50 protein-coding genes and 1 pseudogene (2 of these 51 cut by a window edge) are annotated in these 56,422 nt (G+C 71.4%); 30 read left to right on the top strand and 21 right to left on the bottom strand.

Features of this window, described 5'->3' with window-relative positions:
* Positions 1 to 521 carry the 5' portion of a GntR family transcriptional regulator gene (locus ACNTMW_RS19555; RefSeq protein WP_426635117.1) on the bottom strand. The gene continues 124 nt to the left of window position 1, outside the view, so only the first 521 of its 645 coding nucleotides appear in the window; its start codon is at positions 519 to 521; the stop codon falls past the left edge of the window.
* A gap of 188 nt (positions 522 to 709) precedes the next feature.
* Positions 710 to 1,879 (bottom strand): methyl-accepting chemotaxis protein, encoded by a 1,170-nt coding sequence (locus ACNTMW_RS19560; RefSeq protein WP_426635118.1) that lies wholly within the window; start codon positions 1,877 to 1,879, stop codon positions 710 to 712.
* Between the two features lie 304 nt (positions 1,880 to 2,183).
* On the opposite strand from ACNTMW_RS19560, the gene ACNTMW_RS19565 reads away from it, so the two are divergent.
* Entirely contained in the window at positions 2,184 to 3,269 is a 1,086-nt protein-coding gene (locus ACNTMW_RS19565; protein ID WP_426635119.1) for an S-(hydroxymethyl)mycothiol dehydrogenase, read from the top strand.
* Positions 3,269 to 3,898 carry an MBL fold metallo-hydrolase gene (locus tag ACNTMW_RS19570; RefSeq protein WP_426635120.1) on the top strand — a complete coding sequence of 210 codons (630 nt, stop codon included), beginning with the start codon at positions 3,269 to 3,271 and terminating at the stop codon, positions 3,896 to 3,898. The genes ACNTMW_RS19565 and ACNTMW_RS19570 overlap by 1 nt, the downstream gene beginning before the upstream one ends.
* A gap of 107 nt (positions 3,899 to 4,005) precedes the next feature.
* Here the strand turns inward: ACNTMW_RS19570 and ACNTMW_RS19575 are convergent, their stop codons facing one another.
* Entirely contained in the window at positions 4,006 to 4,446 is a 441-nt protein-coding gene (locus ACNTMW_RS19575) for a MarR family winged helix-turn-helix transcriptional regulator (protein ID WP_426635121.1), read from the bottom strand.
* Positions 4,447 to 4,614: 168 nt separating this feature from the next.
* On the opposite strand from ACNTMW_RS19575, the gene ACNTMW_RS19580 reads away from it, so the two are divergent.
* A complete protein-coding gene (locus ACNTMW_RS19580; RefSeq protein ID WP_426635122.1) occupies positions 4,615 to 5,724 on the top strand; it encodes a substrate-binding domain-containing protein in 1,110 nt (369 codons plus the stop codon).
* Positions 5,725 to 5,854: 130 nt separating this feature from the next.
* Here ACNTMW_RS19580 and ACNTMW_RS19585 read toward each other — a convergent pair whose 3' ends face one another.
* Entirely contained in the window at positions 5,855 to 6,451 is a 597-nt protein-coding gene (locus ACNTMW_RS19585) for a TetR/AcrR family transcriptional regulator (RefSeq protein WP_426635123.1), read from the bottom strand.
* Between the two features lie 62 nt (positions 6,452 to 6,513).
* On the opposite strand from ACNTMW_RS19585, the gene ACNTMW_RS19590 reads away from it, so the two are divergent.
* Positions 6,514 to 8,013, top strand: a complete 1,500-nt coding sequence (locus ACNTMW_RS19590; protein ID WP_426635124.1) for an FAD-dependent oxidoreductase — start codon at positions 6,514 to 6,516, stop codon at positions 8,011 to 8,013.
* A gap of 124 nt (positions 8,014 to 8,137) precedes the next feature.
* Here ACNTMW_RS19590 and ACNTMW_RS19595 read toward each other — a convergent pair whose 3' ends face one another.
* Both ACNTMW_RS19595 and ACNTMW_RS19600 read right to left on the bottom strand, forming a co-directional pair.
* Entirely contained in the window at positions 8,138 to 9,058 is a 921-nt protein-coding gene (locus ACNTMW_RS19595) for a GH25 family lysozyme (RefSeq protein ID WP_426635125.1), read from the bottom strand.
* A gap of 815 nt (positions 9,059 to 9,873) precedes the next feature.
* Positions 9,874 to 12,243 (bottom strand): glycosyl hydrolase family 28 protein, encoded by a 2,370-nt coding sequence (locus ACNTMW_RS19600; protein WP_426635126.1) that lies wholly within the window; start codon positions 12,241 to 12,243, stop codon positions 9,874 to 9,876.
* 189 nt (positions 12,244 to 12,432) lie between these two features.
* Here ACNTMW_RS19600 and ACNTMW_RS19605 point away from each other — a divergent pair, with 189 nt between their 5' ends.
* On the top strand, positions 12,433 to 13,038 hold the full coding sequence (locus tag ACNTMW_RS19605; RefSeq protein ID WP_426635127.1) for a maltokinase N-terminal cap-like domain-containing protein: 606 nt from the start codon (positions 12,433 to 12,435) through the stop codon (positions 13,036 to 13,038).
* Positions 13,039 to 13,137: 99 nt separating this feature from the next.
* Here the strand turns inward: ACNTMW_RS19605 and ACNTMW_RS19610 are convergent, their stop codons facing one another.
* On the bottom strand, positions 13,138 to 13,785 hold the full coding sequence (locus ACNTMW_RS19610; RefSeq protein ID WP_426635128.1) for a TetR family transcriptional regulator: 648 nt from the start codon (positions 13,783 to 13,785) through the stop codon (positions 13,138 to 13,140).
* Between the two features lie 83 nt (positions 13,786 to 13,868).
* Between ACNTMW_RS19610 and ACNTMW_RS19615 the strand changes: the two genes are divergently transcribed.
* The 3 genes from ACNTMW_RS19615 to ligD all read left to right on the top strand — a co-directional run bounded on the left by ACNTMW_RS19615 (position 13,869) and on the right by ligD (position 16,297).
* Positions 13,869 to 14,057 (top strand): hypothetical protein, encoded by a 189-nt coding sequence (locus tag ACNTMW_RS19615; protein ID WP_426635129.1) that lies wholly within the window; start codon positions 13,869 to 13,871, stop codon positions 14,055 to 14,057.
* A gap of 103 nt (positions 14,058 to 14,160) precedes the next feature.
* On the top strand, positions 14,161 to 14,439 hold the full coding sequence (locus tag ACNTMW_RS19620; RefSeq protein WP_426635130.1) for a hypothetical protein: 279 nt from the start codon (positions 14,161 to 14,163) through the stop codon (positions 14,437 to 14,439).
* Positions 14,440 to 14,830: 391 nt separating this feature from the next.
* The gene (gene ligD / locus ACNTMW_RS19625) at positions 14,831 to 16,297 is read left to right on the top strand and encodes a non-homologous end-joining DNA ligase (protein ID WP_426635131.1); all 1,467 of its coding nucleotides are present in this window, start codon (positions 14,831 to 14,833) and stop codon (positions 16,295 to 16,297) included.
* Between the two features lie 98 nt (positions 16,298 to 16,395).
* Here the strand turns inward: ligD and ACNTMW_RS19630 are convergent, their stop codons facing one another.
* From ACNTMW_RS19630 to ACNTMW_RS19640, 3 genes are all read right to left on the bottom strand, one after another.
* Entirely contained in the window at positions 16,396 to 17,199 is an 804-nt protein-coding gene (locus ACNTMW_RS19630) for an SAM-dependent methyltransferase (RefSeq protein WP_426635132.1), read from the bottom strand.
* 200 nt (positions 17,200 to 17,399) lie between these two features.
* On the bottom strand, positions 17,400 to 17,951 hold the full coding sequence (locus ACNTMW_RS19635; protein WP_426635133.1) for a DivIVA domain-containing protein: 552 nt from the start codon (positions 17,949 to 17,951) through the stop codon (positions 17,400 to 17,402).
* Between the two features lie 389 nt (positions 17,952 to 18,340).
* A complete protein-coding gene (locus tag ACNTMW_RS19640) occupies positions 18,341 to 21,694 on the bottom strand; it encodes an alpha-mannosidase (RefSeq protein WP_426635134.1) in 3,354 nt (1,117 codons plus the stop codon).
* A gap of 250 nt (positions 21,695 to 21,944) precedes the next feature.
* Between ACNTMW_RS19640 and ACNTMW_RS19645 the strand changes: the two genes are divergently transcribed.
* Positions 21,945 to 22,283 (top strand): hypothetical protein, encoded by a 339-nt coding sequence (locus ACNTMW_RS19645; RefSeq protein ID WP_426635135.1) that lies wholly within the window; start codon positions 21,945 to 21,947, stop codon positions 22,281 to 22,283.
* Between the two features lie 107 nt (positions 22,284 to 22,390).
* Here the strand turns inward: ACNTMW_RS19645 and ACNTMW_RS19650 are convergent, their stop codons facing one another.
* Positions 22,391 to 22,678, bottom strand: a complete 288-nt coding sequence (locus ACNTMW_RS19650) for a hypothetical protein (RefSeq protein ID WP_426635136.1) — start codon at positions 22,676 to 22,678, stop codon at positions 22,391 to 22,393.
* 188 nt (positions 22,679 to 22,866) lie between these two features.
* On the opposite strand from ACNTMW_RS19650, the gene ACNTMW_RS19655 reads away from it, so the two are divergent.
* Together ACNTMW_RS19655 and ACNTMW_RS19660 are read left to right on the top strand one after the other, a co-directional pair.
* A complete protein-coding gene (locus ACNTMW_RS19655) occupies positions 22,867 to 23,715 on the top strand; it encodes a helix-turn-helix domain-containing protein (protein ID WP_426635137.1) in 849 nt (282 codons plus the stop codon).
* Positions 23,716 to 23,722: 7 nt separating this feature from the next.
* Positions 23,723 to 23,929 carry a DUF397 domain-containing protein gene (locus ACNTMW_RS19660; protein ID WP_426635138.1) on the top strand — a complete coding sequence of 69 codons (207 nt, stop codon included), beginning with the start codon at positions 23,723 to 23,725 and terminating at the stop codon, positions 23,927 to 23,929.
* A gap of 77 nt (positions 23,930 to 24,006) precedes the next feature.
* On the opposite strand, the gene ACNTMW_RS19665 is transcribed toward ACNTMW_RS19660, so the two are convergent.
* The 3 genes from ACNTMW_RS19665 to ACNTMW_RS19675 form a co-directional block, all read right to left on the bottom strand.
* Positions 24,007 to 24,360, bottom strand: coding sequence for a VOC family protein (locus tag ACNTMW_RS19665; RefSeq protein ID WP_426635139.1), 354 nt, complete (start codon positions 24,358 to 24,360; stop codon positions 24,007 to 24,009).
* Positions 24,361 to 24,688: 328 nt separating this feature from the next.
* Positions 24,689 to 25,585: a TrmH family RNA methyltransferase gene (locus tag ACNTMW_RS19670; RefSeq protein ID WP_426635140.1), complete on the bottom strand. Its 897-nt coding sequence runs from the start codon at positions 25,583 to 25,585 to the stop codon at positions 24,689 to 24,691.
* Positions 25,586 to 25,705: 120 nt separating this feature from the next.
* Complete coding sequence (locus ACNTMW_RS19675; RefSeq protein WP_426635141.1) at positions 25,706 to 26,443, bottom strand: class I SAM-dependent methyltransferase; 738 nt, start codon at positions 26,441 to 26,443, stop codon at positions 25,706 to 25,708.
* A 161-nt stretch (positions 26,444 to 26,604) separates the two neighbouring features.
* Between ACNTMW_RS19675 and ACNTMW_RS19680 the strand changes: the two genes are divergently transcribed.
* Positions 26,605 to 27,138 (top strand): DUF6817 domain-containing protein, encoded by a 534-nt coding sequence (locus ACNTMW_RS19680; RefSeq protein WP_426635142.1) that lies wholly within the window; start codon positions 26,605 to 26,607, stop codon positions 27,136 to 27,138.
* A 112-nt stretch (positions 27,139 to 27,250) separates the two neighbouring features.
* A protein-coding gene (locus tag ACNTMW_RS19685; protein WP_426635192.1) for an IS5 family transposase occupies positions 27,251 to 28,161 on the top strand; the annotation gives its coding sequence in 2 pieces (ribosomal slippage) (positions 27,251 to 27,677 and positions 27,677 to 28,161; 912 coding nt in all).
* 37 nt (positions 28,162 to 28,198) lie between these two features.
* On the opposite strand, the gene ACNTMW_RS19690 is transcribed toward ACNTMW_RS19685, so the two are convergent.
* Positions 28,199 to 28,897: an alpha/beta fold hydrolase gene (locus tag ACNTMW_RS19690; protein ID WP_426635143.1), complete on the bottom strand. Its 699-nt coding sequence runs from the start codon at positions 28,895 to 28,897 to the stop codon at positions 28,199 to 28,201.
* A gap of 328 nt (positions 28,898 to 29,225) precedes the next feature.
* On the opposite strand from ACNTMW_RS19690, the gene ACNTMW_RS19695 reads away from it, so the two are divergent.
* Genes ACNTMW_RS19695 through ACNTMW_RS19715 form a run of 5 tightly spaced genes read left to right on the top strand, consistent with a single transcriptional unit; the run spans position 29,226 to position 34,932 of the window.
* Entirely contained in the window at positions 29,226 to 30,674 is a 1,449-nt protein-coding gene (locus ACNTMW_RS19695; RefSeq protein WP_426635144.1) for an extracellular solute-binding protein, read from the top strand.
* Between the two features lie 22 nt (positions 30,675 to 30,696).
* A complete protein-coding gene (locus ACNTMW_RS19700) occupies positions 30,697 to 31,677 on the top strand; it encodes a carbohydrate ABC transporter permease (protein ID WP_426635145.1) in 981 nt (326 codons plus the stop codon).
* Complete coding sequence (locus ACNTMW_RS19705) at positions 31,674 to 32,501, top strand: carbohydrate ABC transporter permease (protein WP_426635146.1); 828 nt, start codon at positions 31,674 to 31,676, stop codon at positions 32,499 to 32,501. The genes ACNTMW_RS19700 and ACNTMW_RS19705 overlap by 4 nt, the downstream gene beginning before the upstream one ends.
* 17 nt (positions 32,502 to 32,518) lie before the next feature.
* Positions 32,519 to 33,691, top strand: a complete 1,173-nt coding sequence (locus ACNTMW_RS19710) for an ABC transporter ATP-binding protein (protein WP_426635147.1) — start codon at positions 32,519 to 32,521, stop codon at positions 33,689 to 33,691.
* Positions 33,688 to 34,932: a CehA/McbA family metallohydrolase gene (locus ACNTMW_RS19715; RefSeq protein ID WP_426635148.1), complete on the top strand. Its 1,245-nt coding sequence runs from the start codon at positions 33,688 to 33,690 to the stop codon at positions 34,930 to 34,932. Before ACNTMW_RS19710 ends, ACNTMW_RS19715 begins: the two co-directional genes overlap by 4 nt.
* A 36-nt stretch (positions 34,933 to 34,968) precedes the next feature.
* On the opposite strand, the gene ACNTMW_RS19720 is transcribed toward ACNTMW_RS19715, so the two are convergent.
* Complete coding sequence (locus ACNTMW_RS19720) at positions 34,969 to 36,177, bottom strand: geranylgeranyl reductase family protein (protein ID WP_426635149.1); 1,209 nt, start codon at positions 36,175 to 36,177, stop codon at positions 34,969 to 34,971.
* A gap of 178 nt (positions 36,178 to 36,355) precedes the next feature.
* Between ACNTMW_RS19720 and ACNTMW_RS19725 the strand changes: the two genes are divergently transcribed.
* Positions 36,356 to 37,240, top strand: a complete 885-nt coding sequence (locus tag ACNTMW_RS19725) for a hypothetical protein (RefSeq protein WP_426635150.1) — start codon at positions 36,356 to 36,358, stop codon at positions 37,238 to 37,240.
* Between the two features lie 144 nt (positions 37,241 to 37,384).
* A complete protein-coding gene (locus tag ACNTMW_RS19730) occupies positions 37,385 to 38,215 on the top strand; it encodes a GNAT family N-acetyltransferase (RefSeq protein WP_426635151.1) in 831 nt (276 codons plus the stop codon).
* Here ACNTMW_RS19730 and ACNTMW_RS19735 read toward each other — a convergent pair.
* Positions 38,212 to 38,904 carry a TetR/AcrR family transcriptional regulator gene (locus tag ACNTMW_RS19735; RefSeq protein ID WP_426635152.1) on the bottom strand — a complete coding sequence of 231 codons (693 nt, stop codon included), beginning with the start codon at positions 38,902 to 38,904 and terminating at the stop codon, positions 38,212 to 38,214. The genes ACNTMW_RS19730 and ACNTMW_RS19735 overlap by 4 nt on opposite strands.
* Before the next feature lie 179 nt (positions 38,905 to 39,083).
* Here ACNTMW_RS19735 and ACNTMW_RS19740 point away from each other — a divergent pair, with 179 nt between their 5' ends.
* The 3 genes from ACNTMW_RS19740 to ACNTMW_RS19750 all read left to right on the top strand — a co-directional run bounded on the left by ACNTMW_RS19740 (position 39,084) and on the right by ACNTMW_RS19750 (position 43,063).
* Complete coding sequence (locus ACNTMW_RS19740; protein ID WP_426635153.1) at positions 39,084 to 40,235, top strand: acyl-CoA dehydrogenase family protein; 1,152 nt, start codon at positions 39,084 to 39,086, stop codon at positions 40,233 to 40,235.
* Between the two features lie 81 nt (positions 40,236 to 40,316).
* Positions 40,317 to 41,489 (top strand): acyl-CoA dehydrogenase family protein, encoded by a 1,173-nt coding sequence (locus tag ACNTMW_RS19745; protein ID WP_426635154.1) that lies wholly within the window; start codon positions 40,317 to 40,319, stop codon positions 41,487 to 41,489.
* Complete coding sequence (locus ACNTMW_RS19750) at positions 41,486 to 43,063, top strand: long-chain-fatty-acid--CoA ligase (RefSeq protein ID WP_426635155.1); 1,578 nt, start codon at positions 41,486 to 41,488, stop codon at positions 43,061 to 43,063. The genes ACNTMW_RS19745 and ACNTMW_RS19750 overlap by 4 nt, the downstream gene beginning before the upstream one ends.
* A gap of 294 nt (positions 43,064 to 43,357) precedes the next feature.
* Here ACNTMW_RS19750 and ACNTMW_RS19755 read toward each other — a convergent pair whose 3' ends face one another.
* Positions 43,358 to 45,019 (bottom strand): methyl-accepting chemotaxis protein, encoded by a 1,662-nt coding sequence (locus tag ACNTMW_RS19755; RefSeq protein WP_426635156.1) that lies wholly within the window; start codon positions 45,017 to 45,019, stop codon positions 43,358 to 43,360.
* A gap of 544 nt (positions 45,020 to 45,563) precedes the next feature.
* On the opposite strand from ACNTMW_RS19755, the pseudogene ACNTMW_RS19760 reads away from it, so the two are divergent.
* The 3 genes and pseudogenes from ACNTMW_RS19760 to ACNTMW_RS19770 form a co-directional block, all read left to right on the top strand.
* Positions 45,564 to 46,067 (top strand): annotated as a pseudogene (locus ACNTMW_RS19760) (lytic polysaccharide monooxygenase auxiliary activity family 9 protein); the annotation flags it as partial.
* Positions 46,068 to 46,658: 591 nt separating this feature from the next.
* Positions 46,659 to 46,901, top strand: coding sequence for a hypothetical protein (locus tag ACNTMW_RS19765; RefSeq protein WP_426635157.1), 243 nt, complete (start codon positions 46,659 to 46,661; stop codon positions 46,899 to 46,901).
* A gap of 31 nt (positions 46,902 to 46,932) precedes the next feature.
* Positions 46,933 to 47,646 (top strand): class F sortase, encoded by a 714-nt coding sequence (locus tag ACNTMW_RS19770; protein WP_426635158.1) that lies wholly within the window; start codon positions 46,933 to 46,935, stop codon positions 47,644 to 47,646.
* Between the two features lie 111 nt (positions 47,647 to 47,757).
* Here ACNTMW_RS19770 and ACNTMW_RS19775 read toward each other — a convergent pair whose 3' ends face one another.
* On the bottom strand, positions 47,758 to 48,210 hold the full coding sequence (locus ACNTMW_RS19775) for an Lrp/AsnC family transcriptional regulator (protein WP_426635193.1): 453 nt from the start codon (positions 48,208 to 48,210) through the stop codon (positions 47,758 to 47,760).
* A 166-nt stretch (positions 48,211 to 48,376) separates the two neighbouring features.
* On the opposite strand from ACNTMW_RS19775, the gene pdhA reads away from it, so the two are divergent.
* From pdhA to ACNTMW_RS19790, 3 genes are read left to right on the top strand one after another with little or no spacing between them, the layout of a single operon-like run.
* Entirely contained in the window at positions 48,377 to 49,549 is a 1,173-nt protein-coding gene (gene pdhA / locus ACNTMW_RS19780; protein WP_426635159.1) for a pyruvate dehydrogenase (acetyl-transferring) E1 component subunit alpha, read from the top strand.
* Positions 49,549 to 50,559 (top strand): alpha-ketoacid dehydrogenase subunit beta, encoded by a 1,011-nt coding sequence (locus ACNTMW_RS19785; RefSeq protein WP_426635160.1) that lies wholly within the window; start codon positions 49,549 to 49,551, stop codon positions 50,557 to 50,559. The genes pdhA and ACNTMW_RS19785 overlap by 1 nt, the downstream gene beginning before the upstream one ends.
* Positions 50,544 to 51,935, top strand: coding sequence for a dihydrolipoamide acetyltransferase family protein (locus ACNTMW_RS19790; protein ID WP_426635194.1), 1,392 nt, complete (start codon positions 50,544 to 50,546; stop codon positions 51,933 to 51,935). Before ACNTMW_RS19785 ends, ACNTMW_RS19790 begins: the two co-directional genes overlap by 16 nt.
* A 73-nt stretch (positions 51,936 to 52,008) precedes the next feature.
* On the opposite strand, the gene ACNTMW_RS19795 is transcribed toward ACNTMW_RS19790, so the two are convergent.
* Complete coding sequence (locus ACNTMW_RS19795; protein ID WP_426635161.1) at positions 52,009 to 52,995, bottom strand: malate dehydrogenase; 987 nt, start codon at positions 52,993 to 52,995, stop codon at positions 52,009 to 52,011.
* A 159-nt stretch (positions 52,996 to 53,154) separates the two neighbouring features.
* Positions 53,155 to 53,670: a nitroreductase family protein gene (locus ACNTMW_RS19800; protein ID WP_426635162.1), complete on the bottom strand. Its 516-nt coding sequence runs from the start codon at positions 53,668 to 53,670 to the stop codon at positions 53,155 to 53,157.
* Between the two features lie 258 nt (positions 53,671 to 53,928).
* On the opposite strand from ACNTMW_RS19800, the gene ACNTMW_RS19805 reads away from it, so the two are divergent.
* On the top strand, positions 53,929 to 56,422 hold the 5' portion of the coding sequence (locus ACNTMW_RS19805) for an amidohydrolase family protein (RefSeq protein WP_426635163.1). The gene runs 743 nt beyond the window's last position; the window shows 2,494 of its 3,237 coding nt (coding positions 1-2,494); it begins with the start codon at positions 53,929 to 53,931; the stop codon falls past the right edge of the window.

Consider the following 56,422-nt stretch of genomic DNA (forward strand, 5'->3'; position numbering starts at 1 on the left):
TCGACCGACTCCCGCCCGGGCAGTGAGGCGAAGCGGAGGCGTTCGAGGCGGCGGATCCGGGGCGTGAGCCGGTCCAGGGTCGCGGTGAGCGTGCGGTTGTCGGCGGCGTCGAGGTAGACGCCGTGTACGTCGTCGTCGGCGGCGAGGGCGGCCTCGACGTCACCGGCGTCGAGCGCGGCGGCGAAGGCCGCGTTCGAGGTACGCATCCGCGCCACGTCCGCCGGGGTCATCCGGGCGACGGCCGTCGTGACCGCGAGGACGTGCAGCGCGCGGAGCATGACGAACGCCTCCTCGCAGTCGCGCTGGTTCAGCGGCGTGACCCGGGTGTAGGCGTTCGGCTTGGACTCCACGAGCCCCTCGTCGGCGAGCCGGGCGAGCGCCTCCCGTACCGGCGTGCGGGACAGCCCGACAGCGGCGGCGAGTTCCCCGTCACGCACCACCTGACCGGGCTGGAGGTCGCCGTTGACGATCGCGGCGAGCAGCACGTCGTACGCCTCGTCGCGGAGCAGTCGGCGAGGCACGGAGGGCAATTGCATGTGATATATTAATTCACCCCGGCGGCCGTTCCGTCAAGGGCCGGGCACGATCGGTGCCGTCCGTCAGGGTCGGTGTTCGCCGGGCCGGTGTTGCCGGTCGCGTGGTGTCGGGCCATGCTGTCGGCCCGTTCCGTCGGTACCGGCGCCTCCGGTACCCGCGCCTCCGGTACGGGTCAGTCGGCTTCGCCGACCAGGCCCCGCAGGCGTGCCGCGCGGGAGCTGATCTCGGTCGCCGCCCGCTGTACGGTCTCCGCCGCCTCGGCCGAGGACTGTACGGACGTCGCCATCGAGCGGATACCGCCGGACATCTCCGCCGTGGTCGCCGTCTGCTCCTCGACCGCGCTGGCGATCAGCGTCTGCTGCTCGGCGATCGAGCTGATCAGTTCGACGATGCCGCCGATCGCCGCGGCCGCCTGTGCGCTCTCGGTCTGGATCGCCTCGATCATCGTGGTGATCTGGTCGGTCGCCTCGGACGTACGGGCCGCCAGGTCCTTGACCTCACCGGCGACGACGGCGAAGCCCTTGCCTGCCTCACCGGCCCGGGCCGCCTCGATCGTGGCGTTGAGGGCGAGCAGCTTGGTCTGCTCGGCGATACCCGTGATCAGCTTGGTGATGGCGCCGATGTTCTCGCTGGACTCCTGGAGCCTGTTCATGCTGCGGGTGGTGGCCTCGGCGGAAGTGACCGCGCTCGACGTGCTCGTCGAGGCGGCGTTCACCCGGCCGGCGATCTCCTGAATGCTCCCGGTCATCTCCGCCGAACCCCGCGAGAGCATGTCGGCCTGGCCGGCGGTCTGGCCGGCGGCCTGCGTCAGCCGGTCGCCGAGGGCGGTGAGGGAGGCGGCCTCCGCCGACAGTTCCGCTGAGAGCTCCCGGGTCACGTCGGACCTGGTCCGCTCCTGCAGGACGTCGCGCCACGTGACCACGTACCCGCCGGGTACGGCGTTGATGACCACTTCCGCCATCACCCGGTCGGAGCCGGTACCGGCCTCGAACGTACCGGTGACCGGGAAGCTCCGGGCGCTTCCGATGATCTCCTTGAGGGTCTTGCGCAGCAGTTCCAGCGCCTGGGCTCCCTGCCTGCCCGCCACCGATTGCGCCATGGCGGTGGCCGCGTCGTTGCGGAGCACGATCTCGCCCGCGTGGTCGACGACCATCAGCACCGCGGGCGCGGCGGTCAGCAGGTCCAGCAGCGAGTCGGCGGAACCGACCAACGGGTGTCGTCGCGCCGCGCGGCGGCCGAGGTGCCGAGTGCCACTCACGTACATCCTCCAGGTCCGGTTGATCTCCATGTCGGCCGGTCGCCAGGCGACCTGAGCGAACTCCCGGGCCGGGGTGATGGTCACCGGAGGTTTTCGGATGCGGTGAAGGCCGAACGGGGATGCGGTGAAGACCGAACGGGTAAGTCCGTCGGGTTGGGGACGAAGCGCGGGCCGGCCGAGCGCGGGTAGCCGGCGACCTCCGGTCGCCTGCCGGGCCCACGCCGGTCCGGCACGGTGACCACCGCCGGAGGTGGTCTAATGCGGTGAAGGTGGACTTTCGGCGGTCGGGTCCCGGCCAACGGTCAGGCCCCGGCCCGTGGTCAGCCGGTAGAGGATCAGGCCCCGGTCCGGCGGTCAGTCGGAGTCGTGGCGACAGGATGGAGACAGCATGAGTCAGCAGGTACAGGGAATCGTCTCGAAGGCCAAGGGTGCGCCGGTCGAAGTCGCCACGATCGTCGTGCCGGATCCGGGGCCGGGGGAGGCCGTCGTCCGGGTACAGGCGTGCGGGGTGTGCCACACCGACCTGCACTACCGTGAGGGCGGCATCACCGACGAGTACCCGTTCCTGCTCGGTCACGAGGCCGCGGGCATCGTGGAGCAGGTCGGTGAGGGGGTCACCGAGGTCGCACCCGGCGATTTCGTCGTACTCAACTGGCGCGCGGTCTGCGGGCAGTGCCGTGCCTGCCGCCGCGGCCAGCCCTGGTACTGCTTCAACACCCACAACGCCGCCCAGAAGATGACCCTGACCGACGGCACGCCGTTGACGCCGGCCCTGGGCATCGGGGCGTTCGCCGAGAAGACCCTGGTTCACGCCGGCCAGTGCACCAAGGTCAATCCGGCCGCCCGGCCGGCGGCGGTGGGCCTGCTGGGCTGTGGCGTGATGGCGGGCCTCGGCGCGGCGACCAACACCGCGCAGGTGGGTCGCGGCGAGTCGGTCGCGGTCATCGGCTGCGGCGGGGTCGGTGACGCGGCGATCGCCGGCGCCGCTCTCGCCGGCGCGACGACGATCATCGCGGTGGACGTGGATCCCCGCAAACTCGAGTGGGCCAAGGGCTTCGGCGCCACCCACACCGTGAACTCCCGCGAGACCGACCCGGTCGAGGCGATCCGGGAGCTGACCGGCGGCAACGGCGCCGACGTCGTGATCGAGGCGGTGGGCCGCCCGGAGACGTACAAGCAGGCGTTCTACGCCCGGGACCTGGCCGGCCGGGTCGTCCTGGTCGGCGTACCCACCCCCGACATGAACATCGAACTGCCGCTGCTCGACGTGTTCGGTCGCGGTGGCGCGCTCAAGTCCAGCTGGTACGGCGACTGCCTGCCCAGCCGCGACTTCCCGGCGCTGACCGAGCTGTACCTGCAGGGGCGGCTGGACCTGGACGCCTTCGTCAGCGAGGAGATCAGGCTCGACCAGGTCGAGGAGGCGTTCGCCAAGATGCACCACGGCGACGTGCTGCGCTCGGTGGTGGTCTTCTGATGGCGGCGCGTATCGACCACACGGTCACCTCGGGGACCTTCTCACTCGACGGGCAGACCTTCGACGTCGACAACAACGTGTGGGTGCTCGGCGACGACGCCGAGTGCGTCGTCATCGACGCCCCGCACGACGTCGACACGATCCTGCGTACGGTCGGTGGCCGGCGGGTGACCGCCATCCTGGCCACCCACGCGCACGACGACCACGTCCGGGTGGCGCCGGCACTGGCCGCGGCGACCGGCGCGCCGGTGCTGCTGCACCCCGACGACCGGGTGCTGTGGGACCTCGTGCACCCCGGTAGCGCTCCCGACGGTGACCTGCACGACGGGCAGCGCATCGAGGTGGCCGGTACGGCCCTGACCGTCCTGCACACACCCGGGCACAGTCCGGGCGCCAGCTGCTTCCACGCACCGGAGCTCGGCGTGGTCTTCAGCGGAGACACCCTCTTCAAGGGCGGACCCGGCGCGACCGGCCGGTCGTACAGCGACTTCGGCACCATCATCGAGTCGATCCGCAAGCGGCTGCTGACCCTGCCTCCCGAGACGGTCGTGCACACCGGACACGGCGACAGCACGACGATCGGGGCGGAGGCTCCGCACCTCGACGAGTGGATCGCGCGCGGGCACTGACGGCACGGACCCGGCCGCCGGGTGGCGGACCGGTCGTCGGCCGGCGGTCGGTGGTCCGCCGGCGGTCGGGACGGCGCGCGGCACTGAGGCGGGTGCTGGCGCGGGCGCTATCCGGACAGGCTGCGTACCAGGTCGTCGAGTTCGCGCATGAGGCGCCCGGTACGCTCCGCGCCGAATGCCGCCTCGACGGCGGCGTGGTGCGCGCCCGCGCGCCGATCCAGCCGGGCCACCAGGTCCCGGCCGAGATCGGACAGGTACACGGCCACTCGCCGCCGGTCGACGACGTCCTGTCGGCGGTAGACCAGCGCGTTGTCCACCAACCGGTCGACCGCCTTCGTGACGGTCGGATGCGGCATCAGTACCGCTTCCGCCAGATCGGTCATCGAGTGCCCGTGGCCGTCGCTGAGCGCCCGTAGGATGCGGGCCTGTTCCACGCTGACCCCCTCCGCGGCGAGAGCCACGGCCAGTCCCCGGTTGACCTGCTGCTCCGCCTCGGTGAGCAGGTACGCGAGGTGCGCGCGCAGCTTCGGCGCGGAGGAGCCCGGCATTACTGTCCGTCCCTGCGTGTCGGCCAACCCTGCCCCCTCCGCGCGGGCCCGCTTTCCCGCCGTGCGTCCGCGGCGGGGCCCGCTTTCCGCCGTGCATCCGCCGCGACTCGCTTCCCGCCGTGCGTCCGCCGCTTTGCCGCGCGCTTGGAAACGAAGATACTCGATGTCGTGGCCGAGGACGTCACACTCATCACCGACCTGTTGGAGGCTCGGCTGCTCGCGCCGGAGCCGCACCGGGCGACCCGGGTCGGTGTCGTCGTACCCACCTCCGGCACCCTCGGCATGCTCGCCCCCGCCGCGTTGAACTGCGCGTCGCTGGCCGCGGCGGAGCTCAACGCCGCCGGTGGGATCCTCGGCCGCCCGGTGGAGCTCGTCGTCATCGACGGCGGCAGGTCGCCGGCGGCGGTGGCGGCCGACGTGGCCGACCTGGTACATGTCGGTGCGGTCGCGGCGGTGGTGGGCACGCACGCCAGTGACGTGCGGATCGCGACGGTACGGGCCATCGACGCCGCGGTACCGTACGTCTACACCCCGCCCTACGAGGGCGGTGCGCACAAGCCCGGGTTGTACCTGCTCGGCGAGACGCCGGCCCGGCAACTGCGTCCGGCTCTCGACTGGCTGGTCGACCGGCGGCGGGCCCGGCGCTGGTACCTCCTGGGCAACGACTACGTCTGGCCCCGCCGGCTGCACGCGGCCGCCCGCGGTTACCTGCGCCGGGTCGGCGCAGAGGTGGTCAGCGAGCGGTACGTCCCGCGCGGCGTCACCGATCCGGACCCGCTGGTGCAGGCGGTGGGCACCGCCCGGGTGGACGCCGTCCTGCTCACGCTGGTCGGCAGCGACCTGGTGACGTTCAACCGGGCGTTCGCCGCGAGCCGGTGGAGCGCCGCGGTCCTGCGGCTGTGCGGGGCGCTGGACGAGAACGGGCTGGTCGGGGCCGGCGGGGACGACAGCGGTGAACTGTACGCGGCGATGGGCTACTTCGCGGCCGTGGCGACCGAGCCGAGCGTGGCGTTCGCGGAGCGCTACACCGCCCGGTTCGGCCCGCACGCTCCGGTGCTCAACGGGTACGGTGAGGGCTGCTACGGCGGGGTGCGGCTGCTGGCCGCCCTCGCCGACCGGGCCGGAACGCTCGGTACGCCGGCCCTCGACGCCGTCGCGGACGGCACGACCGTCGCCGGCGGGCGCGGCGAGTTCGTGTTGCGCAACCGGCACGCCGACCAGTCGGTGTACCTCGCCCGTGCGGACGGGCTGGACTTCGACGTGATCGCGGAGTTCTGAGCGGTTCCCGCGGTGTTCCGGTCGTCTCCGGGTGTCCGGGTGGTTCCGGGTCTCCGGGTGGTTCCCGTTGTCCCTGCCCGGGGTGTGGTCGTAGCTGGGACAGGCGCCCGACCGGCGGCAGAAGCGGGCGTTACCGCAGTTGGGTGAATGCCTGGTCGGCGTCGGCGACAGCCTCGGGGTGGACATCGCGGGCGGTTCGCCCGTCGGCGATCTTTTGCCAGTTGGTCCGGGCGAGTACCCGTTGGACCGCGAGTACCTGGGCGGCCCGCAGCCGGGCGGCAATGCCGGTACCGAGGGCCTCCGCCAGTGCCTCCTCGTCCTCCATCAGGTACTGGGTGAGCCGTCCCGCCAGGCTCGGTGTGCCGAAGACCAGCCGATGAAACGCCACCACCCCGGGATGGTCGTTGAGGCCGGTGACGGGATCGTAGCGGTCGAGACCGGCCCGGAAGTGCCGGTGCAGCGCCGTCACCGGCGAGACGCCGGGCTGGCGGTCACGGACCACGCGCGCGGCCTCACCGTTGTGGTCCGCGAACCGGTGCAGCACCAGGTCCTCCTTGGTCGCGAAGTACCGAAAGAGGGTCGGCTTGGAGACCTCGGCCGCCGCGGCGATGTCGTTGACCGAGACCTGGTCGAAGCCGTGCGCCAGGAACAGCGAGATCGCCGTGTCGGCGATGAGGTCGCGAGTTCGCGCCTTCTTGCGGGCCCGCAGCCCCGTCGGCTCGATCACCTAGTCAGCGTAACATTAATAACCAGGTTGCTTTTTTAACTCGGTAATGCTTTGGTGGGAGGGTGACTCAGACAGATGTTCTTGTGGTTGGTGCCGGCCCGACCGGCCTGACCCTCGCGTGTGATCTTGCCCGGCGTGGCGTCGCAGTGCGCATCGTCGATCGGGCGCCGGAGTTCCCGGGCGGTTCCCGCGGTAAGGGGTTGAGCCCCCGCAGCCTGGAAGTGTTCGACGACCTCGCGGTGATCGACCGGATGCTGGCCGCCGGGATCACCCACCTGCCCCATCGCAAGTACCAGGGCGCCGAGGTGGTCGCCGAGGTCGACCCCGAGGCCGGAAAGGTACCGACGCCCGACGTCCCGTACCCGACCGGCGTGCTGATCCCCCAGTGGCGGGTGGAGCAGATCCTGCGCGAACGGCTGGCCGACTTCGGCGTCGCCGTCGAACTGGGCGCCGAGCTGCGCGACGTCAGCCAGCACGCCGACGGCGTGATCGCCACGGTCGGCGAGGCCCAGATCCAGGCGCGGTACCTGGTCGGCTGCGACGGCGGCCGCAGCACCGTCCGCAAGGTGCTCGGCCTGAGCCTGCACGGCCACACGCCGGACGTCCAGCTCATGGCCGTCGGCGACGTCGAGGTCGACGGGCTCGGCCGGGACGCCTGGCACCAGTGGCTCACCGGCAACGGCGGGATCATGCTGTGTCCGCTCCCCGGCACCGACGCCTTCCAGGTGCAGGCAACACATGAACTCGACCGGGACGGTTCGCCACTGGAACCGACCCTGGAACGATTCCAGCAGACCTTCGACCGGATCGCCGGCATTCCGGGCATACGGCTGCACAATCTGGCGTGGCGCTCAAGCTACCGGGTCAACGTCCGGATGGTCGACCAACTCCGGGTGGGCCGCGTCTTCCTCGCCGGGGACGCCGCGCACGTACACCCGATCGCGGGCGGGCTCGGCATGAACACCGGGATCCAGGACGCCTACAACCTCGGCTGGAAGCTGGGCCTCGTGCTAGCCGGCAACGCCACGTCAGGCCTGCTCGACACGTACGAGGAGGAACGGCTGCCGATCGCGAGCTGGCTGCTCGACATCACCTCGGAACTGCTCGACGTCGTGCTCGACGCGATCAAGGAGAAGGGCGGTGGTGTGGACGCGGCGGCCACGTCCGAACTCAGCCAGCTCATGCTCCGGTACCCGTGGAGCCGGCTCTCCCGCCAGACCACCAGCCGACCCACCGGTCCTCGACCGGGCGACCGGGCACCGGACGCGCCGCTGCGCGACGCCGCCACCGGCACGCCGACCCGTCTCTTCGATCTCTTCCGCGGACCGCACTTCACCCTGCTCGGCCTCGGCGAACGCTGCGCCCCGGTGCTCGGCGACGTCGAAACCGACATCGTCAAGCCCTACCTTGTCGGGCCAGGCGGCCTCCTGGACGACGACGGACACGTGGCACACGCGTATGGCACCGACGCCCTGATCCTCGTCCGCCCGGACGGACACGTCGGGCTGGTCGCCCACCCAACGGAGACGGGAAGCGTTGCCGAATACCTCCGCTCCTTGTGAGGCGTTCGGGACCCACTCGGGTGTGCCAGGGCTGGAACCGGCGTCCGCTCATCGGCTTGGTGGGGATGATTCGACACGTCGCGCGGTGCATTCGATCAGCGTGGCCCTGGATCAGTGCATTCGATCAGCGTGGCGTTGGATCACGGCGGCCCTGCGTCGCCGCGGCCGGGGGCGTGGCCTCCCCACTCGCGAGGGCGGCCAGGCTGGTCACCTTGTCGTTGAGGACGTCCTCGTCGAAGCGTGGCGCGCTGCAGCCGTCTGGAATGTTGTACTGCCAGATGGTCCAGGTGCTCCAGCCCGCTGGCAGCGCCGGCCTGCTGCGACAGTCGGCGACGTCGAGAAAGTACTTCCCGAATGAGGTGTCGCTGGCGGTGCAGGGGTTCCACCAACTCGCGGCGGTGTAGATCATGGGTATCTGGCCGGTACGGGCCTGCAACCTGTCGAGGAAGGCGTGCAGCCACGAGGTGATCTGGCCCGGGGTGAGGTTGTAACAACTGTTGACGCCGCTGAACCAGGGCCATTCCATGTCCACGAACGGCGGCAACGTCCTCCCGTCGCGGGTCCACTGCATACGGTCGTAGAAGTGGTCCGCCTGCCCCACCGGGTTGCCCAGGTCGGGACGACCGAACGCGTACGCACCGACGTAGATGCCCTGGCCTTTCGCGCTGTTGTAGTCGCTGGCGAAGTACGGGTTGGTGTACGAGGTTCCCTCGGTCGCCTTGACGTAGGCGAACTTTATGCCGGATGCGGCGAGGCCGGGCCAGTCGACCGTCTTACCGCTACCGTGGTCGTGGCTTGAGACGTCGATACCGGTGACGGGGTAGCCGGCTGGCGCATCGGGCAGCGCCGTGCCACCCGACCTCGGCCTGCCGAGGGGGTGTTGCTGGACGGTGCCCGGTCGGGCGCCGCCTGGAGGGCCGCCGGCGGCGCTGGCATGGCCGCCTCCGTTGAGGATCGCGGGTGACGACGCCTCGGCCGCGGCGGGTGGCGCAGCGGTGAGGATCGCCGTAGCCGCGATGACCGCGGCGCCGTGGACAAGACTCATCCGCCGTAGGGGCAGTCTCATCATTGCTCCATGGGGTCGTAGGTCGTGTGCGATGAATGCCTTGGCTCTCCATGGCGGCAGCGTGCGAACTCTCCGGATTCGACGGCGTGCGGCAGCGCACGGTCCATGTCGGTTTGTCGGCGGGTGGCTACGAACGTCGGGTCGCCACGAACGCCGGGTGGCAACGAACGTCCGACCCCAGCCATCGCCCTGGTCGGGTCCCCGCCCGGCCACCGGGCATGGTGTCCACGGTCCAGGCACGCCATCGTCGGTCCAGGCACGCCATCGTCGTTGACATCAACCCATGTGACATCAGCCCTCGTGCCCGACGGATCCATCGGCGGTCGTGCCGGTGGATTGACGACCAGCTTGTCGTGCCGGCAACGCGGCAGGTCGCCGCGGCCCTCGCGTGGATGGAAGGACCGGTATCGATTACGTAGTAGGTGGTGGCACGGGTGGGCGTTGACCTGGCCGTCGCTCTGTTCGTGACCACGTTGTGGCACCTACCGGGCAGGTGGGTGGGTGAAGGGGACGACGTGACCGGAGTGTCTATGGGCCGGGACGAGGTTGCGGGCCGGCCGTGGCGCTACCGTTCCTGACGCACGTTCTATCGCACGCTGTTTCCGCTGTGGTACGTCCTGCACCGGGAGAACCCGGGATGGCGCTGGCTCTCCCCAGAGGACGGGGCGTGAAACCTCGGCGTATCCGAGGCCCCGGGTTCCGCCCGGGTGGTCCGTCACCGGAACCCGCGGCGAGTGTCTGCCCTACCGTTCGAGTGGGCCGTTCGCACGGTAGGGTCCGGCAGAATACCCAGATCAGAGCATGATGACCGGGTACATGTTGCCGGCCCGGGTGCCCACCGCCAACGGCCCCAGCGCCACCCGCCCAGCGGCGAACGGTTTGCTGAACAGTTGGAACCGCCGGTACGTGGTGTCGCCCTCGTAGTCGGTGAGCTGGGTGCCGCTGTCGGTCCAGGTGGCGTCCACCCACGCCGGTCGGCCGAGCCGGGTGTCGACCGCGACGACCACGGTCGCCGGGGCCGTGATGGTGAAGGCGGCCAGCGGGTCCGCCGTAGCCGTACGGGAGTCGTCGGCGGTCCGGATCCAGCGCGCGCCGAGCAGGTCCGCCGGCACGCTGGCCACCGTTGTCGTCCGGTCGCCGTACAGGCTGACGCCCGGCTGAAGGTCGGACTGGACCGACCAGTCGGCGGCGTTGTCGGGGTCGGAGACGACCAGATCGGTGACGACGAGGTCGACGCCGCCGGTGATGCTCAGGCCGGCGCGCGCGTACTGGGTGGCGGTCGGGTCCGCGCCGACGACCGTGACGGTGTACGGCCCGTTGCGGGTGTCCGGGAGGGTCGTGACCGTCAGGGTCGAGTACCCGCCGGGCCGGACCGTCGGCGGGTCGAAGCGCGCCGTCGCGCCCGGCGGCAACCCGGTCGCCGCGAGCGTCACCGGGGCCGGCCGGCCGGACGTGGCGGCGGTGCGCACCGTGTACGCCACCGCGCCGCCGGCGACCCCGGTCCGGGTTGCGGGCTCGACGCGCAGCGAGAAGTTGTCGACGGTCATGCGGCAGCCCGGCGTCGAGTCGGGGGTGCTCAACCGGAGCGCCGCGTCGCGGCCGTTTGTCAGGCAGTACCCGGCAACCGACTGGAAGCCGACATCGAACGGGCTGCCGGCGCCGCGCCGCGCGGTGACCCGGCGGAGCGTGACGTCCCGGCCGGCGTTGACGATGACGGCGGGCCGCGCATCGACGGCGGCCAGGTCGAACGAGCTGTCGTCGAACCGGACCCCGGCGACGTTGTGCAGGTAGAACCCGTACGCGGGGCGGGTGCTGAGACTGCTGGGGTTGTAGTCGCCGTTGTCGGACGGCACCACGTTGGGGTCCATGGCGGCGTGCCCGCCGGGCAGGGTCAGGTGCACGTCGTGGAAGGTCACGTCGCGGATCTCATGGCCGGGCTGGCCCCAGAGCGTGGGGCTGAAACTGCCGGCGTCGGTACCCCTGACGTTGGTGTAGTGGACGTCGCTGATACTTCCGGTGCCCGGGTCGGTGCCGCAACGCCGCCGGGTCTCGACCTTCTGGGTGATCGGCGACGCGGTGCCGGACATCGTCACGTCGTCGTAGTGGACGTCCGAGATGCGGGCGCCGTCCATCGACACCATGCCCAGGCCGGACTTCCCGGCGCCGGTGATGGTGATGTGGCTGAAACGGTAGTGGGAGAAGTCGCCGCACGTCTCGGAGCCGAACATCAAGGCGTTGCAGCAGCGCGCCGACAGGTGCGCGTTGGCGACGACGACGTTCCCGTTGGGCAGGGTCGCGCCCAGTGCCCAGTCGCTCTTGAACGCCAGCGCGTCGTCGTTCGAGGCGATGGTGATGTTGGTGATGAGCACGTTGCGGGTACTGATGATGTTCCAGCCGTCCCGGTCGCTCGCCGTGTCGATGGTCAGGCGGTCGGAGAAGACGTGGTCGCAGCCGTTGATGAGCATCGCGAAGTGCCCACCCCGACGCAGCGTCAGACCGCCACCGACGACCAGGCCGTCGCAGCGGGTCAACGAGATCAGCTTGTCGGCCTGCCCGGGCTTCGGGTTGCCGGTGATGAAGTTCCCGCCGCCATCGATGACACCGGAACCGAGGAAGCCGACGTTGCGGAGGTTGTCGCCCCAGATCATGGCGTTGTGGAAGTGACTGTGGCCGAAGTCCTGGTACCTGTCGTTGGGGTTGGGTTCCGGGGGGTCGTACCCGGTCGGCGCGCCGAGCAGGGTCGCGCCCGCGTCGAGCAGGAGCGTCACGTTGCTCATCAGGTGGATCGACGAGCCGGCGAGATAGGTACCGGGCGGGAACCGTACGATCCCGCCACCCGCGGCGTTGGCCGCCGCGATCGCCGCGTCCACGGCGGGGGAGTCGTTGGTCGTCGCGCCGCCGGTGGCGCCGAAGCTTCTGACGTCGAAGACGCGCCGGCCGCCGACCGGATCCGCCACGGTCGGGTGGGCCGAGGTTGACTGTGCCGGGGTCGACTGTGTTGGGGTCGACTGTGCCGGGGTCGACTCGTTCCACGCCGGCTTGATTCCCGCCGGCGCGACCCCTGCCGGTGCGGAGGCCGCCGCCGGCGCGGTGCCGACGGCGAGGAGTATGGCCAGCGAGGCGAGCGCCGACCTGGCGCCCCTGCGCAGTGCGGTCCCGAACACGAGGCGCCCCTTTCGCGTGTACCGATCCGGGGGTCACGCTATGGGCGGCCAAGACATCGATCAACGATGATTCCCACAGGGGGAAATCCTTATCCTGTCGGTGTCGGTGTCGGTGTCGGTGTCGGTGTCGGTGTCGGTGTCGGTGTCGGCCGGAGCCACGTTCCCGTGGTCGCCGGTAGAGTGCGGGCCGTGGCCAAAATCCATCCGGGAGCGACTCTCGTGCCGCACTTCCGCGATTTCCTGCCGGTGTGGGTGGCGCGGCAGCCGTGGTACCGGGGAACCGGCAGGCCATCGCTGTCTCCCGTCGGCTTCTTCCGGCTTGAGGACCCGGATGGCGAAGTGGGGATGGAAACGCATCTGGTTCGAGACGGGGATACGGTCTATCAGATTCCGATGACCTACCGCGGCTCGCCCCTCGCGCAGCATGCTGTGGGTGCGTCCGATCCGCTCATCGCGACGGCCGAGCACAGCGTGCTGGGAACCCGGTGGATCTACGACGGTCCAGGGGATCCGGGATGGGTGGCCGAGGTGTTGCGGTTGGTCGGCAACGGTGGGGTGACCGAGCCGGGTGGCCGACGAGGCGTCGGGCCGGCCGGGGCCCGCGGACACCTCCTCGTGTCCCGTGCTCCCGCGTTCGACGCGGTCGTCATCGACCTGCTTCGGGTGCTGACCCCCGGTCGCCCCGGCGTTCTCCCGGACGCTGTCGGTCTGATGACAGGGACCTGGTACCCGGACGGACCCGACGCGCCGGCCGTGGAGGGATGCCTCGCGGTGATCCGCGAGAAGCGCGGATGATCGTCTGATCGCGGCGGGCCCAGCGAGGTAAGGGAGATTCGCGGGGAGCGGAGTCGGGCCAGGCGGGGTAAGGGCCGGTGGAGCCGGGCCGGGCAGACGTCAGGCTGGGTCGAGCCAGTGCCGGGCGCCGATGATGATGAGGTGGAGCTGCTTGCTGGCGGCCAGGAGGATCTGGCGTTCGACCTCGGGCTGGCCGGGTGGGGTGTCCACGATCGCCGCCGCGGTCGCGATCATGTGATTGACGATCAGGCTGGTCAGGATCCGTACGTCCTCGTCGTCCCACCTGGCCAGTACCTCGGCGGCGGCACCGTCGCCGCTGAGCAGGTCGACCGCCAGTTCTTCGCCGACGAGTCGGAGTTGCTCGCGGATCGCCTGCCGGACCAGGTTCATGCCGCCGTAGCGCTCCCGCGCGATGAAGCGGAACTGCTCGCGCTGTGCACGTACCTCTCGGGCCAGTACGTCGACGGAGCGGCGGGCGATCTCCTCGCTCTCGGTCAGTCCGGCGCGTACGGCGCGTAGGGCGGTCCGCAGCCCGCCGAGTGACTGTTCGACCAGTGCGACCCCGAGGCTCTCCATGTCGGGGAAGTGCCGGTAGAAGCCGGCCGGCACGATGCCTGCGGCGCGGCTGACCTCGCGCAGACTCACCCCGCCCAGGCTCTGATGCTCCGTCAGCCGCAGGGCGGCCTGCAGCAACGCCTGCCGCGTCTGGAGCTTCCGGGTGGCGCGTGGCCCGAGAGTATGGGTCATGTCACGTAGTAAACACCTGTTCGCCGAGCGCCGAGTAGGCCAGGCTTAGTTCAGTAAACAGTTGTACGCCGAAAGGGGTCATCATGGTCGCCCTCGTGGGTGCCCTCATGGTCGGTCTCCTGGTCGTCGGCACCGCCGCGCTGAGCGGACATCCGCTGCCGATGATCGTGGTTGCCCTGGTGGTCGGCTGCGTGATCGTCGCCATCATGTGGCGGGTCCGGACGCTGGCCGAGTCGCGCTCGGTCGACGCCCCCAACGGTCGGCGCCGCTGACCGTCGTCCTTGCCGGCAGTCGTCCTTGCCGGCAGTTGTCCCCGCCGACAGGGGCGCCTGTCTCATCGGCAGCGGTCACCACTGACGAATGAAGGGAGCGCACATGAACGTCGTCAAACGCCAGGCCTACGCGAGACTCGACGATCGGGCGGCGGCGGCGCTGCTGTGCGGCGCGGTCGGACTGTTCCTGTTCAACATCGTGTTCGGGCCGATCGCGATCGTTCTGGGTGCCCTCGCCGCCCGCAGGGAGGGGACGAGTCGCCTCGGCCGGGCAGCCGCCCTGTTCGGGATCGGGCTCGGCATCGCCGACCTGGTCGTCCTCGCCGTCCTGTTGGCCAGCAAGGTCCACGGCGGTGCTCTGGACTGGTACATCGGCCACTGACCATACCGACGAATGCGACCGTACCGCGGTCGCAGTTCGGCCGCTGACGAGCGCTGGGGGGTGTTCGGATCAGCGGATCCGCTCTCCGGTCGCGGTACGGGCCGGGGTGGGCGGAGCGGTCGCGGGCGCCTCCCGGCATCGTCGCCGGCCGGGAGGCGCCCGAGACACGCGGCGCCCGAGACACGCGGCGCCCGAGACACGCGGCGCCCGAGACACGCGGCGCCCGAGACACGCGGCGCCCGAGACACGCGGCGCCCGAGACACGCGGCGCCCGAGACACGCGGCGCCCACGACACGCGGGCATCGCTGTTGCGTATCGGGATCCGGCGTCGAGATCCGGCGCGTCGTCCGCTTCATGTTGTGGCGTCAGCGGGACGGGTACCCCGGTGGTATGGCCGACAGACTGGCGGTGTACCGAGGCAAGAGGTCGGCGTCGCGCACGCCTGAACCGATACCGGCCGAGGGGCCGTTGCCCCGCGGCGACGACGACACCTTCGTCATCCAGGAGCACCACGCCCGGCGGCTGCACTGGGACTTCCGACTGGAGCACGACGGTGTCCTCGTGTCGTGGGCGCTGCCCAAAGGTCTCCCGGACGAGCCGCGCACCAACCACCTCGCCGTGCACACCGAGGACCACCCCCTGGAGTACGCGTCCTTCTCCGGCGAGATCCCGCGCGGCGAGTACGGCGGCGGCTTGGTGACGATCTGGGACCGGGGCGAGTACGAGTGTGAGAAGTGGACCGACCGCGAGGTGAAGGTGGTCCTCCACGGCGGACGCGCGCGGGGACGGTACGCGTTGATCCGCACCCACGGCGAAAACTGGCTCATCCATCGGATGGAGCCGCCGGCATCCGGGCCCACACCGGCGGTCAGGACCGCGCAGGCAGGGCCGCTGCCAGGACTGATCCGTCCCATGCTGGCGACCCTGGGTGAGCTGCCGCCACCGACCGAGGACCCGAACGTCGGGTACGAGATGAAGTGGGACGGGCTTCGTGCGGTCGTGTACATCGCCGAGGGTCGGGTACGCGTCGTGTCGCGCAACGACCGGGACGTGACCGTGGCGTATCCGGAACTGCAGGATCTCGCCGCGGCGCTGGGCCCGGTCCCGGCGGTGCTCGACGGAGAGATCGTGGCCTGCGACCCGACCGGCCGGATCTCGTTCAACGCGCTCCAGCCGCGCATGCACGTCCGGGACCGCGCGCAGATCCAGCGACTACGCGAGCGGACCCCGGTGACGTACCAGATCTTCGATCTGCTCCACCTGGGCGGCCACGACACGATCAGCCTGCCGTACGTGCAGCGCCGCGAGTTGCTGGAGGACCTGCGGCTGTCCGGGTCGCACTGGGACACCCCGGCGTACACCAGAGGTGGCGGTGCCCGGGCGCTCGCGGACTCGGCGCAGCGGCGGTTGGAAGGGATCGTGGCCAAGCGGCTCGACTCGGTCTACGAGCCGGGGCGGCGCTCGGACGCCTGGATCAAGGTCAAGCACACCAGGACCCAGGAGGTCATCATCGGAGGCTGGAGCCCGGGCCGGGGCCGGCGGGCCGGGACGATCGGCGCGCTGCTCCTGGGTATCCCGGGTCCCGACGGGTTGGAGTACGTCGGGCAGGTCGGTACCGGTTTCAATCGGGAGACGCTCGACGACCTGTACCGCGCACTGCGACCGTTGGAGCGCAAGACCTCACCGTTTGCCCGTCCGTTACCCACGCGGGACGCCAAGGACGCCCGTTGGGTCACGCCGAAGCTGGTGGGTGAGGTGCAGTTCGGTGAGTGGACCCGCGACGGGCGGCTGCGCCAGCCGACCTGGCGCGGGCTGCGCCCCGACAAGTCGCCGGACGAGGTCGTACGGGAGAGTTGATGCCCGGGCGGTTCCCGCGTGGTGGGTCGGCGGCAGTGACGCGCGGTGCCGGCGCCCGGGCGGACCGCACCCGGAGCCGGCACCGGTACCTGTCGCCGTCAGGGCTTGCGGCCGACCGCCCCCAACATCACGGCGGCCTGGGGATGACGTTCGCCGCCCTCGGGGTCGGGGTGCCAGTCGTCGACCTGTACGACCCCGGGTTCGAGGATCTCCAGACCGGCGAGCAGCCCCTCGATCTGCTTGGCGGTACGTGGCTGGCCGGGGGTGGGTGTGTGCTCGTACAGCTTCCGGATCGCCTCGATCTCCCGCTCGTGGGAGAGGTCGGTGACGTGCGAGATCGCGATGTAACTGCCCGGCGCCAATGCGTCGCGGAACGTGGCGACGATGCCGCCGGGGTCGTCGCTGTCCGGGACGAAGTGCAGTACGGCCATCAGCAGGACCGCCACCGGCTGGGAGAAGTCCAGCAGGTCGAGTACGCGCGGGTGGCCGAGGATCGCGGTGGGCCGACGCAGGTCCGCTTCGATGGACGCGGCACGCGGGTCGTCGGCCAGGATCGCCTGGCCGTGCGCGACGGCGACCGGATCGATGTCGACGTAGACGACCCGGACGTCAGGCGCGGACTTCTGGGCCACCTCGTGCACGTTGCCCAGGGTGGGGATGCCCGAGCCGATGTCGAGAAACTGCCGTATCCCGGCCGCGGCGAGCCGACGCACCACCCGGCCGAGGAACGCCCGGTTCGCGTGCGCCGCGTAACCGAAGCCGGGCATGACCGCCTCGACCCGGGTCACGAACTCCCGATCGACGGCGAAGTTGTGGTATCCGCCCAGGAAGTAGTCGTAGGCCCGGGCGACATTGGGCACGGTGATGTCCACACCGTCCGGTACCCAGTTCGGCAGTTCCAACCTGCGCTCCTCATGTCGGTCACACACGTCAGTCGGCACTGGTTCACCGATGGGCGCCGAAGCATTGCCGGTCGGTACCGGCGCCCATCGGCACTCACCGGTCGGCGTCGGCTCGGCAGCGACAGCCATAACTTTTTCGTATCGTGCGGGTGCGATCAAGCGTTCGGCGGCCGAAATGGCGTCGGCCTCCGTCGCCACATCTATCGCCGGGTCACGGCTCGCAGTTGTCCCTCGGCGACCAGCATCATCGCGTCGATCTGGGCCAGGAACGCCTCACCGAAGCCGCGCAGCCAGCCGCTCAGTAGCTGGAGCTCGTCCGCCGCGCGGGCCCGGTTGCGGGGATCCGCCAGGAATGCCGAGACCATGTCCTCGACGAACAGGCGGGCGCGGACCCGGGCGTGGTACAGCTGCTGCCCGCTGCTTTGTGGGTCGCCGTCGACGGCGCTGTCGGCGCACGCGACGGCCAGGTTCAGGTACGTCTCCGTGTAGCGCTCCACCTCGTGGACCAGCCAGCCGTTGTGGCGAGGGGGTCGGGGCTGCGCGGGGGCCCGGTCCACGTCGGCGCCGTGTTCGCGGTAGAAGCTCCGCAGCCGGTCAACCTCGGCACGCAGGGCGGCGTAGTCCCGCTCGACGGCCTCCAGCGTGTCTGCGGCCCGCTGGGCGAAATCGTTGACATCGTCTTCGGAGTAGCCGCGCCAGGCCAGTTGGGATTGACGGAAGGTCGCGCTACGGGCTTCGTCGGCGGTCAGCATGCGTCGGTGCTGACGGACAGGGCCCGGATCGACGGGGGTACTCATTGACAACTCCCGGGCATCTGTTCCTCGGTCGAGGAAAGGGGCGACCGAGTCATCTCCGCAACGCTAAGCCGCACAGGCCAAGATCAAAAGATCGTTTAAGGTGCCGTTAGGGCTGGCCAGACGATAATTTAAGGGTCCCCCGATCGGCCACTTGCATTTGTCGCCATCATCCTCCATGCCCCCACCACCGGCGGGGTTTCACCCAGATTGCCGCGGCGCCAGGCGTTGTCGCGGCATCGGGCATTGTCGGGGCACCGGGCGTGGACCGCCCGCTCACGGGCCGCTGTCCGGGGCCCATCCGCCGGCCTACGGGCTGGACGGCCCGGAGGTGAGCGGCTCCGACGTCACCTGCTGATCCGCACGGTGACGACCTGGAAGGGGCGCAGCGACACGCGCAGGTCGCCGTCGGGCAGCCGGCGCAGGTCGCCGCGGCACTGTGCCGGCCCGAGCGCCCGTTCGAGCAGGTCCACCTCGGTCGCCGCGCGAACGGGGAACCCGGCCCGGACGCGCGCCGTGGCCCGCCCACCGCGTGCCTCGTAGAGTCGTACGACCACGTCACCGCTGGCGTCGTCGGCCAGTTTGACCGCCTCGACGCGTACCGCGGGGTGGTCGACCGACACCAGCGGGGCGAACGCGCCGCAGCCGCCGGGTACCACGCGCAGCGGCAGGTTCAGCGCGTAGCCGGCGTCCACGGCGGCGTCGACGCCGGTGCCGGGGACCAGGGCGTAGCTGAAGCGGTGAAGGCCCTCATCGGTACGCGGGTCCGGGCTGTGCGGCGCGCGCAGCAGCGTCAGCCGTACGGTCGTGGTGGTGCCGCCGTCGGTGTCCCGGGTGGTCCGCGCCGCGTCGTGGCCGTACGTGGAGTCGTTGGCGATCGCGACCCCGTATCCCGGCTCGGCGACCCGGATCCAGCGGTGTGCGTAGATCTCGTATCGGGCGTGATCCCAGCTCGTGTTGGTGTGCAGCGGGCGGTGCACGTGACCGAACTGGATCTCCGCCGTCGACCGGTCGGCATGGACGTCGAACGGGAAGGCGGCCTTGAGTACCTTCTCCGACTCCCGCCAGTCGACCTCGGTGTCGATGTCCAGCCGCCGGGAACCGGCGGCGAGGCGGTACGTCTGCGTCAGCCGGGACCGGCCGGTGCGGCGCTCGACCCGGACGGCGGCCAGCAGCGGCCCGGCGTCGGTCACCGTCACCGACTCCGCGGCTGTCAGGTCGGAGTGCCGGCGCAGGTAATGCCGGTCGATGTTCCAGGCGTCCCAGCGCGCCGGGTGGTCGGGGTGCAGTTGCAGCAGGTTGCCCCAGCTTCCGGGGGCGAAAAGCTCCCGGTCGGCGACCAGGTCGCGGACCGAGCGCAGCAGTCCGTCGGCGTCCACCTCGACCCGCAGCAGCCCATTGTCGAGCACCGCACCACCATCCGAGACCGGCGGGCCGACCGCCGTGCCGTCGGCCGGATCGTCCGAGGTCGCCGGGTCGTCCGAGACCGCCGGGTCGTCCGAGGTCGCCGGGTCGTCCGTGGTTGCCGGGTCGTCCGAGACCGCCGGGCCGGTGACGGTCACCGCGGCGACCCGTTCCGGCGGCGCCGCACAGGCCGGGCCGACGCCCTGCGCCGGAGCCGCCGCCCATGCCGCCCACCGGCCGTCGGACAGCCGCTGCCCGTGCTCGGCGACGTCGGGGGAGGGTGCATCGGCGGAGAAGGTCCCGGGGGAGATGACGACCACCTCGCTCCGGTCGTACGGCGCCGCGTTCCACACGCTCGGCCCGGCCGGTTCGTCGGTCGCCGGGCCGCCGTTCGCCGGGCCGCCGCCGTTCGCCGTCCGGGGTGCCCGCAGCGCCGCGACCGCCCGGTCGATCAGCGCCACCAGGTCGGCGTGGATCCGTTCGTACGTCTCGCGCGCCTCCCGGTGCACCCACGCGATGGACGAGCCGGGCAGGATGTCGTGGAACTGGTGCAGCAGGACCAGTTTCCAGAGCCGGTCCAGCTCCGCGTACGGGTAGTCCAGCCCGGCGTACACCTGGGCGGCCGCCGACCACAGCTCGGCCTCGCGCAGCAGGTGCTCGGCGCGCCGGTTGCCCGCCTTCATCCTGGCCTGGGTGGTGTACGTGGCCCGGTGGTTCTCCAGGTACAGCTCGCCGGTCCAGGTCGGCGCGTCGGGGTACTCCTCGTGGGCGCGGGCGAAGAACGCGGCCGGCGGCTCCACCGTGACCCGCGCCGAACCCTCCAGGTCCCGCAGCCGCCGGGCGCGCTCGAGCATCTCGCGGGTCGGCCCGCCGCCGCCGTCGCCGTGCCCGAACGGCACCAGCGACCTCGTCGCGATCCCCTTCTCGGCGAAGTTGCGCACCGCGAGCGCCAGCTCCGCGCCGGACAGCCGCGAGTTGTACGTGTTGACCGGCGGGAAATGGGTGAACACCCGGGTACCGTCGATGCCCTCCCACCAGAACGTGTGGTGGGGCATCGCGTTGGTCTCGTTCCACGACAGCTTCTGGGTCAGGAACCACCGCACCCCGGCCAGCCGGGCCAGCTGGGGGAACGCCGCGGTGTACCCGAACGAGTCGGGCAGCCAGATCTCCTGCGTGTCGACGCCGAACTCGTCGGCGAAGAACCGCTTGCCGTGGACGAGCTGGCGGACCAGCGACTCACCGCCGGGCAGGTTGGCGTCGGACTCCACCCACATCGAGCCGACCGGCGCCCAGTTGCCCGCCCGGATTGCCGCGCGGATGCGCTCGTAGATGTGCGGCTGGTTGTCCCTGACCCACGCGTACTGCTGCGCCTGCGAACAGGCGAACACCAGTTCCGGGTAGTCCGCTGCCAGCGCGGTGACGTTGGCGAACGTGCGGGCGGCCTTGCGTACCGTCTCGCGTAGCGGCCACAGCCACGCCGAGTCGATGTGTGCGTGGCCCACCGCGGACACCCGGTGGGCGCTGGCGTGCGCGGGGCGCGCGAGCACCCCGGCGAGCTGGTCGCGCGCGGCGGCCGCGGTACCCGCCACGTCGTGCAGGTCGACCACGTCGAGCATGCGCTCCAGTGCGCGCAGGATCTCGTACCGGCGCGGCTCGTGCTCCGGCAGCGCGGCCATCAGCTCGGCCAGCACCTCGACGTCGAGGACGAGGTGCCAGACGGTCTCGTCCAGTACCACGAGATCGGCGCCGACCAGCCGGTACAGCGGCTCGGGCGGCGCGGTGAGCAGGTCGCCGAACTCGGTCGGCGCGAATGACCGCAGGACCGTGGGGTTGGCGGCCGCCTCGATCAGCAGGTCGACCCGGTCGCCGGTCACGGGCACGTACCGGTTGTCCGGGTGGATGCCCTTGATCGGGATCCCGTCGGCGGTGTAGGCCAGCGCCTCGGCCTGGAAACCGGGGGAGTCGACGGTGAACCCGAGGTCGAGGACGGCCTCCACGCGCCGGCCGGCCCACTCGGCCGGTACGTCGCCGCGTACCCGCAGCCACGTCGTCGACCACGGTGGTCCCCAGGCCTGGCCGACCGCCATCGGCTCGTAGTCGGCCTTCATCGCGTCCTGCACCGGCACCGGCTCGCCGGGCAGGAGGGTCGCCGAGATCGGGTGAGCCATGGTCGGGTCGCCGGGCACCGTCCAGGCCGATACTTCCAGCGGATGGGCCGGGCCGTACACGGCGGGGCGCAGGTACTGCACCATGGCCCGGTTCAGGCGCTCCTCGACCATCGTCCGGTCGTCGTGCATGGTGCCCCTCCCGCCTCGTCGCGGTTGTCGAGCAATCCGACCGTACCCCGGTTCCAGGGGCTGCGGCGCCGTGAAATCAGGGGGTCCCGGAACCGGGGACCCCTGACGCCGTCGGCATCCTGCGGGCGTCGCGTCCCGGCGTCAATAGATTGACCGAAGGGCCGGTGTCTCTCCGAACGGTTGATCTCAGTACATCGATGCGTTGCTACCGTACCGGGGCTCGTTACTTGATCGACATCGGAGACATCTCATGCGTGCGCCCAAAGACAAGACGAAGCACAACATCGTCGGAGCGATCATCCTGGGGCTCATTCTGCTGCCGGCCGGCGTGTACTTCCTGAACCGGACGGACGTCACCTGTGGTACCGGCCAGTCGATGCGGCCCGGCGACATCTGCGAGGAGACACGCAAGGGCCGGACCACCTCGTACACCTACGAGGAGCGGCAGGCGTACTGGCAGCGGATGGGCTGGTTCGGCACCGGCGCCGGCGTGGTGGCGCTCGGCGCCGGGGGTTGGCTGATCGTTCGGCGTCGGCGCACGCAGGCGGCCGAGGCCGAGGCCGAGGTCGGGGCCGAGGTCGGGGCGTAGGCAGCCCCGCTGGATGGGGTGGCACCGTAGACATGGTCGGCCGTGCCACCGTTTCCGGCACGGACAGAGGCGCGTACCTGGGACCGTCGCGCCTGAACTATCGCGGCCTAGCGTGACGCTGAGCCGGCGGGTCGGCGGACGTGGGTCGTCCAGTAACAGAGGTCGGCGTGGTGCTCGACCAGCGTGACGGGGACGCCGCAATCCTCCTCGATCTGCGTGGCCGCTTCGTCAAGGCTGCGCACGTCGTAGTCCCAGTCGTTGTCGAGATAGATCTTCAACCCCGCCTCGCTCCGGTCGTACCCGAGAGCTTCGGCCGCCTCGGGTGGGACGAGTACGACCGTGTACCGGGCCACCTCGGCCTCTTGTTCGGACGGCGGTTCGGGCTGCCCTCGCATGGACCGGAAGCGCTCGATGACGGAAGGGATCGGACCCGGGCTGTCGGTCGGATCGTAAGGCTGGACATTCGTTAGCATCTCAGCATCGCCTCTCCTCTGAGGTCAACGAGGCTTTTGAAGTTGCAACGTTGCTACTACGTTGGCCACGATGCTGTTCGATGTCAAGGCCCATCTACGGAGGTGCCGAGATGGCTAAACCGATCCAGCCGACCATCGTCGGGCGCGGTCTCGCTGGTGAGCTACGCGAATGCCGGCAGGGCAAGAAGCTCAGTGTGCGGGCGGTGGCGGCGCAGCTCGGCTGGCAGGCGTCGAAGCTGTCCCGCTTGGAAACCGGTCGGCAGGGCCTTCGGATCGAAGACGTAGCCTCGCTGCTGGTGATCTATGGCGTTACCGGGGATGAGCGCAAGCGACTGCTCGCCATGGCGGAACGCTCGGCCGAGCCTGGCTGGTGGGAGGTCCTTGGCGGGCTTCCGGTCGAGTCCCGGACACTGATCCAGTTGGAGGCCGAGGCGACCGCAATCTTCGACTTCGAGCCGCTACTCGTGCCGGGACTTCTTCAGACGCCTGACTACACCCGGGCGGTGATGAAGGTGTGCGGAGTGCCGGACGACGACGCGCAGACCCGGGTAGCGGCCAGACTTGGTCGGCAGGCGATCCTCACCCGTGACGAGCCACCGACGCTACACGCGATCCTCGATGAGGGAGTGTTACGCCGGGTGCTCGGCAGCCGGTGGGTCATGGCTCGGCAGTTGCGGCACCTGGTGGAGGCCGCTGACCGGCCTGCGGTCACCTTCCAGGTCGTGCCGTTCGAGGTCGGTGGCCACACGGGACTCGACGGATCGTTCGCGTTGCTCGATTTTTCCCGCAACCGGTCGGTCGTCCACCTGGAACACAAGATCTCTGGGCTGTTCCTCGAGGAACCGGAGCAGGTGGCGTTGTTCCGGCGGGAGATGGATAGGCTGGCCGAGGCGGCGCTGAGCCCCGCGAAGTCGGTGGATCTCGTTGCGCGCATCGCAACGGAGCACGAGCGAGAGTGAGGCAAGGATGATCGCTGCGGACCTGCCGGGCGCGGTGTGGCGCAAGTCCAGCCGCAGCGGATCTAACTCGAACTGCGTCGAGGTCGCTGAGTTGCCGGAGTCAGTGGCCGTCCGCGACTCCAAGAACCCGGACGGCGCGGTGCTGCTCTTCGCTCGCGAGTCGTGGGTCACCTTCGTCGCGGCCGTACGCACCGGCGAGTTCGACCGGCGCTGATCGCCGCCGGCCTCCGGCTCGGGCCGCCAGTGTGTCCGGCGAGAGTGAGGCACGTGATGACTGAGGTGTACTAACGGTCAGGCGGGCTGCCACAGTTCGATCCGATTGCCCTCGGGATCGGTGACCCAGCCGAATCGACCGACACCCTCCATGTCCTGCGTCTCTGCAGCCACGTCCGCTCCCTTGGCGCGCAGTTGTGCGAGCATCGCATTCAGGTCGCGGACCCGGAAGTTGATCATGACCTGCTGGGTGCGGGACCCGAAGTAGTCGGTCTCGGACTCAAACGTCGCGAACACCGTCGGCCCGGCTTCCTGATGCCACAGGCCGTTCTCATCGGCGTCCAGGCCTAGGCAATCGCGGTACCAAGCGCCCAGGGCCACCGGGTCGGCGGCCCGCATGAAGTATCCACCAATTCCAAGCACACGTTCCATGTCGCCATCTTGCCAGGACGGCGATCAGGCGGGCTGGCACCACCATCGTCCGCTTCGCACCCCATCTCAATCGCGGGGGAACTCGTCGGTGTCGACGTCGGTGCTGGCCAGCACGACGATCCCCACCCGCGCTACTGAGACCGTCCGCAGCGCTCCGGCCTTCAGGCCGGGGGTGAAGCGGACACGTCGGAATTCTCCTTCGCGGACGCGTTCAAACTCCGGTACGGGACCGCCCCTGGCAGGTACCGCCGCACCGGGTAGCCGCGGTGCGAGGGGTGGCCGCGGTGCGAGGTCCAGGGCCGGTACCGGTCGTCGTCGCGGTAGATCTTCAGCTTGACGTCGCTGCCGCTTCCCCGGCTGGAGGTCGACCACGCGCGAGGTCGACCACGCGCGCCCGGCTGCGCTGGCGGGCCGCCTCGTACAGCACCACTGTGCCCGCCGACGCGGCATTGAGCGAGCTCGCTGCGCCGGTCATCGGGATGCGGACCATCCGGTCGCAGGCCTGCCGCCACGCGGTGCTCAGGCCGTGGGTCTCGTTGCCGACCGCGACGAGCGTCGGGCCGCGCAGGTCGTGGTCGCCGACCTCGACGTCGCCGTGCTCGTCGGTACCCACGACCTGCACCGCGAGGCCGCGCCCCCGCAGGGCCGCGACCCACGCGACCACCTCGTGGTGGGCCGCGGTCCGCACCACCGGTACGGCGAACAGCGAGCCGGTGCTCGCGCGCACCGCCTTCGGGTCGTACGGGTCGGCGGCGTGGCCGGAGACGACCACCCCGGAGGCGCCGAAGGCGTCCGCCGACCGGATCAGGGTGCCGATGTTGCCGGGGGTCGTCGGCCGGTCGAAGACCACCACGAGCAGGTCGTCGCGGGCGGGGATGCGGTCCAGGCGGTCCGGCGGCAGGGCGACGACGGCGACCAGTTCCGGCCGTTCGTCCTCCTTGCCGCCCAGTTCGTACAGCAGCTCCGGGGCCATCGCCACCAGGGTCGTCGCCGCCGTGGTCGCCGTGGCCCGGTCGATCAGGTCCCGGGCCCAGCGGGACAGCGGCCGGCCGGCGGGGTACAGCAGCGCCCGGATGTCCCAGCCGTACGCCACGGCCAGGCTGATCGGCCGGACCCCCTGGACCAGGAACTCGCCGGCCCGTTGCCGCTTGGTCCGGTTGGTCAGCAGCGCCTGCCACTGCTGGAAGCGCGCGTTCCGCGCGGTCACCTTTACCGTCGTCGACACGCGCCGAAAGCCTCCCCGGTCCGCATCGTCGTTGCCGTCCGTGCTCGTCAGCCGCCGTTGGTGGCCCGACCGGCCACCCGCCGGGCGCCGGACGGCGCTCACCCTATCGAAGAACGAAACTCACCGAAGGGCAAGCAGATCAAGGGTGTCGATGACCGGTTCGGTGCCGGCCCCGGTCTCCGCCGCGCGGCGCATCCGGGCCAGTCCGGCCGCATACTCGTCGTCGGTGATCAGCTGTAACGGCGTGTGCGCCGCGCGGCGCAGGGCGGCTACGGCGGCCCGCAACGACGGCGCGGTTACCTGTGGGACCGGTTCGAACGCGATCGTGCCGAAGCCTGCGGTGGCGAAGGCGACTTCGACGTCACGCACGCTGGGGTACGTGTCCAGCACGCGGACGGCCTCGGGGAAGTACCGGAAGAGCGTGATCCCCCTGTGCCGACCGGCGAAGGCCGACCGGATCAGCACCGTGCCACCGGGGCGCAGCACGCGGCGTAGCTCCCGGGCGGCGGCGGTCAGATCCGGTACGTGGTGGACGACCGTCGACAACCAGGCGGCGTCGACGCTGTCGTCGGCCAAGGGGATGTCCGCGGCGTCTCCCGGCAGTACGCGCGGACACTGGCAGCGGGCCCGCATCGCGTCGGACGGCTCGACGGCGATGATCTCGACGGCGTCGTACCACCGGGTGAACATCCGGGCCCACATCCCGGTGCCCGCGCCGAGGTCGAGCAGCCGGGTGCCGGGCCGGGGGTCGAGGTGCCGGGTCACCGCCGCGCGCCAGGCGGCCAGCCCCTCTTCGTCGAGGTGACGATTGGCTTCGAACGCGGTCGCGGCGCGGCTGTCGTACGCGATACGTGTCATACATCGACCCCAACACGTTCGGCGAAGCGGTGGCAAGGATGGATGCCATGGTCCACATTCGCCAGTTCCGCCGGTCGGACCCCGACGCCGTCGTGCCGGCTGTGACGGATCACGCACGACCGTGGGCCGCCGGCGGGGTACCTTCCGCCTAGAGTCGGCGTATGGCTGCCGAGCAGGACGTGCGGGCATGGCTGCGGGGCCGAGGAGCCGAGCGGATCGACCATCCGGGCGGCACCCTCTACGCCCATCTGTGTCGGGTGCACGACCGGCTGGACCGGCTGGGACTGGGCGCCGCCGTGCGGCTGGCCGGACTCACGCACGCGGCGTACGGCACCGACGGTTTCGACGTCGTGCTGCTCGACCGCGCCGACCGGGCGACACTGCGGGAGCTCATCGGCGAGCAGGCGGAGAACCTGGTGTATCGCTACGGAGCCTGCGATCGCGATCGGACCTGGCAGTGCCTGGCGGACACCCGCGAGGTCCGGGACCGCTTCACCGACCGGGTCGAGGTCCTGGAACCGGCACAGCTGCAGCCCTTCGTCGATCTGAGCATCGTCAACGAACTCGACGTGGTCGAGCAGGACCGGGCCATCGCCGAGCGGCACGGGGACTACTTCCGCGCCCTGTTCACCGCGTGGGCTCCGGTCGCCTCGCCGCAGGTTACGCGCGAAGCTCGGCGCGTGCTGGCCTTCTAGGGCCCGTGTCGAAGTCGGCCGGGGTGTCTGCAGTGCGTTAACACGCCGAGTGCGTGTCGGAGATCGACGTGTGGCGAGGTCTCCGGTAGATGGTTCGTCAACCAAGACGGACCTGAACACCGGAGACCTCGTGGACACCCTAGCGGTGACGAGGCGGTTCGACCTGACCGATGAGCAGTGGGCGCGGCTGGAGCCGTTGCTGCCTGCGCCGAAGCGGCCGGGTCGTCCGTCGTTGTGGAGCAGACGGCAGTTGATCGACGGGATGCGGTGGCGGATCAGGGTCGGGGCGCCCTGGCGGGACGTGCCGATCTGTTACGGGTCCTGGTCGGCGGTGTATGCGTTGTTTCGCCGGTGGCAGCGGGATGGAACCTGGCAGCGGGTGGTGACGGCGTTGCAGGCGATCGCGGATGCGGGTGGGCGGATTGTGTGGGACGTGTCTGTGGATTCCACCAGCGTCCGGGCGCATCAGCACGCCGCTGGGGCGCGCAAAAAGGGGATCTGCAAACCGAACCGTCCGGCGGTGTCGTGGCCGAGCCGGTCGATCATGCGTTGGGTCGCTCGCGTGGCGGGCTGACCACGAAACTGCATTTGGGCTGTGAGCAGGGGCAGAAGCCGCTGGCTATGGTGATCACCGCGGGGCGGCGTGGCGACAGCCCGCAGTTCATTGCGGTGCTCGCCGCCATCCGGGTACCCCGTCCGGGTGGCGGTAGGCCTCGCACCCGCCCCGACCGGGTGCTGGCGGACAGGGCGTATACCTCGAAGGCCAACCGGGACTACCTGCGCGGCCGGGGCATCAAGGCGACCATCCCGAGCAAGGCCGACCAGGATGCAAACCGACGCGCCAAGGGGTCCAAGGGCGGTCGGCCTCCGACTTTCGACCGGGAGGTCTACAAGCAGCGCCACGCCGTGGAGTGCGGCATCAATCGACTCAAGCGCAACCGCGGCGTTGCCACCCGCTTCGACAAACTCGCGGTGCGCTACGAAGCTGTCGTGCACATCGCGGCGATCAACGAATGGCTGTGAACAGCGCGCGCAAGGCGCCCGCGAACAGGGCTTGCGGTCACTCCCCGGCTGCGTCGAGGAGGATCTGCGCCAGTTCGCGCGGCTGGGAGAACATTGGCCAGTGGCCGGTGTTCATCTCGACCAGTCGCCAGTGCTTGCTGGTCAGCAGTTGGGCTACGTCGTCGCTGAGCTCGGCTCCGGCGAGCAGGCATTGGATGTACGTCGCCGGGAGTTCGCCAAGTGGGTGTGCCAGGATGGCGGGCTCGGTCAGTGTGGCGCCCGGGTGCGGCGTCGAGCCTTCCACGATCCGTGCGATCTGCCCGTCGGTGAGGCCATGGCCGTCGTAGTGGGCTGCGGACACGAGTGGCCAGAATCCTCCGTTCTCGGCGATCGATGCCTTGACCATCGCCCCGCCGTCCGGCCACGCCGAGATGAACGACTCGCCGTTGGCTGGAACGCTGGAATCGACGAAGACCACGTGGGCCAGCCGGTCACCGATCCGCTCCGCAGCCTGACCGACCGGGATGCCCGAGTAGCTGTGGCCCACCAGGACAACGTCGCGCAGATCCTGGCCTTCGACCTCGTCAACAATGTCTTGGACGTGGGTCTGCTGCCCAGCCGGCACACCCTGCTTTTCGGCAAGACCGGACAGCGTCAACGGGTGAGCACCGTGGCCAGCCGCGCGTAGAGACGGCACCACCTCGTCCCACGCCCACGCCCCGAGCCGTGCGCCTGCAACGAGTACGAAATTCGGCATGCCTGCACCGTAACGGAGCAGGCATGCCAACCGCCGCCCCGAAATACTTCGATACGCGCCCTAGGCCCGGCGCGCCGGGCCGTTCGCGCGCCGGGCCGTTCGCGCGCCGGTGAACGTCCGGCCGCTCCAGCCCGGCGACCGCCGGCCGTTGTCTCCTGCGGTCGCCGGAACCCGCTCGGGCCGGGGCCGCTGTCCACGATGTCGGCCGCGGGGATGGCACGCGACGCCGATCGGGTGCAGTATATGGACCTAGTCCGATGCGTAATCGGGCGGCTACGCCAAGCGAACCACATCGACCGTACTGCCGGCTTCCTCTCCGGGAGGGACGATGCAACGACGCATCGCAGGGCACGGACGTAGCGCAGGGCACGCGCGGGCCGTCGCCGCGCTCGCCGGGCTGGCGATCATTGCCACCACCACCGCCGGCTGCCTGGGCAGGAGCGCACCCTCCGGTGGCACCGTCCGCAACGCCGACGCCAAGGAGTTCTCGCTGACGATCGGCGTCAACGCGATCGCCGGTGGCAAGAACGCCTCGCAGGCCGAGTGGCTCACCAACTGGGTCATCCCGAAGTTCGTCGAAGCGCAGAAGGCCAAGGGCGTCACCGCGCACGTCACGCTCCAGCCGTCCGGCGCGGGCGACGAGGACTACAAGAGCAAGATCGCGCTCGACCTCAAGACCGGCAGTGGCGCCGACATCTACTCGCTCGACGGGATCTGGGTGGGTGAGTTCGCCGACGCCGGGTACATCAGGCCGATCGAGGACCTGGTCGGAAAGGCGCGGGCCGAGGACTGGGAGGGCTGGAGGCAGATCCCGGCCACGGTCCAGGGCAACCTGTCCTATCAGGGCAAACGCTACGGCATCCCGCTGGGCACCGACGGCCGGGTGATCTACTTCAACCGCGCGCTGTTCGCACAGGCCGGACTGCCGGCCGACTGGCAGCCGAAGAGCTGGGACGACATCCTCACCGCCGGGCAGACGATCAAGGCGAAGCTGCCCGGGGTCACCCCGATCCAGCTCAACGCCGGCACCGCCATGGGCGAGGCCACCAGCATGCAGGGCTTCCTGCCGCTGCTGGCCGGCGCCGGCCGGGAGATCTGGGCCGGCGGCAAGTGGCAGGGCAACAGCCCGGCGGTACGCGACGCCCTCGGCATGTACCAGAAGATCTACGGCGGCGGCCTCGGCGACCCGGTGCTCCAACAGGACGCCAAGGGGCGGGACAAGTCGTTCCAGGCGTTCGCCGCCGGGAAGATCGCCATTCTGTTCGAGGGCGACTACTTCTGGCGGGCCGTCGTCGACCCGGCCAAGGGCATCGCCAAGATGCCCGACCGGGACCGGGCCGTCGGGTACGCGATGATCCCGGCGAAGGCACCCGGCGCGGGCATCCGCGGTCAGGACTTCGTGTCGATGTCCGGCGGCAGCGGGCACGTGCTCAACCCGGCCACGAAGTACCCGGTACAGGCGTGGGAACTGCTGACGTTCCTCAACTCCAAGGAAGCCACGATCGCGTCGCTGGGCGGCTCGGTACGCGTCACCCAGCGCCAGGACGTCAACGACGAGGTCCTGCGCAGCGACCCGATGCTGTCGTTCGTCGCGCAGAAGGTACTGCCGGTGACCGCGTACCGGCCCGGGTTCGCCATGTACCCGCAGGTGTCGCAGTTGCTGCAGCAGGCCACGCTCGACGTGGCCACGGGCCGGCCGCCCGCGGAGGCGGCCGTGTCGTACGGCCACGGCCTCGAGAAGATCATGGGCGGGGCGGGCAAGGTTGCCAACGGCTGACGAGGCGAAGACGGCAGTGCCGGTGACGGCAGCGCCGGACACGGCGGCGCTGGACACGGCAGCGCCGGTGACGGCGGCGGGGACCGTGCCGCCGGTCGCCGCGCCGGCCGTGGACCCGGGCCCGGCGGGCGGCGACGCGGTGGGGCTCGGGCGGTGGCGCGCGGTCGGGTTCGTCGCGCCGGCGCTCGCGCTGATCGGCGTCTTCCTGGTCTTCCCCGCGTTGTGGACGCTCTACATCGGCGTGACCGACTACCGGCTGACCGGCGTGGCGGCCCGGGTACCGCGGGCCGTCGGGCTGGACAACTACCGGCGGGCGCTGACCGACCCGTCGTTCTACCGGTCGATGTGGCTGACCCTGGTCTTCGTCCTGGGCTCGGCGGTGCTCGGCCAGAACGTGCTGGGCTTCGCCCTCGCGTACGCGCTGCGCACGGCCCGCCGCGCGGTGCGCCGTACGGTCGAGGCGCTCGTCCTGCTCGCCTGGATCCTGCCCAGTTCGGTCGTGGCGTTCCTGTGGATCGCGATGCTCGACCGCGACGCCGGTACCCTCAACGTCACCCTCGGGCGGGTGCCCGGCACCGCCTGGCTCGTGGCGTACCCGATGGTCGCGATCGTGCTCTTCAACGTCTGGCGGGGCACCGCGTTCTCGATGATGCTCTACGGGGCGGCACTGTCGGGGGTGCCGCCGTCGCAGTTGGAGACCGCCCGCCTGGCCGGGGCGTCGACTCCGCAGACGCTGCGCGACGTGATCGGGCCGAACATCCGCCGGTACGCGCTGACCAACACGCTGCTGATCACGCTCTGGACGTTCAACGACTTCACGCCGTTCCTGCTGACGGCGGGCGGGCCGAACCACCGGTCGGAGGTGGTCGCCGCCTACATCTACAACACCGCGATCGTCGGCGGCGAGATGGGCTACTCGGGGGCGATCTCGCTGCTGGTGCTGCTGATCAACCTGCTGCTGGCGCTGGTGTACCTGCGGGCGGCCCGGGTGCGGCCGGCATGAGCGCGATGAGAACCGTCGTGTCGCGGATCCTGACCTACGTCGCGATCGGCGTGGGCACGGCGTTCTTCGCGCTGCCGCTGCTGTGGCTGCTGTCGGCGCCGTTCGACGCCGCCCCGACGTACGCGGTGCGGCCGCCGCGCACGGTCACCCTGGGCAACTTCGCCGAGATCGGCCGCAACCCGTACGCGGTCAGCTCGCTGGTCAACTCCGTCCTGCTGGCCGTGGGCACGATGGTGGTCGTGGTGGTGGCGGCGGCGCTGGCGGCGTACGCGCTGTCCCGGGTGCCGATCCCCGGTCGGGACGCCCTGCTGTACGCGCTGCTGCTGCTGTCGAGCGTCATCACGGGTACCGCCGCGATGGTGCCGATCTTCCTGCTGATCTTCCAGTTGAACCTGATCGACTCGCGGGCCGGTGTCGTCCTGGTGCTCTCCGGCGGTCTGCTGCCCGCGGCGATTTTCCTGCTGAAGGACTTCATCGACACGATCCCGCGCTCGTACGAGGAGTCCGCGCGGGTGTTCGGTGCCTCGCCGTTGCAGATCCTGCGGCAGGTCGTGGTGCCGGTGGCCCGGCCCGGCATCGCCACCATGGCGGTCTGGACGGTCGTCCAGGTCTGGGGCAGCTTCCTGACCCCGTTCATCCTGCTGCGCGACCCCGGCAAGCAGCCGGCCGCCGTGGTCGTACGCACCCTGTACACCGAGGGTGGCTCACCCGACCTCGCGCTGATCGCCACGTTCTCGTTGCTGTACTCGATACCGGTGGTGGTCATGTACCTGTTCGCGTGGAGCCGGTACGGCTTCCGCTTCCACGGCGGGATCAAGAGCTGAGATGGTGGGGGTCTGAGATGGCGGGCGTGACCCTCAGCGGGCTGACCAAGGAGTTCCCCGGCGGCGTCCGGGCGCTCGACACGCTCGACCTGTCGATCGCCGACGGCGAGTTCTTCGCGCTGCTCGGCCCGTCCGGCTGTGGGAAGACGACGCTGTTGCGGACGGTCGCCGGGCTGGAGTCGCCGACCTCCGGCGAGGTGCGCATCGGCGACCGGGACGTGACCCGGCTGGTGCCCGGCGCCCGTGACGTCGCCATGGTGTTCCAGGACTACGCGCTCTTCCCGCACATGACCGTACTGGACAACATCGCCTACCCGCTGCGCGTGCGCCGCCAGGCGCGACCGGAGCGGGCCGCCCGGGCGACCGACGTCGGCGCCAGCCTGGGCCTGGCCGGGCTGATGGAGCGCAGGCCGGCGGCGCTCTCCGGCGGCCAGCAGCAACGGGTCGCGCTGGCCCGTGCGGTCGCCTGCCGGCCGTCGGTGTTCCTGTTCGACGAGCCGCTGTCCAACCTGGACGCCCGACTGCGGCTGGAGGCGCGGACCTTCCTCAAGCGGCTGCAGCGCGGCCTGGGCGTCACCACGATCTTCGTGACCCACGACCAGGCCGAGGCGCTGGCGCTCGCCGACCGGATCGCGGTCATGGAGGCCGGCCGGATCCGCCAGGTGGGTACCCCGCGCGAGGTGTTCGGCCGGCCGGCCAACACCTTCGTGGCCAACTTCATCGGCTCCACCCCGATGAACCTGCTGCCGGGTGTCGTCGGGGAGGGCACCGCCGGCGACGACCCGGCAGGGGGCAGGACGGTGTCTCGCGGCGGGATGGCCGTGACGGTGGCCGGCGGGACGATCACGGTGCCGGACGGCGCCGCGGTGGCCGCCGGGGACCGGGTCGTCGTCGGGGTACGGCCGGAGTACCTCACGTTGTCGACCACGCCCGTCCCGGGTGCGCTCACCGGCCAGGTGTCGATCGTCGAGCACCTGGGCGCGGTGTCGCTGGTGACCGTCGAGGCAGCCGGGGCCGACGCGGGTGCCGGGGCCGGCGTGAGCAACGGGGCCGGCGCGGGTGCCGGCGCGCTCATCGGCGTTACCGTGCCCGAGGACGCCGAACCGGCGCCCGGTGCCACGGTGTGGCTCACGCCCGCGCCGGGCCGGGTACTGCTCTACCGCGATTCGGATGGGGAGCTGGTGGGATGAGGACGATCCACAGTGGTACGTGGTGGCCGGACGACCGGGCGGAGGCGCGGTACCGGTACCTGCCGGTCGACGTGCCGGCGGGCGCGCGGCGGCTGACGGTGACCCTGACGTACGACACCGGCGCGGGCGTACTCGACCTCGGCTGCCTGGACCCGGACGGCCGGTTCCGTGGCTGGTCGGGCGGGGCGCGGTCGGAGTTCACCATCACCGGGCCCTGGGCGACCCCGGGCTACCTGCGCGGCCCGGTGAGCCCCGGCTCCTGGCGGGTGATCCTCGGACTGCACCGGGTACCGCCGGAGGGGCTGCCGTGGACGGTACGGGCCGAGCCGGCGCTGTCGGTGCCGGACCCGCCGCACCCGGTCCCGGCCGTACCGGCCGACGGGCCGGCCGACGGCCCCGGGGCGGGCCGATCACCAGCCCGGCCACCGGCGCGCGACCTGCCCGCCCTGCCGGGCCTGCGCTGGCTCGCCGGTGACCTGCACGCGCACACCGTGCACTCGGACGGCGTGCTGACCGTCACCGAACTGGCGGTACTCGCGGCCGGCAGCGGCCTGGACTTCCTCGCGGTCACCGACCACAACACCGTCTCCCACCACGACGAGCTGCCCGCCGCCGCCGCGGCCACCGGGCTGGTCCTGGTACCCGGCCAGGAGCTGACCACCGACCGGGGGCACGCGAACGCCTACGGCGACATCGGCTGGGTCGACTTCCGCCGGCCGGCCGACGCCTGGGTGTCGACCGTGGACGAACGGGGCGGGCTGCTGTCGGTCAACCACCCGCTCGGCGCCGACTTCGCCTGGCTGCACCGGCTGGACACCCGCCCGCCGCTGGCCGAGGTGTGGCACTCCGGCTGGTGGGACCGCACCTGGGGGGCGCCGCTGGCCTGGCTGCTCGCCTGGGGTACCGACACCGTCCCGGTCGGCGGTTCGGACTTCCACGCGCCCCGGCCGGGGGAGCTGCCGGGCCGCCCGACGACCTGGGTGGCGTGCGCCGACCGTACCGTCGACGGGGTGCTCGCCGGGCTCGCCGCCGGACGGGTCGCGGTCACCGCGTCACCGACCGGCCCGGTCCTGGTCCGCGTCGGCGACGAGCTGGTCGCGGTCGACGCCGACGGTACGCTGCTGGTCGACTTCACCGGCCGCCGTCGGCCGGTACGCGGAGCGCGGGTGGTGTTCCCGGCCGCGGCCGGGCCGTACTGGCTGGAGGACCACCGGGCGCAGGTGCTCGCCATCTGTTCGTGACCGTGACGAGTTCGTGGGGCATGACACCCGTACTCGTCACGATCGTGGCGCGGATTCCCGGGTCATGGCGGCGAGCGCCGCGCGTACCGGCAACCGGTTGATCACGGACGCGAAGCTGGTGTCGCCGCGGCAGAACCGGGCGAACCATCGCCAGCCCGGCGGCGTGGCGAGCGCCAGGTGGAACGCCCCCGGGTGCCGGGTGAACGCCGCGAGCAGCCGGCGACCGGCGCGCATCTCCGATACCAGGGTCCGTTCGATCTCGGCCGCGTACCCGCGCAGGGCTTCCTCGGTGTCGGTCTCGGTGTCGCCGAGCGCGGCGCGGGCGGCCACCGACCCGGCCGCCGTACCGGAGCGCAGCGCGTAGCTGATCCCCTCGCGGGTCCACGGCTCCAGCAGGCCCGCCGCGTCACCGGCGACGATCACGCGGCCGCGGCGCAGCGGCGAGTCGTCGGTCCGGCACCGGGTGAGGTGGCCCGAGTCGTGGATCGGCTCGATGCCGGCCAGGCCCAGCCGGTCGACGAAGTCCCGGAGGTACGCCCGGGTCCGCTCGCCGTGACCGCGCGCGGCGATGACCCCGACAGTCAGCCGGTGGTCCTTGGGGAACACCCACGCGTACGAACCGGGCAGCGGCCCCCAGTCGATCAGCACCCGGCCCCGCCACCGGTCGTGTACCGGGTCGGGCACCGGCAGCTCCAGCTCCAGACCGAGATCCACCTGTCCGAACCGGACACCCACGTGCCGGGCGGTCACCCCGGACGAGCCGTCGGCGCCGACCACGACCCGCGCCGCCACGCTGCCGCCGTCGGCGAGCCGGACGTACGCGTGTCCGTCCGCCTGGTCGATGCCGCGCACCCGGGTCCGCTCCCGCACGACCGCGCCCGCCGCGACGGCGCTCTCCCGCAGCGCGTCGTCGAACTCGTCGCGGCGCACCATGCCCAGCAGTGGTGCCGGGTCGCGCCGGGTGAAGCCCCGGCGGCCGTTGTGGGTGAAGGTCGCGGCGCGTACCCGGTCACGCCGGGCCAGTACCGCCGGCGCGTCCGGCTCCAGGGACGTGACCACGTCGAGGGAGGCGCCGACCAGGCCGCCGCCGCAGGTCTTGTACCGGGGGTGCGCGGCGCGCTCGACCACCACGGTCCGGGCACCGGCACGTGCCGCCGTGTACGCCGCCGCGAGCCCCGCCGGCCCGGCGCCGACGACGGCCACATCCCACACCACCGACGCGTCCCGCGCCACCGACGCCGACATGGCCGGCAGCTTATCCCAGCCGGTCGGGTGACCCTCCCGGCCGGCCCGTCGCCGCCCGCGCCGGGATCGCACCATCCGGACCCGTTGCCGCCGGCCAGCGCCGGTACGTGGGACGCGTCACGCCGTGTTCAGCCGCTCCGCGTGTTTAGCGGATCCGCGCGGGCGGTACGTGGCATCCATGCCGGTCACGCAGAAGCCCCTGCACATCATGTGGCATGCGGTGACGATCGAGGTCGCGCTCATCGCGTTCACCGTGCTCGTCATCGCCGTCCTGCTGGCCCCGGAGGGGCGCCACCGGCTACGCGCGCTGGCGGCCCGGGTCGCGGAGTCGCGCTTCCGCCGGGTCCGCCTCCGTGCACAGGCGGCGGAGCTGCACCGGTACGCCGAGGAACTGCGGGTGGCGGCCAGCCGGGCGGAGGTGACGGCCGAGCGTCGGCACCGGGAGTGGACGGTGGCACACCAGACGCGCGAGGCCGCGTGGCAGGCGTTCGAGGCGGCGGACGCGGCGGCCCGGCGCGCCTCGCTCGCGGCCGCGTACCCCCTGCCGTCCAGTGCGGACGACCCGGACGACCGGGGCTTCCGCGAACGGTACCTGCACGACGCGGCGACCGCGGCGTACCAGCGCGGCGAGTTGACCGCCGAGCAGCTGGCCGACGTCCTGGCGCACCGCAACGGCTGGGATCCGCGCCGGCACCCCTGCGAGCAGGAGGCGATGCTGCGCCGGGCCGGACGGCAGCGGATGCTGGCGGCGTACCGGACCGCCGCGGAGATGGAACGGGCCGCCCGGCACGCGGCCGACACGGCGGCGGCCGCCCGGCGCAGCCTCGACGACGAGGCGTTCGCGGCGGGGCTGCGGGCCCGCCAGGCGAGCGTCCGGCTGGCCGCCGAACTGCCGCGCCGGCAGCGGACGGCGCTGGCGGCGCGGGTACCGGCCCAGGCGGAGCTCACCCAGCGGGTACCGGCCCGGGCGGTGGCAGCCCAGGCGGCGTCGGAGGTGCGGCGCGTACCCGGTCAGCGGGTACCGGCCCAGCGGGTGGCGGCACTGCCTCGCGGCGCCCGGTGAGCGGCCACGGCGCCGGGTGACCGGTGCCCGGTGAGCGGCCACGGCGTCCGGTGATCCAGGAAATCTGATGCGCCCCGGCGGCGGCGTGTCGGAGGATGGGCCATGGCCTGGTTCACGACGGGGGACCCCGGGACGTTTCTAGCGGTGGCGGGCGATTTCCTGCACGCGAGGGCGGCGGCGAACACCCTGCCGCTGACCATCGCGGAGACGCTCGGCACGAGTGGCGTCACGGCCTACGGCGGGGACAGCCCGCTGCTCGGCTGGTGGCGACCGGAGCGGGCGGCGGTGGCGGGTGTGTTCGTGCACACCCCGCCGTACCCGGCGGTGGTCACCCGCCTGCCCGGGCCGGCCGTACCGTCCCTGGCGGAGCACCTGGCGGCCCTCGGCCGACCGCTGTCCGGCGTCAACGGGGACCGGGAGGTCGCCGAGGCGTTCGCCGCCGAGTGGGTGCGGCGTACCGGCGGCGCCGTCCACCTTCACCAGCAGCACCGGCTGTACCGGCTCGCGGACCTGACCCCACCGCGGCCCGCGCCGCCCGGCCACGCGCGGATCGCCGGCACCGCCGACCTCGACCTGGTGCTGGCCTGGTGGGAGGAGTTCGTGGTGGAGGTGGGTGACACTCCGAGCGACCGTACGAACGTGGTCGCGGACCGCATCGGCCACGGCGGCGTGCTGCTGTGGGAGGTGAACGGGGCGCCCGTCGCGATGGCCGGGGTCACCCGCCCGGTCGCCGGGATGGTCCGGGTCGGACCCGTGTACACCCCGCCACGGCTGCGCGGCCGGGGCTACGCCGGTGCCGTGACCGCCGCGGTGAGCCGGGCCGCGCGGACCGGCGGTGCGGCCGAGGTGCTGCTCTTCGCCGACCTGGCCAACCCGACGAGCAACGGCCTCTACCAGCGTCTGGGCTACCGCCCGGTCGGGGACCACGTCATCCTGTCCTTCGTAGGGGGATCCGCCGTCCTAGGTGGTGCCTAACCTTCCACGATCGGGCCGTCCTGGGTCGGCAGCTCGTTCTCGGCCGGCAGTGGTGGGAGCGGGCCGACGACCTGTTCGTAGACGGCCGACAGCCCGTCGATGAGGGCGTCGAGGCCGAGGGTGAACGCGCCCTCGTCGACGCTCTGCTGGTGCTCGGCGAGCCGGTGCGCGCCCGTCAGGTGCGGGTACCGGCCTGCGTAGAGCTGCGGATCCTCGACGAATCCGCGGGCGAACGAGCCGAGCGCCGAACCGGCGACGAAGTAGCGCATCAACGCGCCGATGTGGGTGGCGCGGGCCGGCGGCCAGCCCGCGTCGACCAGCCCGCCGTACACCGCGTCGGCCATGGCGAGCGACGCCGGCCGGCGGCCCGGCCCCTGGGCGAGGTACGGGACGATGTTCGGGTGCGCGGCCAGCGCGTCGCGGTACGAGCGGGCCCATCGCCGCAGCGCCACCCGCCAGTCGTAGCGGCCGAAAACCGAGATGTCGACCTGTGCGGTCACGGCGTCGGCGACGGCGTCGAGGAGGTCCTCCTTGGTCGCCACGTGGTTGTACAGCGACGGTCCGCGTACGCCCAGCTCGGCGGCGAGCCGGCGGGTCGACAGCGCGGCGAGGCCCTCCCGGTCGATCAGGTCGGTGGCCGCCTCGATGATGCGCTGCCGGCTCAGCAGCGCTTGACGCGGTCTGGCCATGGGCCACCTCTCCGGAGCCGTGCGGTTGTCGGGTGCTGCGGGTGTCGGGTGCTGTGGACGTCAGGTGCTGTGGGTGCCAGGCGCTGTGGACGTCAGGCGAACTCTGCCATATCGGGGACTGGACGACGGAAAACTTCCACCGCTAGTTTAATGGGGTTCCCCGAGGTGACGGAGACGACATGGACCTGGTGCTCTCCCCGGAGCAGACCGCGGTGCGGCAGCTCGCCGCCGACTTCGTCGATCGCGAGGTGGTTCCGCACGCCGCCGAGTGGGACCGCCGTGAAGCGGTCGACCCCGGCATCGTCTCCAAGCTCGGTGACCTGGGCTTCCTCGGACTGACGATCCCCGAGGACCACGGCGGGTCCGGCGGCGACCACCTGGCGTACTGCCTGGTCCTGGAGGAGCTGGGGCGTGGCGACTCGTCGGTGCGGGGCATCGTCTCGGTGTCGCTCGGCCTGGTCGCCAAGTCGATCGCCGCCTACGGCACCGAAGCGCAGAAGCGGGAGTGGCTGCCGCGGCTGTGCGCCGGCGAGGCGCTCGGCTGCTTCGCGCTCACCGAACCGGACACCGGCTCCGACGCGGCGTCGCTGCGTACCCGGGCCGTGCGCGACGGCGACGACTGGGTCATCTCCGGGTCGAAGATTTTCATCACCAACGGCACATTGGCCGACGTCGCGCTGGTCTTCGTGCGCACCGGCGGCGACGGTCACCGGGGCATCAGCGCGTTCCTCGTGCCGACCGACACGGCCGGGCTGACCCGCCGGGAGATCCACGGCAAGCTCGGCCTGCGCGGCCAGGCCACCGCGGAGCTGGTCTTCGACAACGTCCGGGTACCCGACTCCGCCCGGCTCGCCGCTGAGGGCAAGGGGTTCAGCATCGCGATGGCGGCCCTGGCCAAGGGGCGGATGTCGGTCGCGGCCGGTTGCGTCGGCATCGCGCAGGGGTGCCTGGACGCCGCCGTGGCCTACGCCCGCGACCGCCAGCAGTTCGGCAAGCCGATCGCGTCGTACCAGCTGGTGCAGCAGCTCATCTCGGACATCGCCGTGGACACCGCCGCTGCCCGGCTGCTGGTGTGGCGGGTCGCCGACCTCATCGACCGGGGCGAGCAGTTCGCCACCGAGTCGTCCATGGCGAAGCTGTTCGCCAGCGAGGCCGCCGTGCGCGCGGCCAACAACGCGCTCCAGGTCTTCGGCGGCTACGGCTACATCGACGAGTACCCGGTCGGCAAGTACCTGCGCGACGCCCGCGTCACGACCCTCTACGAGGGAACCAGCCAGATCCAGCAGCTGCTCATCGGCCGCGCGCTGACCGGCGTCAACGCGTTCGGCTGACCGGCCCGACCGCCCCACCTGACCCGCGACCGGCCCTCACCACCATCGCGACCGGCCCTCACCACCATCCGGAGGAACACCATGGACTTCTCCCTCGGCGACGAAGAGAAGGCGATCCGCGACACCGCCCGCGACTTCATCCGTAAGGAGGTCATGCCTCTGGAACAGGAGGTGCTGCGGCGCGAGCGGGCCCACCAGCCCGGCCTGGACCGCGGCGAACTGCGCGAGCTGCAGCTCAAGGCGAAGAAGTTCGGCTTCTGGGGGCTCGGTACGCCGCAAGAGTACGGCGGCATGGACCTGCCGGCCGTCATGCAGTCGCTGATCTGGACCGAGCTGGGGCGGACGTTCGTGCCGTTCCGCTTCGGCGGCGAGGCCGACAACATCCTGTTCTACGCCAACGAGGAGCAGAAGCAGGAGTACCTCCTCCCCACCATCGAGGGTGAGCGCATCTCCTGCTTCGCCATCACCGAGCCGGGTGCCGGCTCGGACGCGGCCAACATCAAGCTGTCCGCCCGCTCCGACGGCGACGACTGGATCCTCAACGGCGAGAAGACCTTCATCACCAACGGCAACGACGCCGACTTCGCCATCGTGGTCGCGGTGACCGACAAGGAGAAGGGCGTGCGTGGCGGCGGCACCACCGCGTTCCTCGTCGACCGCGCGATGGGCTGGCGCTCGGAGTTCATCCAGACCATGGGGGAGGGCGGCCCGGCGTCGCTGATCTTCGACAACGTCCGGGTACCCAGCCGCAACATCCTCGGCGAGATCGGGCAGGGCTTCAACCTGGGCATGCAGTGGATCGGCAAGGGCCGGTACACGATCCCGTCACACGCCATCGGCATCGCCGAGCGGGCGCTGTCGATGGCGCTCGAGCAGGCCCGCACCCGGGAGACGTTCGGCAAGCCGATCGGCACCAACCAGGCGATCCAGTGGATGATCGCCGACTCGGAGGTCGAGTTGGAGGCCGCGCGGTGGCTGGTACTCAAGGCCGCCTGGAGCATCGACGCCGGGCTCGACCCGCGGCACTCGTCGTCGATGGCGAAGCTGTACGGCGCGGGCATGGTCAACCGGGTCGTCGACCGGGTCCTGCAGATCCACGGCGGCATGGGCTACACCCGTGAGCTGCCGATCGAGCGGTGGTACCGCCAGGTCCGGCTGTACCGGATCTTCGAGGGCACCGACGAGATGCAGCGGCTGATCATCTCCCGTGACCTGCTGCGCGGGTACACCATGATCGGCGGTCACCTCGCGTGACGGCGCTCTCGCTGGCGACGATCCTCGCCGAGTCGGCCCGCCGGTACCCCGACAAGGTCGCCGTCGTCGACGGCGCCGTCCGGGTCACGTACGCGCAGTTGTGGGAGCAGGCCCGGACGTACGCGGCGGCCTTGGGTGACCTGGGCGTCCAGCCCGGTGACACGGTCGCCATGATCGCACCCAACGTGGTGGAGTTCCCGCGCGTCTACTACGGCGCGCTCGCGGCCGGCGCCACGGTGGTGCCGGTCCACCTTCTGCTCACCGCCGATGAAGCCGCGTACGTCCTGCGCGACAGCCGGGCGGACGTCCTGGTCTGCCACACCAGCCAGCTCACCATGGGCACCGAGGCGGCGCGGTCGGCCGGGATCCCGCTGGTCACCGTGGGACCGGTCCCCGCGGAGACAGCGGGACAGGTGCGGCGGCTGGAGGACGTGAGCGCGGCCGTGCAGCCGCTGCGCTCGTACGTCACCCGCGCGGCGGAGGACACCGCGGTCGTCTTCTACACCAGCGGCACCACCGGCGAGCCGAAGGGTGCCCTGCTCACCCATCTGAACCTGGTGATGAACGCGACGGTCAACGCCTTCGACGCCAACGACGTGCGCAGCGACGACGTGGCGCTGGGCTGCCTGCCGCTGTTCCACACGTTCGGGCAGACGGTCAGCATGAACTCGACGTTCCGCGTCGGTGGCACGATGGTGCTGCTGCCGCGGTTCACCGGCGACGCGGCGATCGAGTTGATGCTGCGCGAGGGCGTCAACGTCTTCCACGGCGTGCCGACCATGTACGTCGCGCTGGTGGAGGCGGCGGCCCGGTACGAGCGACTGCCGCAGCTGCGGCTGTGCATCTCCGGCGGGGCGTCGCTGCCGGTGGCCGTGCTCGAGAGGTTCAACGCGGCGTTCTCGACGACCATCTTCGAAGGGTACGGGCTGTCGGAGACCTCGCCGACGGCGTCGGTCAACCAGCCGCACTTCGGCACCCGGCCCGGGACCGTCGGCCACCCGATCTGGGGTGTCGAGGTCGAGGTCGCCCGCGCCGAACTGGACGATCGGATCGAGCTGGTGCCGGACGGGGAACTGGGCGAGATCGTGATCCGCGGGCACAACGTCTTCGCCGGCTACCTCGGCCGGCCGGAGGCGACCGAACAGGCGCTCGTGGACGGCTGGTTCCGCACCGGCGACCTCGGTACCAAGGACGCCGATGGGTTCATCTCGATCGTGGACCGGAAGAAGGACCTGGTCATCCGCGGCGGCTTCAACGTGTACCCGCGCGAGGTGGAGGAGGTGCTCGCCCGGCATCCGGCCGTGGCACAGGTCGCCGTGATCGGCGTACCGGACGAGGTGCACGGCGAGGAGATCTGCGCGGTCGTGGTCCTCGACGGCGGGGTGCTCGACGGCGAAGGGCCGTCGCTCACCGAGGACGAGCTCATCGCCTGGAGCCGGGAACGGCTGGGCCGGCACAAGTACCCGCGCCAGATCCGCTTCGTCGACGAGCTTCCGCTCGGGCCCAGCCACAAGGTGCTCAAACGGGAACTGCGACGGACGATCGCGGGGCAGCACACGGGCGTCGCGCCCTGACTCCCGTTGACCTGGCGCCGCCTTTTGTGACCTGTTGCACAAAATGCGGCGGATTATCGCTGTTCCGTGGAAGGTTGTACTTCACGTCGGTGTGATCAGTGTCCCCGGGCCTCATCCCATTTGCCGTCGCGGAATACCGTTCGGCCGGAGCCGCGTCGCGCCACTCGCCGCGAGGCGACCTGCACACCGGCGCCAAAACCCCACGCCGGTCCGGCGTGGGGTTTTGTATATCCGCGACCCCGGCCCGTCCGCCGGACGGGCCGGGGTCGCGGTCGCCCCGGGCGGGCTGGTAGGTCAGACGCGGAAGTGCCGGACGACCTGCTGCAGGTCGCTGCTCATCCGGGCCAGCTCCTCGGCGGCCCGCTGCGACTCGGCGACACCTTCGGTGGTGGTCGACGCGGCCGCCGCGACGCCGGCGATGTTCGACGCGATCTCGGAACTGCCCGTGGCGGCCTCCGCCACGCTGCGGGTGATCTCCCCGGTCGTGGCCGACTGCTCTTCCACCGCCGAGGCGATGGTCAGCTGGTAGTCGTTGATCCGCCCGATGATGGCACTGATCTCGTCGATCGCCTCCACCGCGCCGGCGGTGTCGGTCTGGATCGTATGGACCCGCCGTGAGATGTCCTCGGTCGCCCGCGCCGTCTCCTGCGCCAGGTCCTTGACCTCGCTGGCCACGACCGCGAAGCCCTTGCCGGCCTCGCCGGCGCGCGCGGCCTCGATCGTGGCGTTCAGCGCCAGCAGGTTGGTCTGCTCGGCGATCGACGTGATCACCTTGACCACGTCGGCGATCCGAGCGGAGGACTCGCCGAGCTTGCTCATCGTCCCGGTCGTGCTGGCGGCCACGTCGACCGCCTGGGCGGCGACCGTGACCGCTTCGTTGGCGTTGTGGGAGATCTCTCCGATCGAGGAGCCCATCTCCTCCGAGCCGGACGCGACGGTCTGCACGCTGCGCGACACCTCCTCGGCGGTTTCGGCCACCACGTTGGCCTGCGCTGACATCTGCTGCGCAGCCGCGGACATCGAGCCGCCGACCTCGGTCAGGTGCTGCGACGAGGTGGTCAGGGCGCCTGACGTCTCGACGATCCGCGCGACGGTGTCGCGGACCGACGCCCGCATCCGCTCCAGCGCGGCGGCCATCTGCCCGATCTCGTCGCGACTGTCCACGTCGACCGCCTCGGTCAGGTCGCCGTCGGCCATCCTGCCGAGCAGGTCTCGCACCCGGCGCACGGGTGACACGATGAGGCGGTAGTTCCACAGCGCGATGACGCCGCCCACCACGAGCCCTACCGCGGCCGCGACGATCGTGAGCAGGAGGACGGTCTGCGCGGTGCTGTCCGCATCCTTGTTCGCCTGTGCGCGGCCCTTGTTCACCGACGCGACGAGCTTGTCGGTGGATGCGCCGAGCTTGGAGAACAGGTCGTTCGAGTCCCCGTTCAGGATCGTCACGGCCTCCGCCGCGCTGGTGGGGGAGTTCTTCTTCAGTACGGCGACGATCTTGTCGTCGGTGGCGAAGACGGACTCCCACTCCTGGCGGATCTCGGCCGTCAACGCCTTCTGCTCCGGGGTCATCCACTGCTCGTGCATGCCCTTGAGCACGTCCTGAAGGATCGCCACGGAGTCGATGTAGCCCTTGCGGTTGGCGCTGTTCGGGTCGACCGCGGTCACCGGGTCCTTGGCGTAGGCGTCCAGGATGTACCAGGCCTGCCAGGCGATGATGTCGAGGTTGTAATACGCGAGCTGTTTGGTCTCGGCCGCCACCACGGTGAGGTTGGCGACCTGGTTGCGTGCGGCGGCCTGCCGGGAGGAGCCCCAGATTCCGACGCCGGTCACGGCGATGACGCTGAGGGCCAGCACCGCCACCGTCGCCAGGAACTTGGTACCGATGCGGAGGTCGGTGGCGCGCTGCCGGAATGAGCGCGGGCCACCTCCCGCCGCGCTCGTGCGCGTGTTGCTCATGACGCTCCTATCTACGCCGCCGGCCCGGGGCCCTGCGGCACCTCGTCCCGCTGGCCTACGGCCGGGCGGGAGGCGGCCATACCGCGGGAGGGGCGCGCTATGACCTCTGTCGCCTGCCCATCGACTGTCGACCAATCCGGATTCAGGCGTTTTAGTGTGACATAGAGCATAAGGTCGGCTAGGTCGCTAGATCGCTAGATCGCTAGATCGCTAGATCGCTAGATCGCTAGATCGCTAGATCGCCAGGTCGCCAGGTCGCCAGGTCGCCAGGTCCGGGGCCGGGCCTTCTGCGTCGGCGCGGCGCGTGCGCCGCGCTTACCACGCATGCCGTGCTCACATGGCGAAGTGCATCGATTATCTTCGCTGTAGGCATTTACTGTTAGGACTCTTTATTTTAAATTAGGTGAGACGTCTCGGATGCCGGCGCTCCGGTTTCCGCTCCCATCCAGCTCGCGGCGCCACGAGCAAGACCGTCGCAGGAACACGTCCCGTCGCCACGACACCACGTCGCCAGGACCACGTCGCCACGACCAAGGAGGACCGCATGCGAAAACGGATCACGCTCCCGGCACTGACGGCCGCCGCCGTCCTGACCTCGCTGGCGGTAGCCGTACCCGCCAGCGCGCACGGTTACGTGTCGGCGCCGCCCAGCCGGCAGGCCCTGTGCGCGCAGGGGCGCGTCAAGGACTGCGGCCAGATCCAGTACGAGCCGCAGAGCGTCGAGGGGCCCAAGGGGCTGCGCAGCTGCAGCGGCGGCAACGCCCGGTTCGCCGTGCTCGACGACGAGAGCAAGGGCTGGCCCGCCACCTCCGCGGGGCGGTCGGTGACGTTCAACTGGGTCTTCACCGCCCGGCACGCCACCACCAACTTCGAGTACTACATCGGCAACACGCGGATCGCGTCGTTCGACGGCGGCGGCAAGCAGCCGCCCGCCAGCGTGTCCCACACCGTCAACCTGGGCAACCGGACCGGGCGTCAGAAGGTGCTCGCGATCTGGAACATCGCCGACACGGCGAACGCGTTCTACTCCTGCATCGACCTCCAGGTGAGCTGACGCTCGGACGGTGATGACCTGAGCATCGGCTCAGGAGGCGATGAACGGCGTCCGGGCCCGGCATCCTGGGCCCGGACGCCGGCGCGTCGTGTCTTCCGGCGGGTCAGGTGCCGGGGTGGCGATGATCGTCGCCGCCCGCGCCGGCACTCGTCCACAAGCGACAGACTAGTTGTCCGCGCCTCGTTTAATCCCGTCCGCAGTGGATAGTCCGCACGCACCGCCGGTCCGATGCCGACGGCTTGCTCGCCTGTCTGTGTATCCGTGCCGCCGGTTTGGCCGGCGCCAGCGTGATCTCAGACGGTGACGCATCACCAGGTCACGTTCGGTACTCCGATTTTCCGGGTCTATCGGGAGGTATTGGTGCGAAAAATGATCGAGGACGGGTCCCCGGAGGCGGCGAGAGGCTCTCTTCGCCGACGCAGCGGAGTGCGGCCGCGCCTGTTGGCGGCGGCGTCGATCGCGGTGATGGCGGTAGGGGCTCCCGGTGGGGTGGCAGCGGCAGCGGCCCACGCTCCTGCCGTCGTCCCGGCGTCCTGCGATTCTCAGGACGAGTGGTCCGGCCCCTGCAAGTCCCCGACCCCGCCAGTGAAGACGACCTCGCCGACCCCGCCGGTGAAGACGGCCTCGCCGAAGCCGCCGGTGAAGACGACCTCGCCGGCTCCGACCAAGTCGACCGCGCCCTCAGTCAAACCCAGCGGCGCCCCGCGCACCGGTGGCGGCGGTACGGCCGGATCCGATGTCGAGTTCCTGGTGCCGCTGGCTGCCCTGGCCGTCCTCGCCCCGGTCGGCATCGCCCTGACGCGGCGACGCCGGGTGGCGAATGAGTGATTCCCCGCCGGGACCAACCCGTGGTGCTCACGTGGTCGCCCTGCGAGTCCTCGCCCTCGCGGCGATGATCGCCCTGACGGCGGCCACCACCGGGGCATCCCGGACATCCACGGCTGTCCCGTCGACCGTTCCGGCTGTCCCGTCGACCGCTTCCCGTGCGGCGGCGGGACAGCCCGGCCCGCACCAGTCGCCCGGCCCGCACCAGTCGCCCGGCCCGCGCCAGTCGCCCGGCCCGCACCAGTCGCCCGGCCCGCGCCAGTCGCCTGACCCGCAGCCTCCGGCGTTGTCGCACTCGCTACCGGTGCGGCTGTCGGTTCCCGCCATCGACGCGGTGTCGTCGTTGATGCCACTCGAACTCAACCCCGACGGGACCGTCCAGGTGCCGCCGGTGTCCAAGCCGATGCAGGCTGGCTGGTACGCGCTCGGCCCGACCCCGGGAGAGGTCGGACCGAGCGTGATCCTGGGCCATGTGGACGGGCACGACCGGCCGGGGGTCTTCTTCCGCCTCCGTGAGCTGCGGCCCGGGAGCCAGATATTCGTCACCCGGCAGGACGGCACGACGGCCCGGTTCGTGGTCGAGCACACGGAACAGGTGCCGAAGATCCACTTTCCCACCGAGAAGGTCTACGGCGCCACCGCCCGTCCGGAGCTTCGGCTCGTCACCTGCGGCGGCAGCTTCGACCGGAAGGCGGCAAGCTACCGGGACAGCGTGATCGTCTACGCCGTACTCGCCCCGTCGACCTGATCCGACCGCGGGCCGACGGACACTGCCCCGACCGCGGGCCGGCCGGTGCCGGCCCGCGGTCGTACGCCGGTTGCGCCCGCCTCGATCGTCAGGGCCGCTGACCCTCCGTGATCACCCGAGGGTCCACGGCGTGTCGACGCCGTCGAACTCCTCGAAGACCAGCCAGGTCCGGGTGGACAGCACCCCCGGGATGCTCTGTACCTGGTTGAGTACCAGGTCGCGTAGGGCCGCGTTGTCCGGGGCGCGGACCAGGGCGAGCACGTCGTGGTCGCCCCCGAGCAGGGCGGCGTGCTCCACGTACCGGATCTGCGCGAGCCGGGCCGACACCTCCCGCCACGTGTTCTGCTCGATCGTGAGGCTGACGTAGGCGGACGTGCCCAACCCCGCCGGCTCCGGGGCCACCTGGGCCCGGAAACCGGTGATTACCCCTTCCCGCATCAGGCGCTCGACCCGCGCGTACGCGTTCGTCCGCGAGATGTGGACGCGCTCGGCGAGGGTCCGGATCGACGCCCGCCCGTCGCGGACCAGCGCGTCGAGGATCCGCCGGTCGATGTCGTCGAGCACGCGGACCGTTCGTCCCGGGCCGGAGCCGGACTCGGCTGTGCTGTGGGGCTCTTGGCTCACGTGCTGCCCTCCTGGGGGTCAAAGATCCCGGATTTCGTTCGATTATTGAGGTAAACATCCGTGGCCGTGAGCATAAACACACCACAAGTCCCAGGAGGTCCTCGCCGTGACGACCACACCACAGGCGGTCCGCAGGGCATCCCCGCGCGCCCGGCGTACCCCCACGCAGCCCGACCCGGCTGCCCCGCTGCTGCCCAGCCGTGACCCGGTCCGGCTGCTCGACGAGGCAGGCAGGCGGCTGCCCGCCGCTCAGGGGCCCCGTGACTATGCCGAGCCGCCGGCCGAGAGCCTGCGCGAGCTGTACCGGCGGATGGTCGTCGGCCGGCGCTTCGACGTCCAGGCGACCGCCCTGACCAAACAGGGACGGCTGGCCGTGTACCCGTCGTCGCGCGGGCAGGAGGCGTGCCAGGTCGGCGCGGTCATGGCGGTACGGCCGGACGACTGGGTGTTCCCGACGTACCGGGAGTCGATGGCCCTGGTGTCGCGGGGCATCGACCCGGTCGAGGTGCTCACCCTGCTGCGCGGCGACTGGCACTGCGGGTACGACCCGGCGGCCCGGCGCACCGCGCCGCAGTGCACGCCGCTGGCGACCCAGACCATCCACGCCGCCGGGGTGGCGTACGGCGAGGCGTACCAGGGGCGCGACACGGTCGCCCTGGCGTTCATCGGCGACGGCGCGACCAGCGAGGGCGACTTCCACGAAGGCGTCAACGTCGCCGCCGTGTTCCGCGCGCCGGTGGTCTTCTTCGTGCAGAACAACCGGTACGCCATCAGCGTGCCGCTGTCCCGGCAGACGGCGGCGCCGTCGCTGGCGTACAAGGGCGTCGGGTACGGCATCGCCAGCGAGCAGGTCGACGGCAACGACCCGCTCGCCGTGCTGGCCGTGCTGACGCACGCGGTCGAGCACGCCCGCGCGGGCAACGGGCCGTTCCTGGTCGAGGCCCACACCTACCGGCTCGAACCGCACACCAACGCCGACGACGCCTCCCGTTACCGCACCATGGACGAGGTCGAGTCGTGGCTCGGGCGCGACCCGATCGCGCGGCTGGAGGTGTACCTGCGCGGCATCGGCGTGCTCGACGACGCGGCCGTCGAGGCGGTACGGGCCGAGGCCGAGGCGTTCGCGGCCGACCTGCGTACCCGGATGAACACCGAGCCCGTCGTCGAGCCGCTCAGCCTGTTCGACCACGTGTACGCGCAGCCGACCCCGCAGCTTGCGGAGCAGCGCGAACAGGTACGCGCCGAACTGGCCGCGGCGGCCGAGGACGGGGACGTCTGATGGCGCCGGAGACAGTGACGATGGCCAAGGCGCTCAACGCGGCGCTGCGCGACGCGATGGCCGCCGACGAACGGGTGATCGTGTTCGGCGAGGACGTCGGCCAGCTCGGCGGTGTCTTCCGCATCACCGACGGGCTGCTGGCGACGTACGGCGACAGACGCTGCTTCGACACCCCCCTGGCCGAATCGGGCATCGTCGGCTTCGCGGTCGGAATGGCGATGTCCGGCCTGCGGCCGGTGGTCGAGATGCAGTTCGACGCGTTCGCGTACCCGGCCTTCGAGCAGATCACCTCCCACGTGGCCAAGCTCCGCAACCGGACCCGCGGCGCGTTGAGCGTGCCGATCGTGATCCGGGTGCCGTACGCCGGCGGCATCGGCGGCGTGGAGCACCACTGCGACTCCAGCGAGGCCTACTATGCGCACACCCCGGGGCTGAAGGTGGTCACCCCGGGATGCGTCGAGGACGCGTACTCGCTGCTGCGCGAGGCGATCGATGACCCGGACCCGGTCGTGTTCATGGAGCCCAAGAAGCTGTACTTCACCAGCGCCGAGGCGGCGCTGCCGGTGCGTACGGAAGGTTTCGGGCGGGCCGTGGTACGCCGGTCCGGTCGCGACGCCACGCTCGTCGCGTACGGGCCGTCGGTGCCGGTGGCCCTGGAGGCGGCCGAGGCCGCCCGCGACGAGGGCTGGGACCTTGAGGTCGTCGACCTGCGGACCATCGTGCCGTTCGACGACGAGACCGTCACCGCGTCGGTGCGGCGTACCGGCCGGTGCGTGGTCGTCCAGGAGGCCCAGGGCTTCGCCGGGGTCGGCGCCGAAATCGCCGCGCGGGTCCAGGAGCGCTGCTTCCACTCGCTGCACGCCCCGGTCCTGCGGGTCGCCGGCCTGGACATCCCGTACCCGGCGCCGAAGCTGGAGCACATCCACCTGCCGGGCGTCGACCGGGTCCTCGACGCGGTGGCCCGGCTGCAGTGGGACGACCAGCCCGACCCGAAGTGGGTGGCGGCATGACGACCATGACCGCTCAGGTCTTCCTGCTGCCGGACCTGGGGGAGGGGCTCGCCGAGGCGGAGATCGTCGAGTGGCGGGTCGCCGTCGGTGACCTGGTGGACGTCGACCAGGTCGTGGTCGAGGTGGAGACCGCCAAGGCGGTCGTGGACGTGCCGTGCCCGTACGCCGGCCGGGTGACCGCCCTGCACGGCGCCCCCGGCGAGGTGCGGCCGGTCGGTCAGCCGCTGGTCACGATCGAGCCGGTCGCGCCGGCGGAGCCGGGCGGGCACGCGGTGTACCGGGAGGAGGAGCGGGCCGGCACCGGCCGGTCCGCCGGATCGGGAAACGTGCTCATCGGGTACGGGACGGGGCACGGCCGGCCGGGCAGGCGCCGGCGGCGGGTCCTGCCGGCCGGTACCCCGGCCCCGGTCGCGACTCCGGCCCCGGTCGCAACCCTGGTCCCGGTCGCGACCCTGGCCCCGGTCGCGGCGGCGGGGGAGGCCACCCGGGTCATCTCCCCGCTGGTACGCCGGCTGGCCCGCGACCACGGCGTTGACGTGGCGAGCCTGCGCGGTACCGGACCGGGCGGCGTCGTGCGGCGCGCCGACGTCGAGGCGGCGGTCGCGGCGGTGCCGTCAGTCCCGGCCGCGGCCGGGCCGTCGGTGCCGTCCGCCGCGCCGCCGGTGCCGACCAGCGATCCGGGCGCCGACGTCGTGATCCCGTTGACGGGGGTACGCCGGGCGATCGCGGAGAAGCTCTCCCGCAGCCGGCGCGAGATCCCCGAGGTCACCATCTGGGTCGACGTCGACGCCACCGGGCTGCTGGAGGCCCGGGCGGCGATCAACGCCGCCCGGCCCGGCTCCCCGGTCAGCCTGCTGGCGCTGCTGGCGCGCATCTGCGTCCACGCGCTCCAGCGGTACCCGGCGCTCAACGCGCGGGTCGACACCGAGCGTGCGGAGATCGTCCAGTCCCGGCGGATCAACCTGGGGATCGCCGCGCAGACCGACCGCGGGCTCGTCGTACCCGTCATCCACGACGCCCAGCGCATGACCACGCTCGACCTGGCCGTGGCCCTGGCCGAGACGACCGCGCAGGCGCGGGCCGGCGCGCTGCCGCCGGCCCGGATGACCGGCGGTACGTTCACGCTCAACAACTACGGCGTGTTCGGGGTGGACGGCTCGACGCCGATCATCAACCACCCGGAGGCGGCGCTGCTGGGCATCGGCCGCATCGTCGACAAGCCCTGGGTGGTGGACGGGCAGCTGGCGGTACGCAAGGTTGCCGAGGTGAGCCTCACCTTCGACCACCGGGTCTGCGACGGCGGTACCGCGGGCGGGTTCCTGCGCCATGTCGCCGACTGCATCGAGCAGCCGGCCCTGCTCCTCGCGTACACCTGAGCCGGCCGCGCCGAAAACGCCGCGGCGGCCCGCTCCCGGCGGGGGAGCGGGCCGCCGCAGACGGTCCGTCAGCTCAGATGAGCCCGAGCGCCCTGACGGCGTCGCGCTCCTCGACCAGCTCGCGCACGGAGGCGTCGATCCGCTCCCGCGAGAACTCGTTGATGTCCAGCCCCTGGACGATCTCGTACCGCCCGTTGCGGGACACGACCGGGAAGGACGAGATCAGGCCCTCCGGGACGCCGTAGGAGCCGTCGGACACGACCGCCGCCGACGTCCAGTCACCCTCGGGGGTGCCGTTGACCCAGGTGTACACGTGGTCGATGGCCGCGCCGGCCGCCGACGCCGCCGAGGACGCGCCGCGGGCCTCGATGATGGCCGCGCCGCGCTTGGCGACCGTCGGGATGAACGTGTCGCGCAGCCACTCCTCCTCGACCTGCTCCGCGGCGACCTTGCCGTTGACCTCGGCGTGGTACAGGTCGGGGTACTGGGTCGCCGAGTGGTTGCCCCAGATGGTCATCTTCCGGATCGCCGTCACCGGGACGTCGAGCTTCGCCGACAGCTGCGCGAGCGCGCGGTTGTGGTCGAGACGGGTCATCGCGGTGAACCGCTCGGCCGGCACGTCCGGCGCGTGCGACTGCGCGATCAGCGCGTTGGTGTTGGCCGGGTTGCCGACCACCAGTACCCGTACGTCGTCGGCGGCGCCGGCGTTGATGGCCTCTCCCTGCGGCTTGAAGATGCCGCCGTTGGCCTCCAACAGGTCGCCGCGCTCCATGCCCTTGGTGCGGGGACGGGCACCCACGAGGAGGGCCACGTTCACACCGTCGAACGCCCGCCGGGGGTCGTCGGTGATGTCGATGCTCTGCAGCAGCGGGAACGCGCAGTCCTGCAGCTCCATCGCGGTGCCTTCGGCAGCCTTGATGGCCTGCGGGATCTCCAGCAGGCTCAGCGCCACCGGCGTCCCCTCGCCGAGCAGGTGGCCCGAGGCGATACGGAACAGCAGCGCATAGCCGATCTGGCCCGCCGCCCCTGTCACCGTCACCTTGACCGCTGGCCCAGCCATCCGCTTCTCCTTTGTTGTCGTTGTGCAGTGATCCGATCGTATGCCCGGCCGCTGGATCGGCTTCAGGCGCACCTCGGATAACACCGGGTGAGGCGGATAACACCGGGTGCCGGGACGGTCGACGGACCGGGCCGGCACCCGGACCGGCCACCGGGACGGCTACCAGCGGCCGCGGTGGACCACCTCGTCGAAGGGGCGCCGGTCGGGCCGCTCGATCGGCCGGAGCGGGCGGTCGGCCGGATAGCCGACGGGGATCAGATACGGGCAGTACCGGTCCGGCGGGAAGCCGAGGAGTCCACGGGCGAGTTGCTGGTCCTCGACGACGGTGTGCCCGGTGCCGAGGCCGAGGTCCGTGGCGGCGATCATCATGCTCATCGTCGCCTGGCCCAGGTCGTAGTGTTCCTGGTCACGGTGCCGGTCGTCGGCCGGTACGGGCGCCACGAGCGCGATCGTGGCGGCCGACGTCGCGACGTGCCCGGCGCCGCGCCACACCCCCGACAGGTCCACCAGTTGCTGGCGGTCGGTGACCACGACGAAGTCCCAGGGCTGCCAGTTCTGCGAGCTGGGCGCCCGCCGGCCGGCCTCCAGGATCCGGTCGAGGTCGGTGGCCGGTACCGGCCGGTCGGCGAACGCCCGGACGTCGCGCCGCGCCCTAATTGTGTCCCACGTCTCCATTTTCCCATCCTCGTCCCGTCCGCCGACCGGCGCTCACCGGCAACGGGTGGTGCGGCGCCACCGGGTGGTGCGGCGGCAACGGGAGGCGCGGTGAAGGTGGGCAGTGCGGTGGGTACAGATCCGCTCACCGTGTGAAATCGGCCGCTCGTCGCACTGGCCCGCCCGCTGGTCGCTCATCGCCACGGTGCCACTTCGCCCCGTACGGCGGCGAGCGTAAGGATCGATTCCACTGAATGCGTGCCGGACGGGGGGATCCAGATGACGGGGATCAGGCGGCGGGACCTACTGGCGGGCGCGGCCGGCGCGGCGGCGCTCGCGGGAGCCGGAATCGACATCGCCGGCCCGGCAGCGGCGGCAGCGGCCGAGACCGGCGCGGCGCACCCGGCGGCCGGGACCGGCGCGGCGCACCCGGCGGCGGGGACCGGTTCGACCGTCCGGCTGAGCGAGGGTACGGACTTCGCGGCACAACTGTCGCCCGACGGCAGGACGATAGCCGTCGACCTCGTGGGCGTGCTGTGGGTGCTGCCCGCCTCCGGCGGGCCGGCGCGCCGGCTGACCAGCGACCTGTTCGACATCGCCCAGCCCGAGTGGTCGCCGGACGGTTCGACGATCACGTTTCAGTCCTACCGAGACGGTACGTTCCACCTCTGGCTGATCCGTCCGGACGGGTCGGGGCTGCGCCAACTGACCAGTGGCCCCTACGACCACCGGGAGCCGCGCTACGCCCCGGACGGCAGGCGGATCGCGTTCTCGTCGGACCGGCCGGCCGGCGGTGGCCCGGGCGGCGGCGGGGCCGCCGGAAGCTACGGCATCCACCTGCTCGACCCGGCCACGGGCACGGTCAGCACGGTCACCGACACCGTGCTGGAGGAGTACGAGCCGGCGTGGTCGCCCGACGGCACCCGGCTCGCCTTCGTCGTCGCGAACACCCGCATCGACGTCGTCGACCTGGCGACCGGTACCCGTACCACCGCCGTCACCGTGCCGGCCGGCCAGGTGATCCACAATCCCGCCTGGACCCCCGACGGCCGGAGCCTCGTCTACTCCCTCCTGGTCAGCGGGCGCAGCGAACTGTGGTGCGCCGAACCCGGACGCGACGGTACGCCGCTGGTCACCGGCGAGGAGGTGTTCCCGTTCCGGGTGTCGTGGCGACCGTCCGGGGCGTCGCCGGCCGGACCGTCGCCCCGGGAGTTCGTGTACACCGCCGACGGCCGGATCCGCCGCCGGATCCTCGACGGTGGCGCGGCGCCGCACACCATCGGCTTCGTCGCCGGCGTCACCGTCACCACGCCGGCGTACCGCAGGCGGCAGCGTGACTTCGACTCGGGTACCCCGAAACCGGTCGTGGGGATCGGCAGCCCGGTCCTGTCACCGGACGGCGAGCAGGTGGCGTTCCGGGCGCTGGGCGACATCTACACGATGCGGATCGGCCAGCCGCCGCGGCCGCTCACCCGCGACCACTGGTGGTCCAGCGACCCCGCGTGGTCGCCGGACGGGGCGTACCTGTCCTACTCCTGCGACCGGGCCGGCAAGCTCGACATCTGGATCCGGGACCTGCGCACCGGTGCCGACCGGCAGCTGACCAACCTGCCGGGCGCCGCCGCCGTGTCCGGGACCTGGTCACCCGACGGCTCCCACCTGGCCTTCCTCGACCAGACCGGCGCGCTGTACACCGTCGAGGTGGCGACCGGGAACGTCCAGCGCGTCCACCCGGCGACCTTCGAACCCGGCCGCCCCACCTGGTCGGCCGACGGCACCGTCATCGCGCTCGCGGCGGTCAAGCCGTACTCGGCGCGGTACCGGGAGGGCCTGAGCACGATCCTGCTGGTCGACCGCCGTACCGGTGCGGCCACCTACGTCGACCCGCTGCCGCACCGGTCGATCCAGACCCGCGGCGACGACGGCCCGGTCTGGTCGCCCGACGGTACGAAGATGGCGTTCGTCGTCGCGAGCGTGCTCTGGGTGGTCGACGTCCACCCCGACGGTACGTTCGCCGGCTCGCCCCGGCAGATCACCCACGAGGTCACGGACGCGCCGAGCTGGAGCGGCGACTCCGGCCGGCTGCTGTACCTCAACAACGGCCGGCTGCGCCTCGTCACGGTCGACGGGAAGCGCACCCGTACCGTGCCGGTGGGACTGACCTGGACCAACGCCCGGCCCCGTGGCCGTACCGTGATCCGGGCCGGGCGGCTGTGGGACGGCGGCGGCCCGCGCCTGCGCGACGACGTCGACATCGTCGTCGAGGGCCACCGGATCGTCGCCGTGTCCGACCACCGCCCCGGCCGTGACGGCCGCCTCGTGGACGCCCGCGACTGCGTGGTCGTCCCCGGCCTGGCCGACATGCACCACCACCGGGAGATGCAGGGCTACTGCTACGGCGACCGGCAGGGCCGGCTGTGGCTGTCGCTGGGGGTCACCACGACCCGGTCACCGGGCAGCCCCGCGTACCACATGGTGGAGGCCCGCGAGTCGATGCAGTCCGGCGCCCGCCTCGCGCCGCGCTACTTCGGCACCGGCGAGGCCATCGACGGCTCCCGCATCTTCTACAACTTCATGCGGCCGACCTTCGACGCCCGGCAACTGGACCTCGAACTCGAACGTGCCGCGGCCCTCGACTACGACCTGATGAAGGCGTACGTGCGGCTGCCGCCTGCGTGGCAGCGCCGGGTCGTCGAGTGGGCGCACGAGCGCCGCATCCACGCCACCTCGCACTACCACTACCCGGCCTTCGCGTTCGGTAGCGACGGTATGG

It is taken from the genome of Planosporangium spinosum (genome assembly GCF_049999945.1).
GTDB classification, from domain to species: Bacteria; Actinomycetota; Actinomycetes; order Mycobacteriales; family Micromonosporaceae; genus Planosporangium; species Planosporangium spinosum.

What these genes read in the sequence shown, in the direction of transcription:
- ACNTMW_RS19565 (WP_426635119.1), top strand. Translation starts at nt 2,184, where the DNA reads ATGAGTCAGCAGGTACAGGGAATCGTCTCGAAGGCCAAGGGTGCGCCG.
- ACNTMW_RS19570 (WP_426635120.1), top strand. Translation starts at nt 3,269, where the DNA reads ATGGCGGCGCGTATCGACCACACGGTCACCTCGGGGACCTTCTCACTC.
- ACNTMW_RS19575 (WP_426635121.1), bottom strand. Translation starts at nt 4,446, where the DNA reads ATGCCGGGCTCCTCCGCGCCGAAGCTGCGCGCGCACCTCGCGTACCTG.
- ACNTMW_RS19595 (WP_426635125.1), bottom strand. Translation starts at nt 9,058, where the DNA reads ATGAGTCTTGTCCACGGCGCCGCGGTCATCGCGGCTACGGCGATCCTC.
- ACNTMW_RS19610 (WP_426635128.1), bottom strand. Translation starts at nt 13,785, where the DNA reads ATGACCCATACTCTCGGGCCACGCGCCACCCGGAAGCTCCAGACGCGG.
- ACNTMW_RS19615 (WP_426635129.1), top strand. Translation starts at nt 13,869, where the DNA reads ATGGTCGCCCTCGTGGGTGCCCTCATGGTCGGTCTCCTGGTCGTCGGC.
- ACNTMW_RS19620 (WP_426635130.1), top strand. Translation starts at nt 14,161, where the DNA reads ATGAACGTCGTCAAACGCCAGGCCTACGCGAGACTCGACGATCGGGCG.
- ligD (WP_426635131.1), top strand. Translation starts at nt 14,831, where the DNA reads ATGGCCGACAGACTGGCGGTGTACCGAGGCAAGAGGTCGGCGTCGCGC.
- ACNTMW_RS19635 (WP_426635133.1), bottom strand. Translation starts at nt 17,951, where the DNA reads ATGCTGACCGCCGACGAAGCCCGTAGCGCGACCTTCCGTCAATCCCAA.
- ACNTMW_RS19640 (WP_426635134.1), bottom strand. Translation starts at nt 21,694, where the DNA reads ATGCACGACGACCGGACGATGGTCGAGGAGCGCCTGAACCGGGCCATG.
- ACNTMW_RS19645 (WP_426635135.1), top strand. Translation starts at nt 21,945, where the DNA reads ATGCGTGCGCCCAAAGACAAGACGAAGCACAACATCGTCGGAGCGATC.
- ACNTMW_RS19650 (WP_426635136.1), bottom strand. Translation starts at nt 22,678, where the DNA reads ATGCGAGGGCAGCCCGAACCGCCGTCCGAACAAGAGGCCGAGGTGGCC.
- ACNTMW_RS19655 (WP_426635137.1), top strand. Translation starts at nt 22,867, where the DNA reads ATGGCTAAACCGATCCAGCCGACCATCGTCGGGCGCGGTCTCGCTGGT.
- ACNTMW_RS19660 (WP_426635138.1), top strand. Translation starts at nt 23,723, where the DNA reads ATGATCGCTGCGGACCTGCCGGGCGCGGTGTGGCGCAAGTCCAGCCGC.
- ACNTMW_RS19665 (WP_426635139.1), bottom strand. Translation starts at nt 24,360, where the DNA reads ATGGAACGTGTGCTTGGAATTGGTGGATACTTCATGCGGGCCGCCGAC.
- ACNTMW_RS19675 (WP_426635141.1), bottom strand. Translation starts at nt 26,443, where the DNA reads ATGACACGTATCGCGTACGACAGCCGCGCCGCGACCGCGTTCGAAGCC.
- ACNTMW_RS19680 (WP_426635142.1), top strand. Translation starts at nt 26,605, where the DNA reads ATGGCTGCCGAGCAGGACGTGCGGGCATGGCTGCGGGGCCGAGGAGCC.
- ACNTMW_RS19690 (WP_426635143.1), bottom strand. Translation starts at nt 28,897, where the DNA reads ATGCCGAATTTCGTACTCGTTGCAGGCGCACGGCTCGGGGCGTGGGCG.
- ACNTMW_RS19695 (WP_426635144.1), top strand. Translation starts at nt 29,226, where the DNA reads ATGCAACGACGCATCGCAGGGCACGGACGTAGCGCAGGGCACGCGCGG.
- ACNTMW_RS19705 (WP_426635146.1), top strand. Translation starts at nt 31,674, where the DNA reads ATGAGCGCGATGAGAACCGTCGTGTCGCGGATCCTGACCTACGTCGCG.
- ACNTMW_RS19710 (WP_426635147.1), top strand. Translation starts at nt 32,519, where the DNA reads ATGGCGGGCGTGACCCTCAGCGGGCTGACCAAGGAGTTCCCCGGCGGC.
- ACNTMW_RS19715 (WP_426635148.1), top strand. Translation starts at nt 33,688, where the DNA reads ATGAGGACGATCCACAGTGGTACGTGGTGGCCGGACGACCGGGCGGAG.
- ACNTMW_RS19720 (WP_426635149.1), bottom strand. Translation starts at nt 36,177, where the DNA reads ATGTCGGCGTCGGTGGCGCGGGACGCGTCGGTGGTGTGGGATGTGGCC.
- ACNTMW_RS19725 (WP_426635150.1), top strand. Translation starts at nt 36,356, where the DNA reads ATGCCGGTCACGCAGAAGCCCCTGCACATCATGTGGCATGCGGTGACG.
- ACNTMW_RS19735 (WP_426635152.1), bottom strand. Translation starts at nt 38,904, where the DNA reads ATGGCCAGACCGCGTCAAGCGCTGCTGAGCCGGCAGCGCATCATCGAG.
- ACNTMW_RS19740 (WP_426635153.1), top strand. Translation starts at nt 39,084, where the DNA reads ATGGACCTGGTGCTCTCCCCGGAGCAGACCGCGGTGCGGCAGCTCGCC.
- ACNTMW_RS19745 (WP_426635154.1), top strand. Translation starts at nt 40,317, where the DNA reads ATGGACTTCTCCCTCGGCGACGAAGAGAAGGCGATCCGCGACACCGCC.
- ACNTMW_RS19755 (WP_426635156.1), bottom strand. Translation starts at nt 45,019, where the DNA reads ATGAGCAACACGCGCACGAGCGCGGCGGGAGGTGGCCCGCGCTCATTC.
- ACNTMW_RS19785 (WP_426635160.1), top strand. Translation starts at nt 49,549, where the DNA reads ATGGCGCCGGAGACAGTGACGATGGCCAAGGCGCTCAACGCGGCGCTG.
- ACNTMW_RS19795 (WP_426635161.1), bottom strand. Translation starts at nt 52,995, where the DNA reads ATGGCTGGGCCAGCGGTCAAGGTGACGGTGACAGGGGCGGCGGGCCAG.
- ACNTMW_RS19800 (WP_426635162.1), bottom strand. Translation starts at nt 53,670, where the DNA reads ATGGAGACGTGGGACACAATTAGGGCGCGGCGCGACGTCCGGGCGTTC.